Annotated in this window: 60 protein-coding genes, 4 tRNA genes and 1 pseudogene (2 of these 65 cut by a window edge); 35 read left to right on the top strand and 30 right to left on the bottom strand. The window is 65.7% G+C overall.

The window, feature by feature from the left end; all coding sequences use genetic code 11:
- Both MAAFP003_RS26555 and MAAFP003_RS26550 read right to left on the bottom strand, forming a co-directional pair.
- Positions 1-523: the 5' portion of a bacterial proteasome activator family protein gene (locus tag MAAFP003_RS26555; protein ID WP_096290571.1), read on the bottom strand. 23 nt of this gene lie to the left of the window's left edge; only the first 523 of its 546 coding nucleotides appear in the window; the start codon lies at positions 521-523; its stop codon lies beyond the left edge, outside the window.
- A 12-nt stretch (positions 524-535) separates the two neighbouring features.
- Positions 536-2,509, bottom strand: a complete 1,974-nt coding sequence (locus MAAFP003_RS26550; protein WP_096290570.1) for a DUF6541 family protein — start codon at positions 2,507-2,509, stop codon at positions 536-538.
- Between the two features lie 117 nt (positions 2,510-2,626).
- On the opposite strand from MAAFP003_RS26550, the gene MAAFP003_RS26545 reads away from it, so the two are divergent.
- Entirely contained in the window at positions 2,627-3,823 is a 1,197-nt protein-coding gene (locus MAAFP003_RS26545; RefSeq protein WP_096290569.1) for a cysteine desulfurase-like protein, read from the top strand.
- Between the two features lie 97 nt (positions 3,824-3,920).
- Here the strand turns inward: MAAFP003_RS26545 and MAAFP003_RS26540 are convergent, their stop codons facing one another.
- A complete protein-coding gene (locus tag MAAFP003_RS26540) occupies positions 3,921-4,889 on the bottom strand; it encodes an NAD(P)H-quinone oxidoreductase (protein WP_096290568.1) in 969 nt (322 codons plus the stop codon).
- Between the two features lie 36 nt (positions 4,890-4,925).
- On the opposite strand from MAAFP003_RS26540, the gene MAAFP003_RS26535 reads away from it, so the two are divergent.
- Positions 4,926-5,012: transfer RNA gene (locus tag MAAFP003_RS26535), tRNA-Ser, on the top strand.
- A gap of 384 nt (positions 5,013-5,396) precedes the next feature.
- Here MAAFP003_RS26535 and MAAFP003_RS26525 read toward each other — a convergent pair.
- From MAAFP003_RS26525 to MAAFP003_RS26505, 5 genes are all read right to left on the bottom strand, one after another.
- Positions 5,397-6,596 (bottom strand): IS481 family transposase, encoded by a 1,200-nt coding sequence (locus MAAFP003_RS26525; RefSeq protein WP_096290566.1) that lies wholly within the window; start codon positions 6,594-6,596, stop codon positions 5,397-5,399.
- A 91-nt stretch (positions 6,597-6,687) separates the two neighbouring features.
- Positions 6,688-7,737 carry a baeRF2 domain-containing protein gene (locus tag MAAFP003_RS26520; RefSeq protein WP_096290565.1) on the bottom strand — a complete coding sequence of 350 codons (1,050 nt, stop codon included), beginning with the start codon at positions 7,735-7,737 and terminating at the stop codon, positions 6,688-6,690.
- Positions 7,738-7,807: 70 nt separating this feature from the next.
- Positions 7,808-7,996, bottom strand: a complete 189-nt coding sequence (locus MAAFP003_RS26515) for a hypothetical protein (protein ID WP_096290564.1) — start codon at positions 7,994-7,996, stop codon at positions 7,808-7,810.
- A gap of 28 nt (positions 7,997-8,024) precedes the next feature.
- Positions 8,025-9,260, bottom strand: coding sequence for a lipase LipE (gene lipE / locus MAAFP003_RS26510; RefSeq protein ID WP_096291442.1), 1,236 nt, complete (start codon positions 9,258-9,260; stop codon positions 8,025-8,027).
- Between the two features lie 34 nt (positions 9,261-9,294).
- Positions 9,295-10,119: a crotonase/enoyl-CoA hydratase family protein gene (locus MAAFP003_RS26505; protein ID WP_096290563.1), complete on the bottom strand. Its 825-nt coding sequence runs from the start codon at positions 10,117-10,119 to the stop codon at positions 9,295-9,297.
- A 23-nt stretch (positions 10,120-10,142) separates the two neighbouring features.
- Between MAAFP003_RS26505 and MAAFP003_RS26500 the strand changes: the two genes are divergently transcribed.
- On the top strand, positions 10,143-10,727 hold the full coding sequence (locus MAAFP003_RS26500; RefSeq protein WP_207768616.1) for a TIGR03086 family metal-binding protein: 585 nt from the start codon (positions 10,143-10,145) through the stop codon (positions 10,725-10,727).
- On the opposite strand, the gene MAAFP003_RS26495 is transcribed toward MAAFP003_RS26500, so the two are convergent.
- The 3 genes from MAAFP003_RS26495 to MAAFP003_RS26485 all read right to left on the bottom strand — a co-directional run bounded on the left by MAAFP003_RS26495 (position 10,728) and on the right by MAAFP003_RS26485 (position 13,323).
- Entirely contained in the window at positions 10,728-11,630 is a 903-nt protein-coding gene (locus tag MAAFP003_RS26495; protein WP_096290561.1) for a LysR family transcriptional regulator, read from the bottom strand.
- Between the two features lie 164 nt (positions 11,631-11,794).
- A complete protein-coding gene (locus tag MAAFP003_RS26490) occupies positions 11,795-12,253 on the bottom strand; it encodes a DUF4334 domain-containing protein (protein ID WP_096290560.1) in 459 nt (152 codons plus the stop codon).
- Entirely contained in the window at positions 12,250-13,323 is a 1,074-nt protein-coding gene (locus MAAFP003_RS26485; protein ID WP_096290559.1) for a pyridoxal phosphate-dependent aminotransferase, read from the bottom strand. Before MAAFP003_RS26485 ends, MAAFP003_RS26490 begins: the two co-directional genes overlap by 4 nt.
- 89 nt (positions 13,324-13,412) lie before the next feature.
- Here MAAFP003_RS26485 and MAAFP003_RS26480 point away from each other — a divergent pair.
- Together MAAFP003_RS26480 and MAAFP003_RS26475 are read left to right on the top strand one after the other, a co-directional pair.
- A tRNA-Ser gene (locus tag MAAFP003_RS26480) sits at positions 13,413-13,501 on the top strand.
- 34 nt (positions 13,502-13,535) lie between these two features.
- A tRNA-Arg gene (locus MAAFP003_RS26475) sits at positions 13,536-13,608 on the top strand.
- An 86-nt stretch (positions 13,609-13,694) separates the two neighbouring features.
- On the opposite strand, the gene MAAFP003_RS26470 is transcribed toward MAAFP003_RS26475, so the two are convergent.
- The 4 genes from MAAFP003_RS26470 to MAAFP003_RS26455 all read right to left on the bottom strand — a co-directional run bounded on the left by MAAFP003_RS26470 (position 13,695) and on the right by MAAFP003_RS26455 (position 16,026).
- Positions 13,695-14,123 (bottom strand): hypothetical protein, encoded by a 429-nt coding sequence (locus tag MAAFP003_RS26470; RefSeq protein WP_096290558.1) that lies wholly within the window; start codon positions 14,121-14,123, stop codon positions 13,695-13,697.
- 140 nt (positions 14,124-14,263) lie between these two features.
- Positions 14,264-14,482, bottom strand: a complete 219-nt coding sequence (locus MAAFP003_RS26465) for a hypothetical protein (protein WP_096290557.1) — start codon at positions 14,480-14,482, stop codon at positions 14,264-14,266.
- A gap of 21 nt (positions 14,483-14,503) precedes the next feature.
- A complete protein-coding gene (locus MAAFP003_RS26460) occupies positions 14,504-15,019 on the bottom strand; it encodes a hypothetical protein (protein WP_096290556.1) in 516 nt (171 codons plus the stop codon).
- 11 nt (positions 15,020-15,030) lie between these two features.
- Positions 15,031-16,026, bottom strand: coding sequence for a phosphotransferase family protein (locus MAAFP003_RS26455; RefSeq protein WP_243394236.1), 996 nt, complete (start codon positions 16,024-16,026; stop codon positions 15,031-15,033).
- A gap of 185 nt (positions 16,027-16,211) precedes the next feature.
- On the opposite strand from MAAFP003_RS26455, the gene MAAFP003_RS26450 reads away from it, so the two are divergent.
- Positions 16,212-17,153: a class I SAM-dependent methyltransferase gene (locus tag MAAFP003_RS26450; protein WP_096291441.1), complete on the top strand. Its 942-nt coding sequence runs from the start codon at positions 16,212-16,214 to the stop codon at positions 17,151-17,153.
- Here MAAFP003_RS26450 and MAAFP003_RS26445 read toward each other — a convergent pair.
- On the bottom strand, positions 17,143-18,093 hold the full coding sequence (locus MAAFP003_RS26445) for a quinone oxidoreductase family protein (RefSeq protein WP_096290554.1): 951 nt from the start codon (positions 18,091-18,093) through the stop codon (positions 17,143-17,145). The genes MAAFP003_RS26450 and MAAFP003_RS26445 overlap by 11 nt on opposite strands.
- A 91-nt stretch (positions 18,094-18,184) precedes the next feature.
- Here MAAFP003_RS26445 and MAAFP003_RS26440 point away from each other — a divergent pair, with 91 nt between their 5' ends.
- From MAAFP003_RS26440 to MAAFP003_RS26420, 6 genes are all read left to right on the top strand, one after another.
- A complete protein-coding gene (locus MAAFP003_RS26440) occupies positions 18,185-18,595 on the top strand; it encodes a MarR family winged helix-turn-helix transcriptional regulator (RefSeq protein WP_243394207.1) in 411 nt (136 codons plus the stop codon).
- A 9-nt stretch (positions 18,596-18,604) separates the two neighbouring features.
- Positions 18,605-19,015 carry an MmcQ/YjbR family DNA-binding protein gene (locus MAAFP003_RS26435; protein ID WP_096290552.1) on the top strand — a complete coding sequence of 137 codons (411 nt, stop codon included), beginning with the start codon at positions 18,605-18,607 and terminating at the stop codon, positions 19,013-19,015.
- 107 nt (positions 19,016-19,122) lie between these two features.
- Entirely contained in the window at positions 19,123-19,359 is a 237-nt protein-coding gene (locus MAAFP003_RS29770) for a hypothetical protein (protein ID WP_096290551.1), read from the top strand.
- Between the two features lie 10 nt (positions 19,360-19,369).
- Positions 19,370-19,525, top strand: coding sequence for a DUF6131 family protein (locus MAAFP003_RS29315; RefSeq protein WP_096290550.1), 156 nt, complete (start codon positions 19,370-19,372; stop codon positions 19,523-19,525).
- Positions 19,526-19,637: 112 nt separating this feature from the next.
- Positions 19,638-20,342 carry a two-component system response regulator TcrX gene (tcrX, locus tag MAAFP003_RS26425; protein ID WP_096290549.1) on the top strand — a complete coding sequence of 235 codons (705 nt, stop codon included), beginning with the start codon at positions 19,638-19,640 and terminating at the stop codon, positions 20,340-20,342.
- A complete protein-coding gene (locus MAAFP003_RS26420) occupies positions 20,320-21,837 on the top strand; it encodes a sensor histidine kinase (RefSeq protein WP_096290548.1) in 1,518 nt (505 codons plus the stop codon). The genes tcrX and MAAFP003_RS26420 overlap by 23 nt, the downstream gene beginning before the upstream one ends.
- Here the strand turns inward: MAAFP003_RS26420 and MAAFP003_RS26415 are convergent.
- Positions 21,830-22,306, bottom strand: coding sequence for a lipoprotein LpqH (locus tag MAAFP003_RS26415; protein WP_096290547.1), 477 nt, complete (start codon positions 22,304-22,306; stop codon positions 21,830-21,832). The genes MAAFP003_RS26420 and MAAFP003_RS26415 overlap by 8 nt on opposite strands.
- Before the next feature lie 170 nt (positions 22,307-22,476).
- On the opposite strand from MAAFP003_RS26415, the gene MAAFP003_RS26410 reads away from it, so the two are divergent.
- The gene (locus MAAFP003_RS26410) at positions 22,477-24,357 is read left to right on the top strand and encodes an alkyl/aryl-sulfatase (protein ID WP_165796512.1); all 1,881 of its coding nucleotides are present in this window, start codon (positions 22,477-22,479) and stop codon (positions 24,355-24,357) included.
- 170 nt (positions 24,358-24,527) lie between these two features.
- Here MAAFP003_RS26410 and MAAFP003_RS26405 read toward each other — a convergent pair whose 3' ends face one another.
- The 6 genes from MAAFP003_RS26405 to MAAFP003_RS26380 all read right to left on the bottom strand — a co-directional run bounded on the left by MAAFP003_RS26405 (position 24,528) and on the right by MAAFP003_RS26380 (position 30,092).
- Positions 24,528-25,496 carry an NADPH:quinone oxidoreductase family protein gene (locus MAAFP003_RS26405; RefSeq protein ID WP_096290545.1) on the bottom strand — a complete coding sequence of 323 codons (969 nt, stop codon included), beginning with the start codon at positions 25,494-25,496 and terminating at the stop codon, positions 24,528-24,530.
- Positions 25,496-26,107 carry a TetR/AcrR family transcriptional regulator gene (locus tag MAAFP003_RS26400; RefSeq protein WP_096290544.1) on the bottom strand — a complete coding sequence of 204 codons (612 nt, stop codon included), beginning with the start codon at positions 26,105-26,107 and terminating at the stop codon, positions 25,496-25,498. Before MAAFP003_RS26400 ends, MAAFP003_RS26405 begins: the two co-directional genes overlap by 1 nt.
- On the bottom strand, positions 26,104-27,411 hold the full coding sequence (locus MAAFP003_RS26395; protein WP_096290543.1) for an acyl-CoA dehydrogenase family protein: 1,308 nt from the start codon (positions 27,409-27,411) through the stop codon (positions 26,104-26,106). The genes MAAFP003_RS26400 and MAAFP003_RS26395 overlap by 4 nt, the downstream gene beginning before the upstream one ends.
- A 17-nt stretch (positions 27,412-27,428) precedes the next feature.
- Positions 27,429-28,187, bottom strand: coding sequence for an SDR family NAD(P)-dependent oxidoreductase (locus MAAFP003_RS26390; protein ID WP_096290542.1), 759 nt, complete (start codon positions 28,185-28,187; stop codon positions 27,429-27,431).
- A 1-nt stretch (position 28,188) separates the two neighbouring features.
- Positions 28,189-29,235, bottom strand: coding sequence for a phosphotransferase family protein (locus MAAFP003_RS26385; RefSeq protein WP_096290541.1), 1,047 nt, complete (start codon positions 29,233-29,235; stop codon positions 28,189-28,191).
- Between the two features lie 185 nt (positions 29,236-29,420).
- Positions 29,421-30,092: a methyltransferase domain-containing protein gene (locus MAAFP003_RS26380; RefSeq protein WP_096290540.1), complete on the bottom strand. Its 672-nt coding sequence runs from the start codon at positions 30,090-30,092 to the stop codon at positions 29,421-29,423.
- A gap of 108 nt (positions 30,093-30,200) precedes the next feature.
- On the opposite strand from MAAFP003_RS26380, the gene MAAFP003_RS26375 reads away from it, so the two are divergent.
- Together MAAFP003_RS26375 and MAAFP003_RS26370 are read left to right on the top strand one after the other, a co-directional pair.
- Positions 30,201-30,809 (top strand): histidine phosphatase family protein, encoded by a 609-nt coding sequence (locus tag MAAFP003_RS26375; RefSeq protein ID WP_096290539.1) that lies wholly within the window; start codon positions 30,201-30,203, stop codon positions 30,807-30,809.
- Between the two features lie 9 nt (positions 30,810-30,818).
- Entirely contained in the window at positions 30,819-31,865 is a 1,047-nt protein-coding gene (locus tag MAAFP003_RS26370) for a phosphotransferase family protein (RefSeq protein ID WP_096290538.1), read from the top strand.
- Here MAAFP003_RS26370 and MAAFP003_RS26365 read toward each other — a convergent pair.
- A complete protein-coding gene (locus MAAFP003_RS26365; RefSeq protein ID WP_096291440.1) occupies positions 31,862-32,236 on the bottom strand; it encodes a LapA family protein in 375 nt (124 codons plus the stop codon). The genes MAAFP003_RS26370 and MAAFP003_RS26365 overlap by 4 nt on opposite strands.
- 271 nt (positions 32,237-32,507) lie before the next feature.
- Here MAAFP003_RS26365 and MAAFP003_RS26360 point away from each other — a divergent pair, with 271 nt between their 5' ends.
- From MAAFP003_RS26360 to MAAFP003_RS26340, 5 genes are read left to right on the top strand one after another with little or no spacing between them, the layout of a single operon-like run.
- Complete coding sequence (locus MAAFP003_RS26360; protein ID WP_096290537.1) at positions 32,508-33,455, top strand: ABC transporter substrate-binding protein; 948 nt, start codon at positions 32,508-32,510, stop codon at positions 33,453-33,455.
- 22 nt (positions 33,456-33,477) lie between these two features.
- The gene (locus MAAFP003_RS26355) at positions 33,478-34,569 is read left to right on the top strand and encodes an ABC transporter ATP-binding protein (RefSeq protein ID WP_096290536.1); all 1,092 of its coding nucleotides are present in this window, start codon (positions 33,478-33,480) and stop codon (positions 34,567-34,569) included.
- A 2-nt stretch (positions 34,570-34,571) separates the two neighbouring features.
- A complete protein-coding gene (locus tag MAAFP003_RS26350) occupies positions 34,572-35,255 on the top strand; it encodes an ABC transporter permease (RefSeq protein ID WP_096290535.1) in 684 nt (227 codons plus the stop codon).
- Positions 35,252-35,995 (top strand): ABC transporter permease, encoded by a 744-nt coding sequence (locus MAAFP003_RS26345; protein ID WP_096290534.1) that lies wholly within the window; start codon positions 35,252-35,254, stop codon positions 35,993-35,995. The genes MAAFP003_RS26350 and MAAFP003_RS26345 overlap by 4 nt, the downstream gene beginning before the upstream one ends.
- Positions 35,996-36,042: 47 nt before the next feature.
- Positions 36,043-36,597: a putative glycolipid-binding domain-containing protein gene (locus MAAFP003_RS26340; protein ID WP_423790958.1), complete on the top strand. Its 555-nt coding sequence runs from the start codon at positions 36,043-36,045 to the stop codon at positions 36,595-36,597.
- Here the strand turns inward: MAAFP003_RS26340 and MAAFP003_RS26335 are convergent.
- Positions 36,560-37,504: a prephenate dehydrogenase gene (locus MAAFP003_RS26335; RefSeq protein WP_096290532.1), complete on the bottom strand. Its 945-nt coding sequence runs from the start codon at positions 37,502-37,504 to the stop codon at positions 36,560-36,562. The two genes, MAAFP003_RS26340 and MAAFP003_RS26335, sit on opposite strands and share 38 nt — an antisense overlap.
- Before the next feature lie 142 nt (positions 37,505-37,646).
- Here MAAFP003_RS26335 and MAAFP003_RS26330 point away from each other — a divergent pair, with 142 nt between their 5' ends.
- The 4 genes from MAAFP003_RS26330 to MAAFP003_RS26315 all read left to right on the top strand — a co-directional run bounded on the left by MAAFP003_RS26330 (position 37,647) and on the right by MAAFP003_RS26315 (position 40,033).
- A complete protein-coding gene (locus tag MAAFP003_RS26330) occupies positions 37,647-38,168 on the top strand; it encodes a tRNA adenosine deaminase-associated protein (RefSeq protein ID WP_096290531.1) in 522 nt (173 codons plus the stop codon).
- Positions 38,165-38,623: a nucleoside deaminase gene (locus MAAFP003_RS26325; RefSeq protein ID WP_096290530.1), complete on the top strand. Its 459-nt coding sequence runs from the start codon at positions 38,165-38,167 to the stop codon at positions 38,621-38,623. Before MAAFP003_RS26330 ends, MAAFP003_RS26325 begins: the two co-directional genes overlap by 4 nt.
- Positions 38,624-38,652: 29 nt before the next feature.
- A tRNA-Ser gene (locus tag MAAFP003_RS26320) sits at positions 38,653-38,742 on the top strand.
- A gap of 217 nt (positions 38,743-38,959) precedes the next feature.
- Complete coding sequence (locus MAAFP003_RS26315; RefSeq protein WP_096290529.1) at positions 38,960-40,033, top strand: GGDEF domain-containing protein; 1,074 nt, start codon at positions 38,960-38,962, stop codon at positions 40,031-40,033.
- A 1-nt stretch (position 40,034) separates the two neighbouring features.
- On the opposite strand, the gene MAAFP003_RS26310 is transcribed toward MAAFP003_RS26315, so the two are convergent.
- The gene (locus MAAFP003_RS26310; RefSeq protein WP_096290528.1) at positions 40,035-40,688 is read right to left on the bottom strand and encodes a TetR/AcrR family transcriptional regulator; all 654 of its coding nucleotides are present in this window, start codon (positions 40,686-40,688) and stop codon (positions 40,035-40,037) included.
- Between the two features lie 265 nt (positions 40,689-40,953).
- Here MAAFP003_RS26310 and MAAFP003_RS26305 point away from each other — a divergent pair, with 265 nt between their 5' ends.
- Together MAAFP003_RS26305 and MAAFP003_RS26300 are read left to right on the top strand one after the other, a co-directional pair.
- On the top strand, positions 40,954-41,379 hold the full coding sequence (locus tag MAAFP003_RS26305) for an MmpS family transport accessory protein (protein WP_096291439.1): 426 nt from the start codon (positions 40,954-40,956) through the stop codon (positions 41,377-41,379).
- Positions 41,376-44,276, top strand: coding sequence for an MMPL/RND family transporter (locus MAAFP003_RS26300; RefSeq protein ID WP_096290527.1), 2,901 nt, complete (start codon positions 41,376-41,378; stop codon positions 44,274-44,276). Before MAAFP003_RS26305 ends, MAAFP003_RS26300 begins: the two co-directional genes overlap by 4 nt.
- Before the next feature lie 67 nt (positions 44,277-44,343).
- Here MAAFP003_RS26300 and MAAFP003_RS26295 read toward each other — a convergent pair.
- Positions 44,344-44,904: pseudogene (locus MAAFP003_RS26295) on the bottom strand (isomerase); the annotation flags it as partial.
- Positions 44,905-44,982: 78 nt separating this feature from the next.
- On the opposite strand from MAAFP003_RS26295, the gene MAAFP003_RS26290 reads away from it, so the two are divergent.
- Genes MAAFP003_RS26290 through MAAFP003_RS26265 form a run of 6 tightly spaced genes read left to right on the top strand, consistent with a single transcriptional unit; the run spans position 44,983 to position 49,995 of the window.
- Positions 44,983-45,624 (top strand): TetR/AcrR family transcriptional regulator, encoded by a 642-nt coding sequence (locus MAAFP003_RS26290; RefSeq protein ID WP_096290526.1) that lies wholly within the window; start codon positions 44,983-44,985, stop codon positions 45,622-45,624.
- A gap of 41 nt (positions 45,625-45,665) precedes the next feature.
- Positions 45,666-46,433, top strand: a complete 768-nt coding sequence (locus MAAFP003_RS26285) for an SDR family NAD(P)-dependent oxidoreductase (protein ID WP_096290525.1) — start codon at positions 45,666-45,668, stop codon at positions 46,431-46,433.
- Between the two features lie 9 nt (positions 46,434-46,442).
- Entirely contained in the window at positions 46,443-46,886 is a 444-nt protein-coding gene (locus MAAFP003_RS26280; protein WP_096290524.1) for a nuclear transport factor 2 family protein, read from the top strand.
- Positions 46,883-47,725 (top strand): enoyl-CoA hydratase/isomerase family protein, encoded by an 843-nt coding sequence (locus tag MAAFP003_RS26275; RefSeq protein WP_096290523.1) that lies wholly within the window; start codon positions 46,883-46,885, stop codon positions 47,723-47,725. Before MAAFP003_RS26280 ends, MAAFP003_RS26275 begins: the two co-directional genes overlap by 4 nt.
- 20 nt (positions 47,726-47,745) lie before the next feature.
- The gene (locus tag MAAFP003_RS26270) at positions 47,746-48,849 is read left to right on the top strand and encodes a nitronate monooxygenase (protein ID WP_096290522.1); all 1,104 of its coding nucleotides are present in this window, start codon (positions 47,746-47,748) and stop codon (positions 48,847-48,849) included.
- 57 nt (positions 48,850-48,906) lie between these two features.
- The gene (locus MAAFP003_RS26265; protein WP_096291438.1) at positions 48,907-49,995 is read left to right on the top strand and encodes a 3-ketosteroid-9-alpha-monooxygenase, oxygenase component; all 1,089 of its coding nucleotides are present in this window, start codon (positions 48,907-48,909) and stop codon (positions 49,993-49,995) included.
- 12 nt (positions 49,996-50,007) lie between these two features.
- On the opposite strand, the gene MAAFP003_RS26260 is transcribed toward MAAFP003_RS26265, so the two are convergent.
- Both MAAFP003_RS26260 and MAAFP003_RS26255 read right to left on the bottom strand, forming a co-directional pair.
- Entirely contained in the window at positions 50,008-51,138 is a 1,131-nt protein-coding gene (locus MAAFP003_RS26260) for a cellulase family glycosylhydrolase (protein ID WP_096290521.1), read from the bottom strand.
- A 95-nt stretch (positions 51,139-51,233) separates the two neighbouring features.
- Positions 51,234-51,737, bottom strand: a complete 504-nt coding sequence (locus MAAFP003_RS26255) for an NINE protein (protein ID WP_096290520.1) — start codon at positions 51,735-51,737, stop codon at positions 51,234-51,236.
- A 163-nt stretch (positions 51,738-51,900) separates the two neighbouring features.
- Here MAAFP003_RS26255 and MAAFP003_RS26250 point away from each other — a divergent pair, with 163 nt between their 5' ends.
- Both MAAFP003_RS26250 and MAAFP003_RS26245 read left to right on the top strand, forming a co-directional pair.
- The gene (locus MAAFP003_RS26250; protein ID WP_096290519.1) at positions 51,901-52,233 is read left to right on the top strand and encodes a PE domain-containing protein; all 333 of its coding nucleotides are present in this window, start codon (positions 51,901-51,903) and stop codon (positions 52,231-52,233) included.
- An 81-nt stretch (positions 52,234-52,314) separates the two neighbouring features.
- Positions 52,315-52,701: a DUF2237 family protein gene (locus MAAFP003_RS26245; protein ID WP_096290518.1), complete on the top strand. Its 387-nt coding sequence runs from the start codon at positions 52,315-52,317 to the stop codon at positions 52,699-52,701.
- Here the strand turns inward: MAAFP003_RS26245 and MAAFP003_RS26240 are convergent.
- Positions 52,691-53,590, bottom strand: a complete 900-nt coding sequence (locus MAAFP003_RS26240) for a helix-turn-helix domain-containing protein (RefSeq protein ID WP_096290517.1) — start codon at positions 53,588-53,590, stop codon at positions 52,691-52,693. The genes MAAFP003_RS26245 and MAAFP003_RS26240 overlap by 11 nt on opposite strands.
- A 47-nt stretch (positions 53,591-53,637) precedes the next feature.
- Between MAAFP003_RS26240 and MAAFP003_RS26235 the strand changes: the two genes are divergently transcribed.
- Positions 53,638-54,244, top strand: partial view of a sulfotransferase family protein gene (locus MAAFP003_RS26235; protein WP_096290516.1) — the start only. The gene runs 662 nt beyond the window's last position; the window shows 607 of its 1,269 coding nt (coding positions 1-607); its start codon is at positions 53,638-53,640; its stop codon lies beyond the right edge, outside the window.

The raw sequence follows: 54,244 nt of genomic DNA, 5'->3' as shown, positions 1-54,244 counted from the left end.
AGCCCGGACCGTGGCGCCCGATGCCCGGGGGCAGTGCTCCCTGGCGCATCTGCTCGAGCTGCGCGCGGGCGGCCATCTGCTGGGCGAACAGAGCGGTCTGGATCCCGTGGAACAGGCCCTCGAGCCAGCCGACCAGCTGGGCCTGCGCGATGCGCAGCTCGGCGTCCGACGGCTCGGCGTCGTCGGCGAACGGCAGGGTGAGGCGATCGAGTTCCTCGCGAAGCTCCGGCGCGAGCCCGTCCTCCAGCTCCCGGATGCTGGTGGCATGGATGTCGCGCAACCGCTTGCGGCTGGCCTCGTCGAGCGGAGCCGCCCGTACCTCTTCCAGTAGTTGCTTGATCATCGTGCCGATGCGCATCACCTTGGCGGGCTGCTCGACAAGGTCAGTCAGGGAACGCTCGTCGGAGTCGTCGTCATCGCCACCGGCATCGCGAAGCGCCATGATTCGCGGATCGACACCGCCGATGATCTCGACGCCGTCGGCGTCTGGGCCGTCGTTGCCGTTAGTCAATCCGGTCACCATCCTCTGGTAGGTCTAGGGGCGGGGCGGGGTGGCATTTCCGCGCCTTTCGTAAATTCTGGCCCCGCCGTTGTCGTAGATCAGCGCCCACGACTTCGATTTTTCCAGCGACACTAGTCCGTCGGGGACGGCGAACCCGCGAACCGTCGGTTGACTGGTGTAGATGTAGCGGATATTCAGCGCCTTGATCGCCTCGACGACCTTCGGATCGGAGTCGCCACGGTTGGCGTAAGCCCAGATGACGTAGCGCTGCGGTCCCGGCCCGGTCTGCTGCGGGAAGTCGTAATGGGTCCACAGCGGGTGTAAATCGGCCACCGCGTACATCCACGCGGTGCCATCGGTGTTCGCATTGGCGATCAGGGTGTTGTGCGCGCCGGGCAGCTTGGACAAGTACGCCATCGCCATCAGGTCGCGCTGGTCGATCATCACCGAGTCGTATTTGTCGCCGAACAGCACCAGGTGCCGGTAGAAGTAGTGCCGCGCGCTGAACACGGTCGTCAGCACCAGCAGGACCGCGGCGGTCGACACCCAGAACGGTGTGGGCAACTGCTTGAACCGGTCGGTGATTCGTTTGGCGATCGCGACCGTCAGCGCGACCGCGCCGAACAACGCGATGGCAGCCATCGGCGTCACCAGCATCGTCACCACCGAGGTGAGGCGGCGCGGATCGTTGTAGAAGAACTGGCTGAACTCCTCGATCACGGCGCCGGCCGCGTTGTGAAACGGGGCCCCCGAATAGACGGTCGCCACCGTCAGCACCACCCAGACCGCCGCCGGCCACCAGATCCGCTTGTACAGCAGATACGCCATGCCGAGATACATCAGCACGACCAGGCCGTACTGGATCGGAAAATCGTTGAGGTGGCGGGTGTGCAGCAGCAGCGCATCGATGACCCCCTGCTTGGCGCTCTTGAAGCTGGGGAAGGCATGCCCGGCGATGATATCGGCCTGTTTGAGCACCCCGATGAACTGCGGCGCCAGAATCACCCCGGTCGGTACCGCCACCGTGGCCAGGATTGCGGCGTCGGCGAGCCGTCCGCGCACCGGACGCCACAGCACGTCCAGCAGCCACCAGCCCAGCAGGAACAGGATGACGATGAATCCGCCGGTCAGGTGTACCGACAGCACACCGACCAGCGCCAGCACCGCCATCGGGATGCGATCGCGATGCCGCAGTGTCGAGGTGATCAGCAGGAATGTCGGGATTGCGACGCCGTATGCCGCCAGGTTGGGCATTGCGGCCACGCCGAACTCGACGTAGGGCACCGAGGTGAACGACGCCGACAGTGCGGCCGCGGTGGCCGAGATCGCGGCCGTGCGGCCCGGCATCATCGTCGGGCGCAACAGATGCCAGGTCAGCATTGCCGCGCTGGTCGGAAACAGCCAGATCGAGGCCGCGATCGAGTTCAGGGTGTAGCCGGTGGTCGGGGCCGCTCCAGTGAGCTGGCAGAACACCGCGGTCAGGGCATGGAACACCGAGGGGTAGTACAACGCCTGGTGGGTCTCGACGTTGCGCAGCTCGCCCATATGGGTGGACGAGGCCTGGCCGGTGTCGAGTATGTAGCGCACTTCGTTCGCATGCCACACCGCATCCCAGGTGCTGGGGACGGTCTGCCAGTGAGCGGCCAGCCCGCGGTAGACCGCCCACATGATCAGCAGCGTGCCCAGCGCCACCCCGGCTCCGACCACCATGGCCGGCCACCCGGCGATGCCCCTGGCCTCGGCGGCGGTGTCGCGGTAGCGGGCCAGGAGCAACTGCAAACCCGTCGCCGCCACACACACGACCGCCAGCGCTGCGAACGCAGTCCAACCGTTCCAAGGGATTCCGAGCGCGCCGTAAGGGATGATCGCCAGCGCGACGACACCGTAGGTCAGCGTCGGGCCAACCGCGACCGCGATCGGCCACGTTAGCTGGGCGATACGCGCAACGATTGCCCCCGGGGCGATCAGCAAAAACAGTGCGATCAGCGTTCCGATCCAGAGCCCCACTGGACTAGTATGGCTGGCCGGGTGACCTGGCTCGGGCAGCCACCGGCTGGCTCTAACGCCTGTGGCACCCGCTATCGTCACAATTTCGCTCTAGCGCGGAAGCTCTAAGGTGGCTGCATGGCTTACGACGTCGCCCGGGTGCGCGGACTGCATCCGTCACTGGGTGACGGATGGGTGCACTTCGATGCGCCCACCGGGATGCTGATCCCTGATTCCGTTGCGACCACCGTCTCCACCGCCTTCCGCCGCTCCAGTGCCACCAGCGTGGGAGCGCACCCGTCGGCGCAGCGCAGCGCCGCCGTGCTGGAAGCGGCGCGCGCGGCCGTGGCGGATCTGTTCAACGCCGACCCGGCGGGCATCGTGCTGGGCGCCGATCGCGCGATCCTGCTGTCCTCGCTGGCCGAGGCGTCTTCCTCGCGGGCGGGTCTGGGCTACGAGGTGGTCGTCAGCCGACTGGACGACGAGGCGAACATCGCCCCGTGGCTGCGTGCGGCGCACCGCTACGGCGCCAAGGTGAAATGGGCCGAGGTCGACATCGAGACGGGTGAGCTGCCGACGTGGCAGTGGGAGAGCCTGATTGGGAAGTCGACGCGACTGGTCGCGGTCACCTCGGCGTCGGGAACGCTGGGCACGGTCACCGATCTGCGGGCGATGACCAAGCTGGTGCACGACGTCGGCGGGTTGGTGATCGTCGACCACTCCGCGGCCGCGCCGTACCGGCTGCTCGACGTCAAAGAGACCGAGGTCGACGTGGTGGCGGTCAACGCGACGGCCTGGGGCGGCCCGCCGGTCGGCGCGATCGTGTTCCGGGATCCGGCGATGATCAACTCGTTCAGCTCCGTCTCCACCGATCCCAACGCCGCGGGCCCGGCTCGCCTCGAGGTGGGCGCACATCAGTTCGGACTGTTAGCCGGCGTGGTCGCCAGCATCGAATACCTTGCGGCACTGGACGAATCGGCCCGCGGCAGCCGACGCGAGCGGCTGTCGGTGTCGATGCAATCCGCCACCGCCTACCTCAACCGGATCTTCGACTACCTGATGGTCTCGCTGCGGTCGTTGCCGTTGATGATGCTGATCGGTCGCCCGGAGGTGCGGATCCCGCTCGTCAGCTTCGCATTACAGGGCGTGCCCGCCGAACGGGTCGTACAGCGCTTGGCGGACAACGGAATTCTGGCCGTCTCCAACGAGAGCTCGCGTGTGCTGGATGCGCTGGGCGCCAACGAAGTTGGCGGCGCCGTGACGGTCGGGCTGGCGCACTACTCGACGATGGCCGAGGTCGATCAGCTGGTCCGCGCGCTCGCGTCGCTGGGTTAACGCGGGGACGCGCCGCGTGTGCCGCCGGCTGTTGCGTCGAGTGTGCATCCAGGTCGACCTAGCTGCACACTGGCCGCCCTGAGCGCACACTCGACAGCTAAACGGTCAGCACGATCTTCCCGTGCACGTCGCCCGATACCAGCTTCTGGTGGGCGTCGCCGGCCTGCTGAATCGGCATGCGAGCGCCGATGATCGGCCGGACCCGGCCGTCGGCGATCATCGGCCACACCGACTCGGTCACGGCCGCGACGATCTCACCCTTGCTGTTCGGGCCGCTCACCGGCCGGCCCCGCAGCGTGGTGCCGATGACGCGCAACCGCTTGGGCAACAGCTTGCCGATGTTGAGCTCACCCTTGAGCCCGCCCTGCATGCCGATGATGACCAGCTGCCCGTCGGTGGCCAGCGCGTCGAGATTGCGGTCCAGGTAGGAGGCACCCATGATGTCGAAGATCACATCGGCGCCGCCGCATTCCTGCAGCCGCGCGACGAAGTCGTCGTCGCGGTAGTTGACGGTGATCTCGGCGCCCAGCTCGCGACAGGTATCCAGTTTGGCCGCCGAACCGGCGGTGACCGCCACCCGGGCGCCCAGCGCCCGCGCGACCTGAATCGCGTGGGTGCCGATACCGCTGGCGCCACCATGCATCAGCAGCAGCTGGCCCTCGTGCAGGTGCGCGGTGAGCACCAGGTTCGACCACACCGTGCAGGCCACCTCGGGCAGGCCCGCGGCATCCTCGAGCGTGACGCCGTCTGGAATCGGCAGCACCTGCGCCGCGGGAACCGCGACGTACTCGGCATAGCCACCGCCTGCTAACAGCGCGCAAACCTCTTGTCCGACAGACCATTCCGTCACGCCGGAACCCAATTCTGCGATGACGCCGGATACCTCCATGCCGATGATCTCGCTGGCTCCCGGCGGCGGCGGATACTTGCCGGCGGCCTGCAGCACGTCGGCGCGGTTGACTCCGGCCGCGGTGACCTTGATCAGCACCTCACCGGGCCCGGCCGAGACATCGGGGACCTCTTGCCAGACGAGGTGGTCGGGAGATTCGGCGACGATGGCGCGCATGCGGGCCACGGTACTAGCCCCGTTACCCTTGTCAGCGGTGGCGTGGCAGAGCGGCCTAATGCACTCGCCTTGAAAGCGAGAGACGGCTAAAACCGTCCGGGGGTTCAAATCCCTCCGCCACCGCAGTTGTGATGTCGCGAGACATTGAGGACAGATGTCTCGCGACATAGTGAACACCTTCAGTTGTTGGCTGGGGGTGTTTTTGGTTTTTGGGGTTGGTAGTTGCGGGTGGTGTCGAGGGTGAGTTCGCGGATGAGTTGGCCGCCGGTGGTGGCGATGATGCGGATGTCTAGGTCGGCGATGAGCATGAGGACTGCGGTGTTGGCCCAGCGGTGGCCGATCCCGATGTGGTGCAAGCGGCCGGCGTGGCGCAGGGTGATTTTGCCGTAGCGGTCGACGTGGTCGGTGCGGACTCGCCAGTGGATGCCCGCGGGTGTGCCGGCGGGCCCGGCGNTTGTGATGTCGCGAGACATTGAGGACAGATGTCTCGCGACATAGTGAACACCTTCAGTTGTTGGCTGGGGGTGTTTTTGGTTTTTGGGGTTGGTAGTTGCGGGTGGTGTCGAGGGTGAGTTCGCGGATGAGTTGGCCGCCGGTGGTGGCGATGATGCGGATGTCTAGGTCGGCGATGAGCATGAGGACTGCGGTGTTGGCCCAGCGGTGGCCGATCCCGATGTGGTGCAAGCGGCCGGCGTGGCGCAGGGTGATTTTGCCGTAGCGGTCGACGTGGTCGGTGCGGACTCGCCAGTGGATGCCCGCGGGTGTGCCGGCGGGCCCGGCGTGGGGTCGGGCGCGGTAGGTGTGGTCGGGGGTGTGGCGGTGGCAGGAGCGGTGTGGGCGCACGGTGTTGTAGTAGTCGGTGAAGGCGTCGAGCTGGGCTTGTAGGTCGGCCAGGGTGGCTGCGGGGGGTTGGCGGGTGAGCCATTTTTTGAGGGTTTGGTGGAAGCGTTCGACCTTGCCGCAGGTCTGGGGGTGGTAGGGCCGGGAGTTTTTGAACACGACGCCCAGGGTGGCCAGTTCTGTTTGCAACGCGGTACGCCCGCCGGGGCCGGTGGCGTGTCGGGCGGTGAAGACCATGCCGTTGTCGGTGAGCACGGCGGCGGGCAGGCCGTGGGCGGCGAACGCGTCGCGGAAGCAGTCGCGCACGGCCACCGCGGTGAACGCGGGGCGGGCGGTGCAGATCAGGGCTTTGCGGGAGTGGTCGTCGAGGATGTTGAGGATCTCGATCTGGGCCCCGGGGGCCGCGGTGGTGTCGGGGCCGGCCAGCTGCCAGTGGGTGATGTCGGCTTGCCAGCATTCGTTGGGTTGTTCGGCCTGGAAGCGGATGTAGCTGCTGCGGGGGCGTTTGCGTGGTTGGGCGGTGATGAAGCCGCGGCGGCGCAAGATCTTGTGGATCGTCGATAGTGCGGGAGCGTAGCCGCTCTGGCGGTGCAGGTGAACGGCGATCGTCTGCGGCCCGGCGTCGAGGCCTTGTTCGCTAAGTTGCTTGCGCAGCTGGATAATTCGTTCTTCGATGCTGGCTGAGAGTTGGCGCGGATTAGACGCCGGGCGTCGGGAGCGCGGCTCGAGGCCGGCTGAGCCCTCGGCGCGGTAGCGGGCCAACAGGGTGTAGATCCACGAGCGCGCGACCCGGTACTCGCGGGCGACCTCACTGATTGGGCGGTGCTCAACTTCGACGGCGGCGACGACCAGACGGGCCTTGGACATGAGGACACCTCGCGATCACTGAACTGTCCTCAATGTCGGGAGACATCTGTCCTCGATGTCAATGAATCACAGACCTCCGCCACCGCAGTGTTCAGCGCCGCGGCCGATCGGGCGTCGGCGCGCAGCGAAGAATCGCGCCGACGCCGTCGGCCGGGGAGATTCGCTCGTCGGTGCGCACCACCGACGCGCCCGCCGAAATCGCCAACAGCGGCAGTGCCTCGTCGGCCCGTACCGTCTTGGCGGTCGCGGCGCTTTGCCGCGGCAGGCCGGCGGCGGTGGCAGCGACCGTTGTCATGCTTTCGTCGGCGACCACCGTGGCGTCGTCGATGTCGCCGATGATCAGGGTGTCGACCAAGCCCTGGCTCAGGGCAGTGCAGACCGCACCGAGTCCCTCGGTGGCCAGCCCGGATTGGCGGCCCATTTCGTCGGTGAAGCGCGCCGCGGTGGTGTCCATCGTGCCCTGCCGTTGCCACAGCAGGGTGGTGTCGATGGCCCGCTGAATCTCCTCGAAGTCATAGCCACCGCGCCGGTCCGCGATCGGCAGCGTGGTCATCCGCTTGCGGATCGGTTCCGGCAGCGCCGCCAGCAGATTCGAACGCGATTCCTGATCGCCGACCAGGAACAGCTCGCCAAACGACGTGTCGTGAACGAGTTCGCCGATTCGGTTCGCGACCGTGGGCAGTCGCTGACCCGGCAGCGCGCCGGAGTCGACGGCTTCGGAGAACCGCGTTGCATCGACGTGGCTGGTGATGAACGCGCCGGTTCGGTCGGCCACCACCAGCAGGTAATCCGAATGCACGACACCGAACTCGAGAATGGGGACGATGTAGGGCAATTCGGAAACTCGGACGATCGGCCCGGAAGTTGGCCGCAGGAGGTGTTCGTTGAGGACGACCCCGCCCGCGGTGGCCACCACCGCGCGCCCGCCGCGGCCGATTGGCAGCCGCAGTTCCATCACGGCGTGTTCGATTGCCGCGGTGATCGATTCGTCCGCGCCTTGCTGCTCGAGCTCCCTGCGCAGCGCGAGCCACGTCAGTTCGAGCTGCGGACTGGGGTCGTCGTCGTCATCCGAATCTTCGAAGTAGACCGACGCGAATGGCCCGGGCGCGCCCAGCAGCTCGCGAAACCGGTCCGAATCCATGCATCATTGTCGCTCGAATGGCTTGGACGTAAAGGCCATTCTCCCGGCGGGCGGACCCGCAAGACACGGTTTAGCTGCCGCCACCCTCGGTGTCGTCGAAAAACGACCACTCGCCGTCGTGCTCGACTTCCATGCGCCAGCCCAGTTCGGTGTTGTCGGCCTTGCTGTCGACGAACCAGGCGTGCGCGTCCTCGGCGCCGGCGATGTCCTTGGTCGCGACGACCTCTCCTTGCGGGTTGAGCACTCGATAGTTGGCCATTAGTGCAGTGTTCCCACTGCCGGCGTGCTCAATCGGCCGGAATCTGCGCGGCGATGGTGTTCATCAGTGTCGAGTAGCGGCGCAGTTCCGGATCGCGACCGGGTTTGCCGCTGCTGATCAGACCGGCTGCCAGGTGGCGCTGAGGGTCGGCCCAGATTGCGATGTTGCTCAAGCCCAGGCTGCCGAACGCTTCCGGCGCATTGCGCCCGAACGGACCCCACCGGTTGGTGCCGAGAATGAAGCCGGTACCCCAGCGCGCCGGCATCAGGCCGACCGCGAAATCCGGTCGTAGCCGCCGTGATTCGGTGACCGCGCCCCGCAACGTTTCCGCCTGCAATACCCGCACACCATCGAGTTCTCCATAGCGGCGCCAGATTTCGGCGAACCGCGACATCTCATTGGCGGTCGAGACGGTATTGGACGACGGGATCACGGTGGTCAAGAAGAAGGGCTGGTTCGTCACCGGGATCATTTCGTGCACCGTGCCGCCGATGGCCTTCCGGAATATCTGCGCGATCACCGGCGGTAGCGGCCGTCCGGTGGCATGGCTCGGGGCGACCAGATCGAGGTCTTGTTTGGCGACGCCGAAGTTGGTCCACCGAAACCCAAGTGGGTCAAGAATTTCGGCGGCCAGGATTTCGCGGATGTCCTTGCCGGCGGCCGTGTAGACGATCTCGCGGATCAATGGGCCCCAGGTCAGCGCGTGATACAGGTGGATCAACCCCGGCCGATACAGCGGCCGCAGATTGCTCAGCATCTCCTGCACGTACTCGTGATCGTCGGTCCGTCTGAGGTCCGGCAGTGGCCCGGTCGGAAACGGTAGGCCGGCGCTGTGCGTCAGCACGTGCCGGATCGTGATGCGGTCCTTGCCGTGGCTGGTGAAAGTGGGCATGTACTCGCACACCCGGTCGTCAAGGGAAAAGACGCCTCGCTCGACCAGTTGGTGCACCACGGTCGCGGCGACGGCCTTGGCCGCCGAGTACACGCAGAACGGCGTGTCCGTCGTGACGGGGACCTTCTCGGCGTCCGGGGTGTCGGTCGGCGCATTGCCCCAGCCGTGCCCGATGGCGCGGTTGAGCACGACGCGACCACGGTGCCGGATGCACAGCTGGATCGCCGGGTGCATGCCCGCCTGATACCAGTGGCGGGCGGCCTGCCAGATTCGTTCGACGGCGGCGCTATCGATCTCCGAGTGGTCCTCGTCGCCGAGCGCGGTGACCGAGTCCAGGTCGGCCGGGACACGGATCTTGCCGTCTGCAGTCATCGTTGCCACTCCCGCGAGGGTACGTGGCGCCCGGCTACTCCCCGGTGAACTGTGGCGGACGCTTGGCGAACGTCGCCTGGATGCCCTCGGTGAGGTCTTTGGACGGCAGGAAGGCTGAATTCCAGGCGGCGACATAGCGCAGGCTTTCCGACACCGCCGCGGTGCGTTGCTGGTCGAGCACATCCTTGACGCCGTAGACGGCCAGCGGCGGGTTGGCGGCGATTTCGGCAGCAGTGGCGTGGGCGGCGGCCAGCGCGGCCTCGGCATCGGCGTAGACATCGTTGACGAGGCCGATCTTTTCGGCGCGGGCCGCGTCGATGTCCTTGCCGGTGAGCGCCAGCTCGCGCAGATGGCCGTCGTTGAGGATCAGCGGCAGCCGGGCCAGGCTGCCGACGTCGGCGACGATCGCGAGTTTGACTTCACGCACCGAGAACCTGGCGTCGGCGCTGGCATAGCGGATGTCCACCGCCGAGATCAGGTCGACGCCCCCGCCGATGCACCAGCCGTGCACCGAGGCGATGGTCGGGGTGCGGCAGTCGGCGATCGCGGTGATCGCACCCTGCATGCGCCGTAGCTCGGTGTGAAAATCCGTGCGGGGGCGGGCCAGCGCCCCTTCGGCCAGCAACGGCGCGAACGTGCCGCCCATGGCGGGCAGGTCCAGGCCGTAGCTGAAGTTCTTGCCCGATCCGCTGATGACGATGGCGCGCACGTCTCGGTCGGCGTCCAGCGTCCCGAACACGTCCGGCATCTCCGCCCAGAAGGCGGGCCCCATCGCGTTGCCCTTACCGGGTCCGATCAGCGTCACCTGCGCGACGTGATCTTTGATCTCGATGGTGACGGATTCGTAGGTATCGCCCATATCGAGACCGTAGCGTGGGAATTATGTCTCGTGATTTGCGACCCGGCCCCCGTTCCCGGCCCACGGACGAACTGCACAGCGCCGAGGACACGTTAGGGATCTTGCAGCGCGTGCTGCATCCCATCGCCACCGACGATTTGTCCAAGCAGACACCGTGCACCGAATACGACGTGAACCAGCTGACCGAACATCTGCTGAAATCGATCGCCGGCATCGGGGGGATGGTCGGCGCGCAAATTCCGGAGCGCGAACCCAGCGATTCGGTGGAACGACAGATCATCGTCGCGGCCCGCCCGGCGTTGGACGCGTGGCACCGACATGGCCTGGTCGGCACGGTGCCGTTCGGTAAGAGCGAGATGCCGGCTAAGTCCGCGTGCGGCATCTTCTCGATCGAATTCCTAGTCCACGCTTGGGATTACGCTGTCGCGCTGGGCCACGAACTCGATGCCCCTCAACCATTGACCGAATATGTGCTGGACCTGGCGCACCAGACGATCAGGCCGGAATTTCGTGGCGCGGCCGGGTTCGACGACCCGGTCGACGTGCCCGCCGATGCCGGGGCTTTGGAGAAGCTGGTCGCGTTCACCGGGCGCGACCCGGCCAGTTAGTCATGCGGTCGGTTCGGACGCGGTGCGGACCCTCTCTCGCAGCCAGCTGTGGGACGGGTCTTGATCGAAGCGCGGGTGCCACACCGCGTAGAACTCGAGCTCGATCAACTCGCGAGGCGCCGCGAGGATTCGGGTGTGCGCGGGGTCGGCGTTCTTACGGGCGACCCGCTCCGGAAGGGTCAACACGAGGTCAGTGCCCGGCAAGATGCTCGGCGCCAGCGCGAAGTAGGGCACGCTGACCGCCACGCGACGCGTGACCCCGAGCGGCTCGAGCGCCCGATCGATCCAGGGCTGACCGATGTCGATGGTCAAGTGCGGCCACCGCAGATACGTTGACAGCGAAACCGATGCCTGGTCGGCCAGCGGGTGCTCGGCGGCGACGATGCAGACGAAGCGATCACTGAAAAGGTATTGGCTGCAATATCTTTCGGGTGCCACCCGGCCATAGACCGCCAGATCTATCGTCCCCGCGTCGAGCTTGTCGAATGCGCGCTCGTCCAGAACTTCGCAACTCACCGCCGAATTGGGCGATTCGGCCAGCACCGTCCGCACCAGCGCGGGTCCGAACGTGGCGACGGTGTAGTCGCTGACGGCGAGGCGAAACGATTGTGCGGCCGTGGCCGGGTCGAACGTCTCCGTGGCAAAAAGTTGCTCCAAATGTGTTACAGCCGTGCTGAGTTGATCGCGAAGACGTTCGGCGCGCGGGGTCAGCGAGTAGCCGTCCGGCCCACGCACCAGCAGCTCGTCGCCGAAGTGGCGGCGCAGCCGCTGCAGGGCGCGGCTCATTGCCGGCTGGCTCAGCCGGACCCGCTCGGCCGCCCGCGAGACGTGTTGCTCCTCCAGCAGGGCCACCAATGGCGGCAGCAGATTCAGATCAACCTGATCGATATGCGTAGTGCGCATGAGTGTCATGCTAACTATTTATTTCACAAATAGCAGCACTTCTCAGCTTCGTTCTTGCTGTCCTGACCCGGCCCGGCGAGTGTGCCCAGGGCGGAGAATCGCCGCGAAGTCCTGCCCAGGGCGCGCCGTCGAAATCCTAGGCGCACACTCAAAAGCCAAGGGGGCTATATGCGTTCGAGGTAGAAGTAATAGTGACGGCCGTTGTCCAGCACGCCCTTGCCGTTCATGATGCCCATCACGGCCTGGTCGTCGATCTTCTTGAAGTGGTCGTGCACGGGAGCCCCGTCGTAGACCATCGTGGCGGTGACCTCGCCGCGGAAGCCTTCCAGCCACAGGCTGGCCTCGCCGTTCATCCGCTCCACGTTGGAGTACTTGTTGCCATCGTCGTCCAAACACACCAGCGGCTGGCAGTCCGAGATCGACTTGAAGTTCTTGCCGAACCAGCGGAGCTTTTCGAGCATGCCGTTCGCACGGTGTCCGGTCGGAAAGTCCCCGCCCTTCCATTCGCCGATCATCTCGTCGATCGTCGCGGGCTCCAGCGTCGCCCAGAAATCGTCGAGCTCGGCGTCGGTGACGTCGGCCCGGTCTTTCAATTCGTTGAAGTTCTTGCGGGCCAAACTCATTCGTCAACCTCCGGGTGTCTGATCCAATTGCGGGCAAACGCTAGCAGTGCATCGTTCTCCTTGGGCGCACCGATCGAAACGCGGACTCCGTCGTCGGCGTACTGGCGAACCACGATGCCCGCGTCGGCCGCGCGCGTGACGAAGTCCCGGGTGCGCGGGCCCAAGGGCAACCAGACGAAATTCGCCTGGGACGGCGGCAGGGTGAATCCGGCGTCCCGCAGCCCGGCGCTCACCCGAATCCGGTCGGCGACCAAAGCGTCCGTGCGGGCCAACAATTCGTCGGCGGCATCCAGCGACGCGATCGCGGCCGCCTGCGAGACGTTCGTGACCGAGAACGGCACGAACACCTGGTCCAACGCCGTGATCAGGTCGGGGTGGCCGACCGCATAGCCGACCCGCAGGCCGGCCAGTCCGTAGGCCTTCGAAAAGGTACGCAGCACAACGACATTACGGCGTGCGCGGACCAGGCCCAGACTGTCGGGCAGCATGCCGTCGCGGATGTATTCGACGTAGGCCTCGTCGATCGCGATCACGATGTGCGACGGAACCGCCTCGGCGAAGCGGATCAGCGCGTCGGGATCGACGACGGTCGAGGTCGGGTTGTTGGGATTGCAGACGAAGATCAGCCGGGTGTGTTCGGTGATCGCGGCCAGCATCGCGTCGAGGTCGAACGTGTGGTCGGTCAGCGCCACCTTGACAGTGGCCGCGCCGGCGACCTGAACCAGCGGCGGGTAGAGCTCGAAGCTGCGCCAGCCGAAGATCACCTCGTCGCCGGCCGAGGCGGTGATCTGCACCAGCTGCTGGCACAGGCTGACCGAACCGGCGCCGACAGCGATGTGCTCGGGATCGAAACCAGGACCGACATGCTTGGCCAGCGCCGCTTTGAGTTGGACGCAGCCGTTGTCCGGATAGCGGTTGACGACGTCGGTCGCTTGCTCGATGGCGGCGCGGACACTGGGCAGCGGGCCGAACACCGTCTCGTTGCTGGCCAGTTTCATCGAACCCGGCACGGTCTTACCAGGAACGTAAACTGGCAGCCCGGCCAGCTCAGGCCGTAGGCGGGCAGTCACTTCGACAGCATATGTCGCCGCTGTGTACGCTATGCCTCCGGCGGTTCAGGGACGCCCGCGTCGAGTCGGGTACCCTCATGAAGTCCAAGGGAGGCGTGCCAGAGCGGCCGAATGGGGCTCACTGCTAATGAGTTGTCCCCCTTAAAGGGGACCGGAGGTTCAAATCCTCTCGCCTCCGCTGACGTCCTTTCGGGGACACAACTGAAGTACCGGCGCCCGTAGCTCAACGGATAGAGCATCTGACTACGGATCAGAAGGTTAGGGGTTCGAATCCCTTCGGGCGCGCGCATCGTTCGAGCCTGTAGTTTTGCAGGCCTTTACTCGTACTTTCCCTGCAGATCTACCGGCTCGCGGACACGCACCGCGCTTGATTACCTCGGCGAGTCCGAAAGTTTCTCCGCCGATTTCTTGGTGAGGTTGACGACCTCGGACTCGGCCAACCGATCGCCGGTGTCGGGGTCGCGCGCTTCCAGCTTCCACTCGCCGGCGGTGATGCCGGCGCCGTCCAGCCACCCCCGGCACGCTTGCGTCAACTCCATCGGGCTGTCCAGTTCGCGGTTGGTATACGGGTCGTGGTCGTACTCCACCCAGCCGCCGGCCTCGCGGCGCATCAGCGCATGCGTCACCAGCAGGTGTGTACGGCACCGCGCGGCGCGGTCATGGACACTGCCCGGTGTGGTGGGGAAGTACGCACTACAGACCTGGCAGGTTCTCATCACGTGGCCGGGCTCGTCGTCCGCCGCGATCGGCGCGAACGCCAGCGCGTCCGCCGGGTATCCGGGGTCGTCTTCCGTGCTCATCAGCCGCTCCTCGAGCCGTGGCTTCGGGATTTCGACGATAACCCTTGTCGCGCACGGCCGAGACCGCCGGCTACCGCGGTAAGCCGTTGTTCGGCAAGACGTCACAGAGTGGCTAGAAAGCCCCGGGAAACCGCGTGTTCCTACGCGTCGCCGTCGTCGGACTCGCTTGCCCCAGACTGTTCGGGCATCGGCCCCACCGTCGCGATCATCGGGATTCTCAGCGTCTTACCGCCGGCGATCGGCAGGTGCACCGCGAAGAACACGATCTTGAGCTCCACGCTGACCTGCCGCATGGGCTGGGCGTAGAGGTCAAAGCGCATGTCCCGCAGCCGCGCCAGGCCGCGTTCGAGCCGACTCATGGCCTCGACCCTACCGGCCCGCTACGGACGCGGATCGAACGGACGACGCGTCGGCACCGTGACGGTCTGGGTGACCGTGCTGGTCTCCGTGCTTGGTGACAGCGTGACCGTGCTCGTCGGCGGAACGGTCGTCGTCGGGACGGTCGTCGTCGGGGTGTCGGTGCTCGGCGGTGGCGCCGTCTCGGTCACGGTCTGGGTCGGCGGGGGCGCGCCGCCGCCTCCGGGTGGGTGGTGCCGCGTGGGCTCCGCGGCGGTGGTCGTCACGGTCGTCGCGGGCGACGGCGTGGGCGTCGTCGTGGTGGTCGGACTCGGCGCCGGCGAACCGCTCACCAGCGTCACGATCGCGTAGGCCACCAGGCCCAGCACGATCACGCCCAGTGCGCCCGCAGCGACCAACGCCGGCGGGCGCCGGTACCAGGGTGTCGGGGGCTGCGGCTCGGGGTCATACCCGCCCTGGTCATAACCGCCGCCGTACCGCGCGGCCTGCGTCGGCTCGTATTCGGAGTAGTAGTCGGGTTCCTCGGGATAGGGAGGCACGTCCAAAGATGCTAGCCGCTGCCGATCTGGGTCAGCGCGCGTTCGAACAGGTGCACCGTGGCCGCATGCAGTTGATCACCGACTTCCTTCTCGGCCTTACCGGCACACGCCCGGGCCAGCGTGCCCTCGATGACGATGCCCAGCTTGAAACAGGCCAGCACGGTGTACCAGGTGATGTGCGACAGGTCGCGGGTGGTGTTGGCGGCGTAACGCTGGAACAGCTCGTCAGTGCTGGCCAACCCGTCCTGACCGCCCAGCGCGTGGCTGAACACGCTGGTTCCGTCGTCTTGCCGCCAAGTGGCCAGCAGCCAGCCCAGATCCAGCAGCGGGTCACCGATCGTGCACATCTCCCAGTCGACGATCGCGACCACGTCCGGCCCGGTAGGGGAGAACATCACGTTGGCCGCGTGATAGTCACCGTGCATGATCCCGGGCTTCCAGGTCGCAGGTCGGTGCCGTTCCAGCCACGACGACACTTCCTCGATCCCGGGGATATCCGGACCGGGGTAGCCGTCGTACTCGCGATAGGAGTCCAGCTCCGAAAGCCAGCGCGGCACCTGACGTTCCAGGAAGCCCTCCGGCTTGCCGAAATCGGCCAAGCCCGCCGCGACGTGGTCGATGGCGCCCAGCTTCGCGAGCGAGTCGGCCATCGACAGCCCCATGCCGTGCCGCACACCGGCATCGCCGGCATGCAGCGGCGGCAGTCCCTCGCCGGCGTTGAACCCGTCGACCGGGTCCATCAAGTAGAAAACGGCATTGCCCAGCACGCCGGTGTCCTCGCACGCCGCGATCAGATGCGGATGCGGCACGTCGGAACCGGCAAGCGCGGCAAGGACTTTGGTTTCCCGCAGGATCACGCTGTTGCTGCGCGGACGCAGGTGTCGTGGCCCACGCCGCAACACATAGGGTCGCCCGGACCTGGTGAACCGCAGCATTACGTTCTGTGTTCCGCCGGTGACGGGCGAAACCTCCTGCAGCGGTCCGTCGCCCAGCCCCTGCTGGGACATCCATTCCGCGACCGCGTTCAAGTCCACGTGCTCCACGTCGCAGAACCTACTCCGCGGCCGCGGCACCCCTAAGCTGTGGACCCTCTGTGAAGACAGCGCATGTCACCGTCTGCGAGTGCCAAGGTGCATCGGCGACTGGAAGAATAGTGAACGCAACCGACTATCAGGGTGAAAGAGGGCTGGCGATGCCACGTACCGACAACGATTCTTGGGACATCACTCAGAGTGTGGGTGCCACGGCACTCGGCGTGGCGGCGGCCCGCGCGGCCGAGACCGAGAGTGAGAACCCGCTGATCAACGATCCGTTCGCCCGTGTCTTCGTGAACGCCGCGGGAGAGGGGATGTGGAGCGTCTACGCGAATTCGGACGTGCGGGCCAAGCTGCTCGAGATCGAACCGGACGTGCAGAACCGGCTGAAGCTGATGGTCGACTTCATGGCAACCCGGACCGCGTTTTTCGACGAGTTCTTCCTGGGCGCCGCCGACTCCGGCGTCCGGCAGGTGGTGATCCTGGCGTCCGGCCTGGATGCCCGCAGCTGGCGGCTGCCTTGGCCGGAGGGCACCGTGGTCTACGAGTTGGACCAGCCCAAGGTCCTGGAGTTCAAGGGCGCGACGCTGCGTGAGCACGGTGCGCACCCGACCGCTGAGCTGGTCAACATCGCCATCGACCTGCGCCAGGATTGGCCGAAGGCCCTGCAGGAGGCGGGCTTTGACGCATCGAAGCCGAGCGCCTGGTCCGCCGAAGGGTTGGTGCGGTACCTACCCGCGCAGGCCCAGGACCTGTTGTTCGAGCGCATCGTCTCGCTGAGCGCGCCCGGCAGCTGGCTGGCTTCCAACGTTCCGGGGGAGGGCTTCTCCGATCCCGAGAAGGTGCGGCGGCAGCGGGAGGACATGCACCGCATCCGCGCCACGGCTGCCAAGCTGATCGACGCGGAGATAACGGATTTCGACGAACTGTGGTATCCGGAGAAGCGCACGGCCGTCGACAGCTGGCTGCGCGATCGGGGCTGGGACGTAGTGTCGTTGAACTTCCCGGAGCTGATGGGTCGCTACCACCGCAGCATTCCGCCGGGGTCCGAGGACTCGATGCCGCCCACCCAGTTCATCTCCGCACGACTCACGGCGTGATCACGATCCGCTGATCGGCGTCGGTGTCGTTCCATGCGGCTTCGACATCGGCAAGCGGCACCGCACGAGTGTCGAGTTCGAAAGCACCCCTGCCGATTTCGGCGGTGATCTCGGGCAACTCGGTCAGGATGTCGCGGGTCGGTACCGAGCCCTGTCCGCTGCCGACGATCTGCAGCCGCACGGCGCGCAGTGCCGCAGCGAAGATTTCGGCCGACGGTCCGGTCACCGAGCCGATCTCGATCCAGCTGAGCGGCCTGCCGCGATCGGATCGGTGGGTGGCGATGCCGGCCATCACCCGCGCCGTGATCGGGCCCCACAGGTAATCGATCACGACGTCGACGTCACGTGCGGCGTACGCGAGATCGTCCATCTCCGAAGCATTGTCGATCTGTACGACGGCGTCGGCGCCCAGCTTTGCCAGTGTTGCGAGCCGCCGCGCGTCGCGGCCGGCCCCGGTCACGTGCCCGGCGCCGAGCTGCTTGGCGACCTGCACGGCCATCCGGCCCGAGCTTCCGGTGGCACCGAGGATCAGCACGGATTGACCGGGCTCGAAGACGATGCGCCGGTGCAGGGCCAGCCACGACGACATGACGGGGTTCACCGCGGCGGCCACCAGGATGGGGTCGGTGCCGTCCGGAAGAACAATGCTGCGGCGCTGGTCGATGACGGTCTGCTCGGCCATCGCGCCCATCGTGGTGTCCGGTAGCACGAAGTAACGCAGCGTGCCGTCGGGCGCGCGGCCGACTCCGTCGGTGCCGGGGACCAGGGGCAACTCCCCAGTGCTGGTGTAGTGCGAGCCGTCGGCCTGAGACCGCACCCGCGGATGCAGGCCGGCGGCGATCACGTCGACGACGATGTCCTCGGGGTGTTGTGTTGTGGGACGGGGGAATTCGCGATAGGTGGGAGGCTTGTCGAAGGCGGTGACGACGGCCGCGTGCATGGCGATTCCCTTCCTGGGCTTCGAGATTTAGTTGGTAACACGAACCATATTAGATGGCAGTACGAACTTATTTCAAGGTATGCTCGACGCTGTGGAGACCGATGACGACCTCAGGGACAACCTCGTGCAGGTGTCATTCGCAGTGATCGCGGTACTCAACCGCGTTGCCGCCGAACACGACCTGTCGCTGACTCAGCTACGGGTACTGGGGATACTGCGTGATCGCGAACCCGTGATGGCCGAACTTGCGACGTATCTCGGCTTGGAGCGCTCGACCGTCAGCGGGCTCATCGACCGCGCGGCCCAGCGCGGGCTGGTGCGCAAGACCACCGATGCCGTCGACGGTCGCTCGGTACGGGTCAGCCTCACCGCCGAGGCGCGGCGGCTCGAGGTGCGCATCATCGCGCAGATCGGTGAGCTGCTGGCACCCATGACCGGCGGGCTCAACGTCGCCGACCGGAAGCGGCTCACTGCGCTATTGGCGAAAGTGCTTGAGCGTTAAGGTCGCGCTATGCCCGATCGAGCCGCTCGAGTAAGCGACGTGCATCGGATCGCCGCGTCGATGCCGCACGTGAAACGGCTGGAGGGGCCCAAGGGCAACGCGATCTATCAGGTCGGCGGCAAGTCGTTCGTGTTCTTCCGGACTCCGCAGCCCGACGCGACCGACCCGGACACGGGGCAGCGCTACGACGATGTGATCATGCTCTGGGTGGACTCGGAGAGCGACAAGCTGGCGTTGATCCAGGACCCCGGGTCGCCGTTCTTCACCACTGACCACTTCGACGGGCATCCGTCGGTGCTGGTGCGGGGCGGTCGGCTGCCGGAAATCACCACAGCGGAACTGACCGAACTGATTCAGGACGCGTGGCTGTCCAGGGCTTCCCACAAGCGCGCCGCGGACTGGCTGGCCGCCCACTCGTAGCGCTGCTCGAGCGGGCCGATATGTTAGCCACGGCGAGGTTTAGACATGAGTCCAATGGGTATCGCTAGGCGACGGGAAATTCTTTCTCGAACACAACGGAGGTCACGATGCGTGGTCGCGGAATAATCGGCGCGATCGTCCTGGTGTGGCTGCTCATAGGGGTATTCGCCGCATGGCAACGCGGGTACTTCGAAACAAGCCAAACGAATTGTGTCACCGCGGGAAACATCGCGCTGACAGTGGTCGCAGGGCCGTTGAACTATGGGGGTGTGAACCCCAAGGTCAAGGATTGCCATGTGCCGCAACCCAGTTCAATGCCCAGCAGTCTAGTGTCGCTCACGTAAAGGAAATGCCATGGTCGTCTTAGGTGTCGTGCTACTCATTCTCGGATATCTGTTCGCTATTCCTTTGCTGTGGACGATCGGCATTGTCCTGATCGTCATCGGCGCGGTGCTGTGGATCCTCGGGTCGGTCGGCCGCCCGGTCGGCGGCAGGCGGTATTGGTACTAGGTCCTGCCTGCAGTTTCACAGGACACACAAAGGAACGTCATAGCGTCGGCCCAGTCCGACGCGGATACTGGAACCTGTGACGCAGTCTCGAGCCTCCGTGGAGCGCGTTGTCATGTGCCGCGCGGACGGCAATCCGATCAACGTGCTGGTCGTGGACGACGAATCCGTTCTGGCCGAAATGGTGTCGATGGCGCTGCGGTATGAGGGCTGGAACATCGCGACCGCCGGGGACGGATCCTCGGCGATCGCGTCCGCTCGTGCCCAGCGGCCGGATGTCGTCGTACTCGACGTGATGCTGCCCGACATGAGCGGGCTCGACGTCTTGCACAAATTGCGCGAAGAGAATCCACAGCTGCCGGTGCTGCTGCTGACGGCAAAGGACGCGGTGGAAGATCGCATCGCCGGACTGACCGCGGGCGGCGACGACTACGTCACCAAGCCGTTCAGCATCGAAGAGGTGGTGCTGCGGCTGCGAGCGTTGTTGCGGCGCACCGGCGTCACGACGATCGACAGCGGTGCGCAGCTCGTGGTCGGCGACCTGGTGTTGGACGAGGACAGCCACGAGGTGACTCGTGCCGGCGAGCCGGTTTCGTTGACCTCCACCGAGTTTGAGCTGTTGCGCTTCATGATGCGCAACTCCAAGCGAGTGCTGAGCAAGGCCCAGATCCTGGATCGAGTGTGGAGTTACGACTTCGGCGGTCGTTCCAACATCGTCGAGCTCTATATCTCGTACTTACGCAAGAAGATCGACAACGGTCGCGAGCCGATGATCCACACGCTGCGCGGCGCGGGTTATGTCCTCAAGCCCGCCGGCTAGGGCGCGGCGAGTCTGGTCGCTTCGGCTACGGCTGCTGGTTGGCCAAGTCATCGTGCTGGCTCTGGTCTGTGTCGGGATCACCGCGGCGACCGAACTGTCGCTGAACCACCACTTGATGCGACAGCTCGACGGCCAGCTGGGCGGCACCTCGCATCGCTCGGCGCTGATGTACCCAGAGCCGAATCGTCCGGGTTGGCGTCACGACCACGGCTTCAACCCGCGGCCCGGTCCCGGGCCGCGGTTCCTCGACGCACCCGGACAGCCGGCAGGGATGGTCGCCGCGGTGGTCAGCGACGGCAAGACGGTCGACGCCGGCTACCTGACCAGCATCGGTTCGCGGGCCGCGCTGACCGATAGGGCCCAGGAGCAACTGGCGGCGATCGCCGGCAGCCGCAAGCCGGTGACGCTGGATCTCGACGGCCTCGGGCGGTACCGCGTCGTGGCCGCCCCGAGCCGGCGCGGTGGCGACTTGATCGTCACCGGGCTGTCGATGGAAGACGTCGACGCCACGCTGATCCAGATGCTGGCCATCTTCGGGATCGTCACCGTAATCGCATTGGCCGCAGCGACGATTGCCGGGATGGTGATCATCAGGCGAGCCCTGGCACCGCTGCGGCGCGTCGCGCAAACCGCGCGCAGGGTTTCAAATCTGCCGCTGGACCGGGGTGAGGTCGAACTGCCGGTGCGCGTTCCCGAATCCGACACCAACCCCTCCACCGAGGTGGGCCAACTGGGGTCGGCGCTGAACCGGATGCTGGACCACATCGCGGCCGCGCTGTCGGCCCGGCAGGCCAGCGAGACGAGGGTGCGGCAGTTCGTCGCCGACGCGAGCCACGAACTACGCACCCCGCTGGCCGCGATCCGCGGCTACACCGAACTCACCCAACGGATGGGCGACGATCGCGAGGCGGTGGCCCACGCGATGAGCCGCGTCGCGTCGGAGACCGAGCGGATAACGCGGCTCGTCGAGGACTTGCTGCTATTGGCCCGACTGGACTCGGGCCGGCCGCTGGAACGCGAGCCGGTTGACTTGTCGCGGGTGGCGGTCGACGCGGTCAGTGACGCACACGTGGCGGGACCGGATCACCAGTGGGAACTCGACCTGCCCGAGGAGCCGGTGGTTGTCATCGGCGATGCGGCACGGCTGCACCAGGTGTTGACGAATCTGCTTGCGAACGCGCGTATTCACACCGGCGGGGGGACCGTCGTCACGACGCGATTGAGCACCGAGCCGACGCACAGCGTGCTGCAGGTGATCGACAATGGCCCCGGCATACCCGCGGCATTGCAGTCGGAGGTGTTCGAGCGGTTTGCTCGCGGTGATACCTCACGCTCCCGCAAGGGCGGCAGCACCGGGCTGGGGCTGGCGATCGTCTCCGCCGTCGTCAAGGCGCACAACGGCACGATCACCGTCGACAGTGCGCCGGGTCGTACGGAGTTCACGGTGCGGTTGCCACTCAACGGGTGGCAACCGCCCGCGGCCTCAGTTAGCTAGTGCAGGTTACGTCGATCTCGAAGGGCTTGTTCACCGGCTGCGTCGGGTTTGCCATGTCGACGCCAGTGGCTGTTCCGGTGATCTTGTAGCTGTTGCCGCTCTTGGTGGCCGAGGCATTGCCCCCGCCGCCGGCCGCGGCGTACGCGAGCGTCACGCCGTTGACATTGCCCAACCCAACGGAGGTCACCTGGGGCGGGTCGGCGTCGGTCAGCACCGCGGCGATGCCGGTCGCGGCGCCACCGATCGCGATGTTGACGTTGCCGCCAACTTTGGAGCACACGACCGAGCCGCTGACGTTCTGGTCCTTGCCGTCGATGATCACCTTGGTGCCACCACCGCCGCCGGAACTGGCGGACGTGCTTGCACTCGACGAAGAACCACTCGAACTCTTCTTGTCGCTCGAACAGCCGGAAATGCCGGCGACCAGAATCGCTGCTCCGGCTACCGCGACCGTCAGTTCACGCTTCACCTGTTCTCCTTTGCCCGATCGTTGCGGACCTCGACATTGAGGGCCGTCAACGCAGTATGCGGGTTAACTGGATCGAAGGTCCAGAGCCTCCAGAAAGTGATTCTGTATCCCTTAGTCACTTGACAAGACGCGTATTAGCGCTGCGGCTGAGGGCGCCGTAATGGCAAGGTATTGCCGTGGACCACAAACCCCCCACCGCGGTCATCGAGTCGGCGCATGGTGAACATGTTTTGCCCTGGGATGACACAACGGATTTCGACAACGCCGATCGTGGATTTATCGCCTCCCTGTCTCCCTGCGTCATCAAAGCGGCCGACGGACGGGTGGTGTGGGACAACGATGTCTACGCCTTCCTCGACGGTCCCGCGCCAACCTCGGTGCACCCCAGCCTGTGGCGCCAATCGGGGCTGAACGCGAAACAAGGCCTGTACGAGGTGGTCCCGGGCATCTATCAGGTGCGCGGTTTCGACATCTCCAACATCACTTTCATCGAGGGCGACACCGGGATCATCGTCATCGATCCGCTGGTCTCCACCGAGGTGGCCGCCGCCGCGCTGGAGCTCTACCGCGCCCACCGCGGCGCCGAGCGCCCCGTCGTCGCGGTGATCTACACCCACAGTCACGTCGACCATTTCGGCGGCGTGCTGGGCGTGACCTCGCAGGCGGAGGTGGATACCGGGGCGGTGGCCGTGCTGGCCCCCGAGGGGTTCACCGCGCATGCCGTGCAGGAGAACGTCTACGCGGGTCCGGCCATGCTGCGGCGCGCGACCTATATGTATGGAAGTCTGCTGCAGCGCGGACCCCAGGAGCAGGTGGGCTGTGGGCTCGGCCAGATTCCGTCGGCGGGTGAGGTCGCGATCATCGTGCCCACCATCGACATCCGGGAGACCGGCGAGACGCACACCATCGACGGCGTGGAGATCGAGTTCCAGATGGCGCCGGGCACCGAGGCTCCGGCCGAGATGCATTTCTATTTCCCACGTTTCCGCGCGTTGTGCATGGCCGAGAACGCCACCCACAATTTGCATAATCTGCTGACCTTGCGCGGAGCACTGGTCCGCGACCCGCACGCCTGGGCGGGATATCTGACCGAGGCCATCGATGCCTTCGGCGGTCGCGCCGACGTGGTGTTCGCCTCGCACCATTGGCCGACCTGGGGACAGGAAAACATCGTCACGTTCTTGTCGCTGCAGCGCGACCTCTACGCCTACCTGCACGACCAGACGTTGCGCCTGCTCAACCAGGGCTACACCGGAGTCGAGATCGCCGAAATGTTCCAGATGCCACCGGCTTTGGATCAGGTGTGGCACACCCGCGGCTACTACGGATCGGTAAGCCACAACGTCAAGGCGGTCTACCAGCGCTACATGGGCTGGTTCGACGGCAACCCGGGACGGCTCTGGCCGCATCCTCCCGAGGCCCTCGCGCCCCGCTACGTCGACGCGATGGGTGGGATCAATCGTGTCGTCGAGTTGGCCCAAACGGCGTTCGACGCCGGCGATTTCCGTTGGGCCGCGACGTTGCTCGACCATGCGGTGTTCACCGACAGTGAGCACACCGCGGCTCGCACGCTCTACGCCGACACCCTGGAACAACTGGGGTACGGCGCCGAGAACGCGACGTGGCGCAACTTCTTCATGAGCGGGGCAACCGAACTGCGCCAGGGCAACCTCGGGACCGCGGGCCAGGTCACGTCGTCGACGATGCTCTCCCAACTGACGCCGGAGCAGATCTTCGACGGCCTCGCGATTCGCGTCAACGGGCCCCGCAGCTGGGATCTCGATATCACCATCGACATCTCTTTCGCCGACCTGGCCACCAATTATCGGCTCGCCCTGCACAACGGCGTACTCGTCTATCGCAACATCGCGGCCGACCCCGCAACGGCCACCGTTACAGTCAAGCTGCACAACAAGTTTCGCTTGCTGAAGACGGCCATGGGCGATTTCACGTCGCCGGGCCTGGACATCTCCGGCGACCAGAACGCGCTGCAGGCGTTTCTCGACATCCTCGACGAGCCGAACCCGAAGTTCAACATCGTCACACCGTAACCGTCACATCCGCCTCTTGCGCCCCGCCGGGAGGTGGACCACATTATTTGCCCGCCTCTGAGCGACAGTCGTGTGCGCGACCAAAGCTGCCGGACGTGTTGTCGCTCAGAGGCGGGCAAAAGAGCAATTGCCCTGTGCCGCGACCCCTGTGGCAGGAGGGAGTGATCGCGTCACGCGACGTCGATGACCACCTTGCCCAGCGCCTTGCGGTCGGCGACGTATCGCAATGCCGCCGGTGCCTCGGACAACGGGAATCGCGCGCCGATGTAGGGGCGGACCGTACCGTCGGCGAACAGCTGCGTCAGCTCTTCGATGTCGCGGACGAATTCCCTGGGGTAGTCAGCCATGAACGTGCGGATCTCCATGCCGCGCACGCAGATGTCTTTGAGCATAACGAGATTGAGCGGGATCGCAGGAATGCTGCCCGCCGCGTAACCGAGGGTGACAAAGGTGCCGCCGCGGGCCAGGCCGCGCAGCGCCGGTTCTGAATACGATCCTCCGACCGGGTCAAGGACCACCCGCGCGGCATCTCCGGTGAGTTCACGGATCCGCAATTTGAGGTCCTCGCGGTCGTAGTCCACGACGGCCTCGGCGCCGCGCTGCCGGCACAGTTCCAGCTTCTCCGGGCTCGACGCCGCAGCGAGCACCCGCGCCCCCATCGCCACCGCCAGATCAACGGCGGCCAGACCCACTCCACCCGCGGCACCCAGCACGACGACCCAATCACTTTGCCGCACAGCCGCGGTCGTGCGCAGAGCGTGATAAGCGGTGCGGTAGGTCACACCGAAGGCGGCAGCCGACGCGAAGTCGGCGTCGTCGGGCACCAGCGAGGCCTGCGTCGAGTCGAGCAGTGCCTGCTCGGCGAATGCCCCGAACGTGGTGCCGGCCACCCGCTGACCGGGGCGAAACGGCGCGCCCTCTCCGACGGAGAGCACCTCCCCGGCAATCTCATTGCCCGGGATGAACGGCGGTGGGATCTTGACCTGATACTTGCCGGCGATGAACAACACGTCGGGGAAATTGACCGCCGCGGCGTGCACCCGCACCAGCATCTGGCCGGGCGCGGGGACGGGCTCCGGAACCTCGTCGAGCACCAGGCTCTCCGGTGGCCCGTAGCTGCGACAGACGACAGCACGCATCAATTGGCTCCTAACCCGTTGAGACAGAACCGCACCACGTGTGCGATGTCGTCGGGCTCGGGCCGAACGGCCGAGCCCATGTATCGGCGCATCGTCGCCGCGGTGCAGCAGAACACCGCTTCGACGTCGCGCCCGACATCGGTACTTCCCAATGCCGCAACGGGTTCGGTCAACAGATCGCGCAAGGGGTACATCATTGCGTGATCGACCGTATGCCAGTTCGTGGCGGCGGCCATCTGACCGGCAGCGGCGCGGCTTTTCCTGATCAGGTCAGGTTCGGCGACTTGTGCCAGCGTGCCCTCGATCCAGCGGGCGATCTTGTCCCGCGGTTGCCGTTCCTTGGCCATCTGGTGGCGAAGGTAGGACTCGACGATGCCGACGCCACGCTCCATCACCGCCAGGATGAGGTCCTCCTTTCCGGCAAAGTACCGGTAGAAAGCCTTGTTCGACGACCCGGCCTCGGCGACGATGTCGCTGACCCGAGGCTCATCGGGCGCGACGCGCTCCATCACCCGCACCGCGGCGGCCAGGATTCGCTCGACCTCCGCGGTGGCCCCCCGCTGGCGCTCGTCGAGGGCGCGTTCGACGGCCGCGGCGACCCTGTCGGTCATGGCGAATGTGGTTGTGCCGGAACGCTACCGACCAGAGCGCCGTATTTCTGCCGGGCAGCGTCGCGGCGCACATCCAGCATTTCGCTCGGCCATTCGCCCTCCTCGGCCTCATAGCCTTTGAGTAGCATGCGAGCCAGGTTGACCTTGTGCGCCTCGGTCGGCCCGTCGGCAAGCCCGAGCGCGATGCCGCCCAGCAGCACGTTCACCAGCGGCAGCTGGTCGGTGAGCCCGAGCGCACCGTGTACCTGAATCGCGCGTAGCGCAATCGATTTCAGCACCTGTGAGGCCAGGATCTTGCACGCGCCGATCTCGGCGCGTGCGCTATGTTCGTCGCCGTTGTCGATCAGCCAGGCGGCGTGCAGCACGGTCAGCCGGAACGGGATAAGCTCGGTGTAGGAATCGGCGACGAACTCCTGCACGAGCTGCTTGTCAGCCAGCGGGCTGCCTTGGGTGAAGCGGCTTTTCGCGCGCCGCGCCATCATGTCGACGGCGCGCTGCGCCATGCCGATCGATCGCATCGCGTGATGCAGCCGCCCGCCGGCCAGCCGGGTCTGCAGAATCAGGAAGCCCTGACCGGCTTCACCTAGCAACGCATCCGCCCCCACCCGCACCCCGTCGTAGTGCACCAGCGAATGCCCTGGTTCGTGCGGGTCCGCGCCCACCAGATGATGGTTGGCTTCCAGATTCAACCCCTCGGTCCCGGCGGGGATCAGGAAGGTCGAGGCGCCACGGTGGACCGGCACGTCGGGATCGGTGATCGCGACGACGATGAAGAACGATGCGACAGATGCGTTGGAGGAGAAGTACTTTCGCCCGGTGATCACCCAGTCGTCACCGTCGCGCACGGCGCGGGTGGTGAACACGCGCGGGTCCGCACCGCCTTGCGGCTCGGTCATCGAGAAGCAGGAGAAGATCTCCCCGGACAACAACCCGGACAGATAGCGGTCCTTTTGCTCCGGCGTTCCGAAGCGCGCGATGATCTCCGCGTTGCCGGTATCGGGTGCTTGGGTTCCGAAGACGATCGGCGCCCACGGGCTGCGGCCAAGGATCTCGTTGATCAACGTCAGCTTGACCGCACCGAAGCCCTGCCCGCCCAGCTCCGGCCCCAGATGCGGTGCCCACAAGCCATTGTCGCGGACCTGCTGCTTGAGCGGATCGACGATGCGCCGGCGCTCGTCGTTGAGCGGCAGGAACTCGCAGCCCGGGAACAGCACCTCGAGCGGCTCCACCTCTTCGTGCACGAACTCGCGAACCCAGGCCAGCTTCTTCTCGAACTCCGGTTCGGTAGAGAAGTCCCATGACACGTGAATACTCCCGCCTTTTAAGGGATTCCGCCGTCGGTCCGCAGAATCGAACCGGTGGTGAAACTGGACGCGTCGGACGCCAAGAACAATGCCGCACCGACAATCTCGTGAGGGTCGCCGGCCCGCTTGAGGTGCAGGTGGCTGAAGTTGTCGTTCCCGGACAGATCCCACGCCTTGCTGACGTCGGTCAGGTAGGGCCCGGCCATCAGCGTGTTGACCCGTACCGTGGGACCGAAGGCCTGTGCCAGTCCTTCGGTCATCGCGTTGAGCCCGGCCTTGGCGGCGGCGTAGGGGATAATGCCGCCGTTGGGCCGCAGCGATCCGGTGGAGCTGACGTTGATGATCGACCCGCCGCCGGCGGCCACCATTCGTTCACCCACCAACGCCGACAACCGAAACGGCCCTTTGAGATTCAGGTTCACCACCGCGTCGAACAGTTTCTCGGTGACGTTGCTCAGCTTGTCGTACAGTGGCGACATGCCGGCGTTGTTGATCAGGGTATCGACCTTGCCGAACCGCTCGTAGGTGGCCTCGACCAGGCCGTCGAGCTGGTCCCAGCGTCCGACGTGCACGCCGTAGGGCAGCGCGGATCGTCCGGTTTCGGCCGCGATCTCCTTGGCCACCGCCTCGCAGTTCTCGAAGTTCCGGCTGGCGATCACCACGTCGGCGCCGCAGTGGGCGACGGCGAATGCCATCTCCCGCCCAAGTCCACGGCTGCCGCCGGTGATCAGCACCACGCGATCAGTGAGGTCGAAAAGTTGGTCGGCGTAACCCATTTCAGCGGCACCTGGTCGGCAGGCCGCGCGCCATCTCGGCCGCCGTCGCGATCAGCGCGAGGATCATCGGGCCGAACGCGTCGGTGATCTTGGGGTCGACCTTTCCGGTCCGCACGCCGGCGGCGTACGTCTTTTCCAACACGATGCCCAACTTCCAGTTGGCCAGCACCAGGTAATAGTCGATGTTCTCGGTGGAAAGCCCGCTGATTTTCTCGTAGTGGCCCAGCAACTCGCCCCGCTTGGGCATCCCGCTCATGTCCAGATAAAAGCCGTCGCCCTTAGGGTTTTCGCCGTCGTAGCCCAATAGGCACCAGGCCAGATCGAGCAGCGGATCGCCGACCGTCGTCATCTCCCAGTCCACGATCGCGGCGAGCTGAGGTTGACTGCCGTGCGCGAACATCACGTTGGCGAACTGGTAGTCGCCGTGCATGATGCCCGGCTGGTACTCCGCGGGCCGGTTGCGGCGCAACCAATCCGCGGCCTCGTTCAGGCCGGGCAGCTCGCGCACCTTGTAGGCGTCGAGGAATGCCAGCCACCGATCGACCTGCCGATCGTGGAATCCGTCCGGACGCCCGAAGCCCTCGAGTCCTTGTTCGCGCCAGTCGACCCGGCCCAGCTTCGCGGCGCCCTCGACGAGTTCGAATGCGAGCCCGCGGCGCGCGTCGAGGTCGATGTCGAACGGTGGCTGCCAGCCGCCGTCCATCGGGCTCCATCCGTCGATCGCCTGCATCACGTAGAACGGCATGCCCAGCACGGTGCCGCTGTCGTCGGCGGCGATCAGCTCGGCGTGCGGCACATCGGTGCCGGACAGCGCCCGCACCAGCCGGATCTCGCGCAGCAGGCCGTCGATGCGTGCGGCGTCTGCGCGGGCCCCGGGCATGCGCAGCACCATGCGCTCGCCGCCCCGCCGAATCAGATACAGCGTGTTCTGCGAACCGCCTTTGAGCTGCTGTAGGAGCGGCTCCTCGCCGCTTCCGGGAGCGTCGTTGGCGTCGAGCCATCGACCCAGCACACCCGGGTCCAGTTGGGTTTCTCCAGCAGTCGTCATTGTCCGCACACCCCACTCTCTGCGTGGAGAATAGCATTCTCCACCGCTGCTGCCAGCTCCTCAACCGCGGACGCGGCACAACAACACTCCTCAATCAGTTGTGTTGCATCCATCCCTTGAAACCGCCCGCTGAAAGCCCGCCCTGAGAGCACGTTCGGCGAAGGTGAGGGCGTTCACGGATGGTGCTAACCCGGCTTGTGTGCGGCGAGCAGGAATCCGTGCGCCGCGAAGTGCCCGTCGTCATCGCGTTCGATGTTCGGCAGGTCAACATCGAGGGCGGCCGCGTTGCCGTAGAGCTTCGCGGGGCGGACCTCGTCGACCTGCCACACCGTCGAGACGACGTCGCGCAATTCGCTTTCGGTGAAGCCCTGCGGACCGGGCCGGTCGCCGGGTTCACCGAGCGCCCCGGCCGCGAAGGCCAGAATGTACAGCGCCGCACTGGGCGCGGCTGCCCGAAAGATCGACCGCAGATAGCCCGAACGCCCCTCGGCCGGCAGAGCATGGAACAGCCCGCTGTCGAGGATGGTGGAGAAGCGGCCTTCGGAATCGGGTGGGTAGTCACCAAATTCGGTGACGTCGGCTTTCGCGAAAGTCGCTGTTGTCAACCCTTGTTCGGCGGCAGCCGCGGTCGCGGCATCGATCGCCGTCGCGCTGGCGTCCAGCCCGACGACCGTGTAGCCGCGCGCGGCGAGGGCCAACGACAGGGCGGCGTGGCCGCACCCGGAGTCCAGCACGTCGCTGCGGATCTTGCCTTGACCGATGAGGACCGCCAGTTCGGGCTGCGGCCGACCGATGCTCCACGGCGGTGGTGATTCTTGTCGATAGGCGGCGTCCCAATCGATGCTCGGCCGGGTCATCTGTCCTCCTCGGGATGGGGCCTCCCTTGCAGATTAGGCGGCGGCCGCGCGCCGTGGCGGCGGGCGATGAGAAACTGCGAACAAGCCACTCCGACGACAGGGAGAGACATGCAAGTGCTTCTGGTCCGGCATGCGCTGCCGTTGCGCAGCGAACACGGCCAGGGTTCGGACCCGGACCTTTCGGAAGAAGGGGTGGCCCAGATCGCGCGCCTGCCCGAGGCGCTCGCCAGGTTCCCGATCTCCCGGGTGATCAGCAGCCCGCAGCGGCGTGCCATCCAGACCGCCGAACCGGTCGCGGCGGCCCGGCAGCTGTCCGTCGAGATCGACGATCGCTTCGCCGAATACGATCGCGACCTTCCGGTGTACATCCCGGTCGAGCAGATCCGTGCGGAAAACCCGAAGGAGTGGGAGCGGCTGGCGCAGGGTCACTTACCCAGTGCGGTCGACGAAGACGCGTTCCGCGCACGGATCCGGGCGGCGATCGACGACCTCGTCGCGTCCGGGGACCCCGAGGACACCGTTGCCGTGTTCAGCCACGGCGGGGTGATCAACCTCTTGCTGCACGAAATCCTAGGCACGAAGCGGCTGTTGTCGTTTCCCGTCGACTACGCATCGGTGACCCGATTGTTGTATTCGCGGACCGGTCAGGCGACCGTGGCGGGGGTCAACGGTGTCGAACACGTGTGGGACCTGTTGCCGCGCAATCAGCGATGGTAGACAAGTTCGGTGACTTCGGCTGATCGACTCGACGGGCTGGACCTGCCCGCGCTGGACCGGTATCTGCGTTCGCTCGGTATCGAGCGCGACGGCGAGTTGCGCGGAGAATTCATCTCCGGCGGCCGCTCCAATCTCACCTTCCGGGTCTACGACGACAAAACGAACTGGCTGGTGCGGCGTCCACCGCTGCACGGGCTGACCCCGTCGGCGCACGACATGGCGCGCGAGTACAAAGTGGTGGCGGCACTGCAGGACACGCCCGTTCCGGTGGCCCGCGCGATCGCGCTGTGCGAGGACGACTCCGTGCTGGGCGCGCCGTTCCAGATCGTCGAGTTCGTCGCCGGGCAGGTCGTCCGTCGCCGCGCTCAGCTCGAAGCCTTCAATCACACCGTGATCGACAAATGCGTCGACTCGTTGGTCCGGGTACTCGTCGACTTGCACAACGTCGACCCGAACGCGGTGGGACTGGCCGATTTCGGCAGGCCCAGCGGTTATCTGGAGCGCCAAGTTCGGCGCTGGGGCTCGCAATGGGAACTGGTGCGGCTGCCCGACGACCACCGCGACTCCGACGTCGAAAGATTGCATTCCGGTCTGCGGCAAGCTATTCCGCCGCAGAGCCGTACGTCGATCGTGCACGGTGACTACCGGATCGACAACACCATCCTGGACGCCGACGACCCGACGCGGGTGCGTGCCGTGGTGGATTGGGAACTCTCGACGTTGGGGGATCCGCTATCTGATGCGGCCCTGATGTGTGTGTACCGCGACCCGGCACTGGATCTGATCGTCAATGCGCAAGCGGCCTGGACGTCGCCGCTGCTGCCGACGGCCGACGAACTGGCCGACCGGTATTCGCTTGTGTCCGGTTTGCCGTTGGCGCATTGGGAGTTCTACATGGCGCTGGCGTACTTCAAGCTCGCCATCATCGCCGCCGGCATCGACTTCCGCCGGCGCATGTCAGATCAGGCGAGCGGCAAAGACTCCGAGCACATGCCCGAAGTGGTCGCGCCGTTGATCTCTCGTGGACTCGCGGAACTGGGCAAGCTGCCCGGTTAGTCGCGCACCGCCGCCGCGTGATGTTTCTTGGCCGCGCGACGCAGCTGCAGAATCCGTGCGGTGCCGACGGCCACCGTGAGCAGGCCGCCAACCACCGCCGCCAGCAGGATGGCCACGCCTAGCGGCAGGCTCCAATGCCAGACCAAGAACTGAAACGGCGTCGATGTCGTGTTCTGCGTGATGAAGATCAGCAACAGGATCAGGATCAGGAAGCCCGCGATCAGTGCGGACCACAGCGCGCCGGCGCGGGTGAACCCGATGGCCGGTTCCTTGGGGTGGGTGGCCGCATGGGGCGGTTTCACGCCGCCGGGAGGCGCTGGGGGAGGCACAGGGGAAGCATGAACATAGGATACGAGTGGAAGAAATGGCAGAGGAGTGAAAGGAGAAAAAAGAGACGGTGGCGAAACGACGCCGCCCTCGGCTCGTGGGATGCGGAAGACGGCATACGAGATAGCGTAGCGTCTCGTGGGCTCGGCGGGATGCGCCGCAGTGGGCTTATGCGGCGGGTTGCCCGGCAAGCCAGGGTCGGGGCTGCTCATAGATTCATCTTTGTCCCATCCTGGCGAGAATGAAACCAAACCGCGCAAACCGCCTGCTTCATGGCCACAGCGCCCGGCGTGTGATGCCGTTACTGTCAGCGTTATGAGGATGCTGCGGCGCCTGCTCCGCGTGATTATCCCCGCGGCAGCGTGCCTCGTGGTCAGCGGCCTCGCCGCGTCGTGCAGCAATTCCGATCCGCTGGCGCCGGAGACGCGCAGCATGAAATCCATCGTGATCGGATCGGCCGACTTCCCGGAATCGCAGATCATTGCCGAGATCTATGCACAAACGTTGCAGGCCAATGGTTTCGACGTGGGAAGGCGGATGGGCATCGGCAGCCGCGAGACGTATATCCCGGCGCTCAAAGACCATTCCATCGATTTGGTACCGGAGTATGTCGGCAATCTGCTGCGCTACTTCGCACCCGACTCGACCGCGACCATGCTCGACGCGGTGGAATTGGAGCTCTATCAGAAGTTGCCCGGTGACCTGTCGGTTCTGACACCGTCGCCGGCGTCGGATACCGACACGGTGACCGTCACGGGCCGCACGGCCGCCGCGTGGAACCTCAAAACCATCGGCGATCTGGCCGCACACTCGGCGGAGGTGAAATTCGGGGCGCCGTCGGCCTTCGAGAACCGGTCGTCCGGCCTGCCCGGGCTACGGCAGAAATACTTGCTCAACATCAGTCCCGGCAACTTCATCGCGATCAACGACGGCGGCGGAGCGGTGACAGTACGCGCACTGGTGGAGGGAAAGGTGAACGCGGCCAACATCTTCACCACATCGCCGGCGATCGCACAGAACCATCTGGCGGTGCTGGCGGACCCCGAACACAACTTCGTGGCCGGCAACATCGTGCCGCTGGTGAATTCGCAGAAGAAGTCCGATCGCCTCAAGAATGTCCTGGATGCGGTCTCGGCCAAGCTGACCACTGAGGGTCTGGCCGGTCTCAACGCCGCCGTGGCGGGCAACTCCGGCATCGACCCCGACCAGGCCGCACGAAACTGGGTGCGGGACAACGGCTTCAACCATCCGATTACGCAATGACGACCGGTGTGGGGGTTAGACGGTGATCGTCTTCGACGATGTCTGCAAGACATTCGCCGACGGGACCAACGCCGTCCATCGACTGAGCCTGGCGGTCCCCAACGGCAAGCTGACGGTGTTCGTGGGTTCCTCCGGGAGCGGCAAGACCACCGCGCTGCGGATGATCAATCGAATGGTCGAGCCGACGTCGGGCACCATTACCGTCGACGGCCAGGACGTCAGAGGTGTCAACCCAGTGCAGCTGCGGCTCGGAATCGGTTACGTGATCCAGCATGCCGGGCTGATGCCGCATCAGCGGGTGATCGACAACGTCGCGACCGTGCCCGTCCTGCGGGGGCAACCCCGCCGGCAGGCCCGCAGGGCGGCCTACGAGGTGCTGGAACGCGTCGGGCTGGACGCCAAACTTGCCAACCGCTACCCGGCGCAGCTCTCCGGCGGAGAACAACAACGCGTCGGCGTGGCACGCGCACTGGCCGCCGATCCGCCAATCCTGTTGATGGACGAGCCATTCTCGGCCGTCGACCCCGTGGTTCGTCTTGAGCTGCAGAACGAAATACTGCGCCTGCAAAACGAACTGCACAAGACGATCGTGTTTGTCACACACGACATCGACGAGGCGCTCAAACTCGCCGACCGGGTCGCGATCTTTGGCCGTGGCGGCGCGCTGCAGCAGTACGACGAACCCACCCGACTACTTTCACGGCCGGCCAACGATTTCGTATCGAGATTCATCGGCCTCGGCCGCGGCTACCGGTGGCTGCAGCTGATCAAGGCGAATGGTCTGCCGCTGCATGCCGTCGACACGCTCCCGGTCAGCGACCTTATCGATCGTCCGCTGACCGGCTGGGCGGTGGTGGTCGACGACGACGGCCGTCCGTTGGGCTGGATCGACGGCGAGGGCCTGCGGCGCCACGGCGGTGGCGCGTCGTTGCCCGACAGCATGAGCGGCATCAGTGCGTTGTTCCGGCCCGGCGGCAACCTCAGCCAAGCGCTGGACGCGGCGCTGTCGTCGCCCTCGACGGTGGGGATCGCCGTCGACGGGGAAGGCAGGTTCATCGGCGGGGTGCTGGCTGCCGACGTGCTGGCCGAGGTCGAACACCAGCGGCGGATCTGACCATGCACTATCTGTTCACCCATCTCGGCGACGCCTGGACGCTGACGGTGATCCATCTGCGGTTGTCTCTGGTACCGGTGCTGATTGGGTTGCTGATAGCGGTGCCGCTTGGGGTGCTGGTACAGCGTGCTCCGATTCCGCGGCGGCTGACGACGGCGACCGCCAGTGTGGTGTTCACCGTGCCGTCGCTGGCGTTGTTCGTGGCCCTGCCGGTGCTTATCGGAACCCGAATCCTGGACGAGGCCAACGTCCTCGTCGCGCTCACCGCGTACACCGCCGCGCTGATGGTGCGCGTGGTGCTCGAGGCGCTGGACGCGGTGCCGGCCCAGGTCCGCGACGCCGCCACCGCTGTCGGCTACTCGTCCGTCAAACGGGTCCTGAAAGTTGAGCTGCCGCTGTCGATCCCGGTCATGATCGCGGGGTTGCGGGTGGTCGTGGTGACCAATATCGCGATGGTGTCGGTGGGTTCGGTGATCGGCATCGGCGGCCTGGGTACCTGGTTCACCGAGGGGTATCAGACCGACAAGAGCGATCAGATCCTGGCCGGCATCATCGCGCTGTTCATGTTGGCGGTCGTGATCGACATGTTGATCGTGCTGGCCGGCCGGTTCGCCACCCCCTGGTCCCACGCGGGTGCGGCCACGCGCCGGTCCGTGCTGGCTCCGGTCGTCGGTGGTGCACGATGAATTTCGTCCAGCAGGCGGTGTCCTATCTGCTGACCGTCGACAACTGGACCGGTCCGGTCGGCCTCGCCGCGCGCATCTTGGAGCACCTGGAGTACACCGCCCTGGCGGTGGGCGCATCGGCGTTGATCGCGATCCCGATCGGGATGGTGATCGGCCACACGGGCCGCGGCACGCTGCTGGTGGTGGGTGCGGTCAACGGACTGCGCGCATTGCCGACACTCGGGGTGCTGCTGCTGGGTGTGCTGATGTTCGGCCTGGGGCTCGGGCCGCCGCTGGTTGCCCTGATGCTGCTCGGTGTGCCGTCGCTGCTGGCCGGAACCTACGCGGGCATCGCCAACGTCGATCCGGTGGTGGTCGACGCCGCCCGCGCGATGGGTATGACGGAGGCCCAGGTGCTGCTGCGCGTCGAGACGCCCAACGCGATGCCGTTGATTCTCGGCGGGTTGCGCAACGCGACGCTGCAGGTCGTTGCCACCGCGACGGTGGCCGCTTATGCCAGTCTCGGTGGGCTCGGCCGCTACCTGATCGACGGGATCAAAGAACGCGAATTCCAACTCGCCTTGGTCGGCGCGTTGATGGTGGCCGGGCTCGCGCTGATCCTCGACGGCCTGCTGGCAATGGCGGTCTGGGTTTCGGTGCCCGGCACCGGGCGATTGCGCAGGCCTCGTCGACGAATCGATGTGACGGCGGACCCAGTTGCCGACCAGCCTGCCGTAGTGGGTGGGCACGTCTTACGGTAGGGAGTGTGAACAGCCCCTCTGACCCGACCGGCAGCGTCTGGCCCGCGATGCTGACCTGGCGTGCACCGGACATCTCGCGCATGGAATCGGTGCGAGTACAGGTGTCCGGCAAGCGGATTAGAGCGGCCGGACGCATCGTGGCCGCGGCTACCGCGACGAACCCGGCATTCGGCGCTTTCTACGAAGTGCAGACCGATGAAACCGGGGCTACCAAGAGGTTCGGGCTGACGATCACCCTGGCCGAGCGGGAGCGCCAGCTTGCCATCTCCCGCGACGAAGAGAACATGTGGATGGTCACCGACCACCAGGGCGAGCGTCGCGAAGGGTACAACGGTGCACTCGACGTCGACGTCGTATTCAGCCCGTTCTTCAACGCGCTGCCCATCCGGCGGCTGGGGCTACACGAGCGGGCCGAAACCATCACGTTGCCGGTGGTCTACGTCAACGTGCCGGACATGACCGTCACCGCGGCCACGGTGAGTTACGCCAGCTCCGGCGGCGGTGCGGGGATCAAGCTGCACTCACCGGTCGCCGACACCACGGTGAGCGTCGATGCGGACGGGTTCATCGTGGACTATCCCGGATTGGCAGAGCGGATCTGATCACCCCGCCCGCCCGGCCGGCGGCGGCGAGCTCTTGGCGCCAGCCGTCCGCGCCGATTGTGACGGTGAAGATGTCGGAGCGCGGGAAGCGGTCGTAGCGCGTTCGCGCGGCATGGCCCGCCTCGACGAGTTCGGCCACCGAGTTGTCCCAATCCAGCGAGTCGCGGGCACGGCTGAGCAGGTCCATCACCCGGTCGACGGCGGTGAGCAGATGGGCGGTGTTGCCTTCGCACATCGCGCGCACCAGGTCCGGGGCGCTGCCCGCCACCCTGGTGCCGTCCCGGAAGGACCCGGCGGCCAGCGCGAAGGCCAGCGGCACCTCTGCGGCCGTCACCGCCAGCGCCTCGGCGAGCAGGTGCGGCAGATGCGAGATGGCGGCCGCCGCGGCGTCATGTTCGTCGGATCTGGCCGGCACCACGGCCGCGCCGCAATCCAGCGCCAGCGTCATCACCATCCACCAGACGACCGGGTCCACGTGGTCGTCGACGCTGACAACCCACGGTGCCGCCGTGAACAATCCGGCATGGCCGGCCGCCCAACCCGAGCTCTCGGTGCCCGTCATCGGGTGACCGCCGACGAAGCGGTCCTGCAGACCGGCCGCGACCACCTCGTCGAGGACCGCCGTCTTGACGCTGGTGACGTCCGTGAGAGGGCAATTTGGGGCCAGGTCGCTGACGTGGGCGAGCATCGCCGGCAAGGCGGGCATCGGCACCGCCAGCACGATCAGGGCACCGGTATCGGCGGCGCGCGCCAACGTGTCGGCGAGCTCTGTCGATGCGACAAAGCCGTCTGCAACTGCGCCGCGCGCGCCCTCTACCGAGCGGTTGTAGCCGAACACGTCCCGGCCGGCTGCCGCGGCCGCGCGCATGAGCGAACCACCGATAAGTCCCAACCCGAGGACACACACCGGGGGCTTGTTCCCGGTCCCAGTCGCCGTCCACGACACAGACCTAGGTTGGCACAGCGGGTCGACAACGGCGGCTGGAGGTCCCCCTGCTGGTTTGCGCTGTCTGGTCAAGCCGCCTGGTCAGCGACTAGCGTAGGCGCCCATGGGACGAGAGCGGGCCGCAACGCAAGGCCCGTCCGTGGATACACCGGACGGCTTTGGCATCGCCGTGGTGCGCGAAGAGGGCCAATGGCGATGCTCGGTGATGGCCCCCAATTCGCTGACGAGTCTGGCTGCCGCCGAGACAGAGCTGCGTGAACTGCGCAGTGCGGGAGCGGTCTTTGGGCTTCTCGACATCGACGACGAGTTCTTCGTCATCGTGCGCCCGGCGCCGTCTGGAACCCGGTTGCTGTTGTCGGATGCGACGGCGGCATTGGACTACGACATCGCCGCCGAAGTTCTGGACAACCTGGACGCCGACATCGATCCCGAAGACCTCGAGGACTCGGAACCGTTCGAAGAAGGCGATCTCGGGCTGCTGTCCGACATCGGTCTGCCCGAGGCCGTTCTGGGCGTCATCCTCGACGAGTCCGACCTGTACGCCGACGAGCAGTTGGGCCGCATCGCGCGCGAGATGGGCTTCGCCGACGAGCTGTCGGCGGTGATCGACCGCCTCGGTCGGTGATCACTGACGAGGATCTGATCCGTGCCGCGCTGGCGGCCGCCGCGACGGCGGGCCCCCGCGATGTGCCGATCGGTGCGGTGATTTTCGCCGCCGACGGCACCGAACTCGCCCGTGCGGTGAATGCCCGTGAGGCCCTTGGTGATCCGACTGCGCACGCGGAAGTCCTGGCGATCCGCGCCGCGGCCACCGTGCTGGGCGATGGGTGGCGGCTGGAGGGAGCCACGCTGGCGGTCACCGTCGAACCCTGCACGATGTGCGCGGGTGGGCTGGTGCTGGCGCGTGTCGCGCGGCTGGTGTTCGGCGCGTGGGAGCCCAAGACCGGTGCGGTCGGATCGTTGTGGGACGTGGTCCGCGACCGTCGGCTCAATCACCGTCCCGAGGTGCGTGGCGGGGTGCTCGCTGCGGAGTGCGCCGCGCCACTGGAGGAGTTCTTCGCCCGCCAGCGATTGGGGTGAGTGGCTACTGGTTCTGTAAGCTGCTCGGCGGTGGCGTGTCCGAGCGGCCTAAGGAGCACGCCTCGAAAGCGTGTGACGGCTAAAACCGTCCGAGGGTTCAAATCCCTCCGCCACCGCCAATAGCTTCCCGCGAAGAATCGCGGGTGAGTGCCAGCACCAGGAAGCCTCGACCGCCGCCGCGCCCGGTTGGCGCGTTGCCGGTGCGGCCATCCGCCCTGGCTTTCTCGGCGATTCGGGGCATTTGTAACCCGCGATCCTATTTACTGTGACCCAACTCACTCGGTGGCAACCGGCCGCGTAGTTCGTGGGGCTAGTGAGTCCGGGAGGGGCAGAACGATGACGCGGCTGGCGACGTGGTGGGAGCAGGACCACCATTTCGATTGGCTGACAGGCTATTTGCAATCGCACGGGTTGGGTTCCAACACACGCAGGCTGTTGGCCGGGGTGGCGGGCTCGTTGGTGCTCGTGCCGGCCAACGTGTGGTTGGATCAGACCTTGCCGCTGCGGCCTTTGGCGCTGGCCTATTCGGTCTTGGCCGCGGCGATCGGTCTGACCATGGCCGCGCTGTGGTTGCGCGGGTGGCCCACCCGCCGGCAATCTCTTTTCTTCGTTTTGACCGGCAGCGTGATCATCGGCCTCGGCTGCGTATGGCAACCCCAGCCGCTAGTAGGACTGATGGCCTGCTCAGCCATGGCGGTCACGGGCGGCTACCTCGCGTTCTTCCACACCGCCAAGTACATGGCCCTGAATTTTGGCCTGGCCTTCACCATTGCCGCCGTGGAAGCGGCGCGTCTGGCCGCCGCGGGGCAAGTGATGCTGGCGTTCACCGGCTGCTTTCTGGTCCTCGAACTCAACGCGGTCGTCCCGTTGGCCATCCAGATCGTCGTGCGCGCACTCTGGGTTGATCTATTGCGCGCCAACCGCGACCCGTTGACGGGCCTGCTGAATCGGCGCGCCTGCGATCGGGCCGTTGTGGGGCGGATGCTCGTCGGCGCCAACCACATGTTTTTGATGGTGGCGATGATCGACCTGGACCGGTTCAAAACCCTCAACGACACCCGCGGACACGCCGCCGGTGACGAGGCGCTGGTCGCGGTTGCCGGCGCATTGAACACCGCCTGCAGCGACACCGCCATCGTCGGTCGCGTCGGTGGGGAGGAATTCTTGATCGCCGAAATCGTGACGGCGGAACAGCGGCCCGAGTGGGGTCTGTACCTCTGTGACGCCGTGGCCGCAATCGACGACCCCGTGACCGCCAGCGTCGGAATCGCCGCCCTGGCGTTGCGCGACATGGTCACCGATTATGCCGACGAAGCGTTTCGCCAGGTGGTCGCCCATGCCGACAACGCCATGTATGAAGCCAAACGCCGCGGGGGCAATCAAACTCGCCACCACGAGGTTGCAGTCTGAGTCAGCGGCGCGTACCAGCAGGCTCGGAGGTATGCATGGCCGCCTCGAGCTCTTCTTCTTCGAGCGCATTGATCGTCAGCGGCGGTTGGTCGCTGCGGTAACGCATGCCCTCGAGGAGGATGGCCACATATCGTCGCCACAGCTCGGCGTCCACGTGTCCGGCGTACTCGCTGACCGTTCCGGCCAGCAGGCCAAAGATGGGCATGTCCCCGGGTGCGGTTTCCGGCCGTAGGTGACCGTCGTGCTGTGCCCGCTCGACAAGTTCGGAAAGCCTTGGTACGAGGCGAACTCGGGCGGCTTCCACGCGGTCGCCGCCGAAGCACTTACCGAAGGCGACCTCGCGTATTCCTCGGTCGGTCGCCGTAATTTCACACATTTGCTCGACAAACCACACGAAGCCCTGCCATGAATCGGGGTGACGCAACGCGGTTTCCGCCAGCGTGGTCAGCTCGTCGATGCCGTCCTCGAAGATCGCCTCGAGCAGCTCCTGCTTCGTGGGAAACCGTCGGTACACGGTTCCCACGCCGACGCCCGCGTGGTGAGCCACCTCGTTGAGAGTGGCCTCCAGACCGCGGATGGCAAAAAGTTCGCGGGCGGCCTCGATCACCCGCTGCCGGTTGCGCTCGGCATCCTTCCTCAGCGGGCGGCACGTCATCTCGCGAGCGCTCACGTCGATGAGTGTAACGAGGGCAACATTTCCAGTAAGTGGATTGACCCTATCCACTTAATTGGTTAGGTTATCTACCCAGACCACCGTCGGTCCCGAACTCCGGCTCACCTCGGATCACTGAAAGGCCCGCACCTTGACTGACGTTCGCGATATCGCGGCTGCAAAACAGGAGCCGCTGCCTGCTCCGAGTGCCGAACCAAGGCAGGTCTTGGCGCGGGACCTGCCGACGGCGAGACCGGCTCGGCCGCCGCTGACCAAACTTCTCGGCCGCACCTGGCTGCCCATCCTGATCGCCGTCGCGGTCGCGGTCGGCGTCGCCACCGTAGGGCAGTTACGTGAAATCTTCGGAGCCAATGCCGTGCTGGTGACCCCGAGGGGTTCGGACACCGCAGAATCCTTTAACCCCAAGGTCGTAACGTACGAGGTGTTCGGTGCCGGGTCCACGGCCGTGATCAACTATCTGGACCTGGACTCCAAGCCTCAGCGAGCCGTAAACGCTCCGCTGCCATGGTCCTTGACGCTGCGAACCACCGCACCCGCCGCCACGCCCAACATTCTGGCTCAGGTCGACGGTCAGACCGTGACATGCCGGATCACCGTCAACAACGAGGTCAAGGACGAAAGAACCGTCACGGGTGCGAATGCCGAGACCTTCTGCTTGGTGAAGTCGGCATGACCATACCCGCGACCGACGCCCCGACCGACGCGATTCCGGTCGCCCGCCATGCGGCCCGCCCGAGGCTACCGCGGCTCATCCGGTCGTTCGCCGTGCCGATCGTAGTTGCCTGGATCGCAATCGTCGCCGTCCTCAATACCGTTGTCCCGCAACTCGAAACGGTCAGCAAGATGCGCGCAGTGTCGATGAGTCCCAACGACGCGCCGTCGATGATCGCAACGAAACGCGTCGGCAAGGTGTTCCAGGAGTTCGACACCAGCAGCTCGGTGATGATCGTGCTCGAAGGTGACAAGCCGTTGGGTGCCGACGCACACCATTTCTATGACGACATCGTGCGAAAGCTGCGGGCCGACACCAAGCATGTCCAGCATGTGCAAGATTTCTGGGGCGATTCGCTGACGGCAGCAGCCGCGCAAAGCACCGACGGCAAGGCCGCCAACGTTCAGGTCTACATCGCCGGGGACCAAGGAGAGGCACTCGCCAACGAATCGGTGGAGGCCGTGCGCGATATCCTGGCCAGCTCGCCGGCACCACCGGGGGTCAGGGCGTACCTAACCGGCCCCGCGGCGACGAGTACGGATCAAAATGCGGTGGGCGACCAGAGCATGCAGACCATCGAATTGCTGACCTTCGCCGTCATCATTGCGATGCTGTTGCTCGTCTACCGATCGGTTGTGACGGTATCGACCGTGCTCGCGATGGTGGTGCTGGAATTAGCCGGCGCCCGGGGGCTGGTGGCATTTCTCGGCTACTACAAGGTCTTTGGGCTTACGACGTTCGCGACCAATCTCGTCGTGACTCTTGCGATCGCCGCGGCCACCGACTACGCGATTTTCCTGATTGGCCGGTACCAGGAGGCGCGCAGATCCGGAGAGGATCGAGAATCGGCGTACTACACCATGTTTCACGGTACGGCCCATGTCGTGCTGGCTTCGGGGCTGACGATCGCCGGCGCGGCCTTCTGCTTGCACTTCACCCGCCTGCCGTACTTCCAGACCATGGGCATCCCGCTGGCAGTCGGGATGGTCATCGTGGTGGCGGCCGCCTTGACGCTTGGCCCCGCACTGATTTCGGTTGTCACGCGGTTCGGCCGGCTGCTGGATCCCAAACGCATGGCGAAGCCGCGAGGGTGGCGTCGGATTGGCGCCGCGACCGTCCGGTGGCCCGGCGCGATTCTGGTCAGCGCAATCCTGTTGGCTTTGGTCGGGTTGCTCGCCCTGCCCGGCTACCACACCACGTACAACGACCGCCTCTATCTGCCCGCCGGGGTGCCGGCGAACATCGGATACGCGGCGGCCGACCGGCATTTCTCCAAAGCCAAAATGAATCCGGATCTGATGATGATCGAAAGCGATCACGATCTGCGGAACCCGGCCGACTTCCTGGTGATCGACAAGATCGCCAAGGCCCTTGTCCGCGTGCATGGCATCGCCCAAGTGCAGACCATTACGCGGCCAGAGGGAAAGCCGATTCAGCACACCACGATTCCGTACAACATCAGCATGAACAGCACCGGCCAAATCATGAACAACGACTATCAGCAAACCATCTTGAAAAACACGCTGAAACAGGCCGACGACATGCAAGTCACGATCGACTCGATGGAAAAGATGCAGACCATCACCCAGCAGCTCTCCCAAGTCACTCACGACATGGCCACCAAGATGAGTAAAACCAGCGCCGATGTACAGGACTTGCGCGATCACATGGCCGATTTCGAAGACGTCTGGCGTCCCATTCGCAGCTACTTCTACTGGGAGAAGCACTGCTTCGACATCCCGATGTGCTGGTCGTTGCGTTCCGTGTTCGACGCACTCGACGGCATCTCGACCATGAGCGATGACCTCAGCGACCTGGTACCCGACCTCGATCGAATGGATGCGCTGATGCCGCAGATGGTTGCGCTGATGCCGCCGATGATCGAATCGATGAAGAGCCAAAAACAGATGATGCTCAACCAGTATCAGGCGCAGAAGGCGCAGCAAGACCAGACCATGGCCATGCAGGACAACGCCACGGCGATGGGCGAAGCGTTCGATGCCGCTAAGAACGACGACTCGTTCTATCTGCCGCCAGAGGCCTTCAACAACGCGGATTTCAAGCGTGGGATCAAGCTGTTTCTCTCCCCGGATGGACATGCGGTCCGGTTCACCATCCTGCACCAAGGCGACCCGCTAACCACGGAAGGCACCTCGCACGTCGAGCCGCTCAAAACCGCAGCGGCAGATGCGATTAAGGGAACGCCACTGGAGGGATCGACGATATACCTCGGTGGCAGCGCGGCCATGTATAAAGATTTGCAGCAAGGCGCTGACTACGACTTGCTCATTGCCGCTACCGCAGCGCTCATCCTGATTTTCATCATCATGGTGGTGCTCACCCGTGCCGTGGTCGCCGCGGCGACCATCGTTGGGACCGTGGTGCTCAGTCTGGCCACCTCGTTCGGGCTGTCGGTGTTGCTGTGGCAACACGTCGTCGGAATCCCGTTGCACTGGATGGTGTTGCCGATGTCAGTCATCGTCTTGTTGGCCGTCGGCTCGGACTACAACCTGCTGCTGGTATCGCGCATGAGAGAGGAGATCCAGCCCGGGCTCAACACCGGCATCATTCGCTCCATGGCGGGCACCGGTTCCGTGGTCACCTCGGCGGGCTTGGTCTTCGCCTTCACGATGATGTCGATGGCGGTGAGTAAGTTGATTGTGATCGGGGAGGGGGGCACGACAATCGGCCTGGGGTTGCTGTTCGACACCTTGGTCGTCCGTTCCCTGATGACACCGTCGTTCGCAGCGGTGCTGGGTCGCTGGTTCTGGTGGCCGCGGCACGTACGTCAGCGCCCGGTTCCACAGCCATGGCCGCAGCCGCGGCGCCACCGGTCCCTCGAAATGCAAGGGGCATAATGCTTGCGCCGAGGTGCCGGTGGGAGCCTGCTTGTCGCGGGTCCGCGTCAGCGGCAAAAGCGCCGGCGACCAGCTTGGTGAATTCGACCGCCGAGCGGCGGACGTATTCGAGTTCGAGTGACACCAACAGGGTGTCCATCATTGCGAACGGCAGCGTGGTGGCCACGGCGCCACGGCCGTAGTCGACGTGTCACGAGCCGGGATGAATGGTCAGCCCCCTCGCGCGGCCCCGCTCCAGGCAGGTGCGTTCACCGGGCGACAGCGTCATGAGTTGCGTGTCGTCGGAATCGAGATCGTGGGAATCGCTTCGCCCGGCCATCAGGAACTCGTAGATGTTCACATGCTTGTAGCGCCCCGAAAAGCCTTGCGTTCCAGTGGGAGAGCCGAAGATCACGGGGGCTGAAGTGGAGAAACGGACCTTGCCGAGGATCCCGCCGGCCTTGCTGCCCACCCATCGGCCTGGGGCCGGATCGACCAGATCAGGATAATCGTCTGCGAGCAATTCGATTGCCCGCGTGATTAATTCGCCGTCTTGCAGCGGCCGGCCGACGACTTGCTTGGCGATCGTGTGCAGCGAAGCCGGGTCGATTTTGTAGGCCATCACGCTCCTTTGATTGACTCGAGTCACAACGGTAGCCGTCGCCGCGCCGGCTCAGGCGTTGGACAACGGTTCAAATCTTTCGGCGACCGTGGGTATGGTTCGACGATGACGCCGAACGGCGCAGCGCGAGAGCGGCGGGACACGTCGGCCATCCGAGCCGACGAGTCCGACGCTGCGCGGGGGCGCCCGCGCGACATGCAGCGTCGCGCCGCGGTCATCTCGGCCACCCGGGAACTGTTGATCGCCAACGGCTACGAAGAAATCACATTGGCCGGCGTCGCGCGTCATGCCGGGGTGTCGCGGCCCTTCGTCTACGAACACTGGGGCAGCAAGTTCGCGCTGGTCGAGGACGCCATCTTGTCCGCCCCCGGCGAATACCCCGCGGTCGACGAACTCGCGTTTGCCGATGCATTGACCAGCCTGATCACCGGCATGGTCCGCGTTCAGTCGGATCCTGCCTATCTGGCGGGCATGCCTGGCGTCGCGACCGTGCTCTACAGCCGGCCCGACTTGGTCGAACAGGTCGAAGCGCGCTACATGGCCCCGGTCCGGGCACTGTGGGTCCGACTCATCGAACGCGGCAAGGCCGAGGGTCTGGTGCGGTCGGAGGTCGACGGGAGTGCGCTGATGGACACCATGCGCGGTGCTGTCACGCTGCACACCTCGGTGAACAAGGCACTCGGCGAGGCCGAACTGATCGCGCACCTGAAGTCGTTGATCCTGTACGGGATCGGCCTGCGCGAGTGACTCTCGTCTAGTTTTCTTACACGATGTAAGGTAATGGCGCCATGAAATCGCTGCAGGCACTCTTCGACCTCACCGACCGCACCGCCATCGTCACCGGCGGCACCCGCGGCATCGGGCTGGCCATCGCCGAGGGATTGGTCGAGTGCGGCGCCAATGTGGTGGTCGCCAGCCGCAAGGCCGATGCGTGTGCCGCGGCGGCCGACAAGCTGCAGGCGCTCGGCGGTGGTCGGGCCATCGGCGTGCCCACGCATATGGGCGACCTGGACGCCATCGGACGTCTCGTCGAGGCCACTGTCGCGGAGTTCGGCGGAATCGACATGGTGGTCAACAACGCCGCCAATGCCCTGTCGCTGCCACTGGGTGAGTTCACCCCGGAAGCGTGGTCGAAATCGTTCTCGGTCAACCTGCAAGGTCCGGTCTTTTTGGTCCAGGTTGCGTTGCCGCACCTGCGCGAAAGTGAGCACGCGTCGATCCTCAACGTCGTCTCCGCCGGTGCCTTCATCTATTCGCCTGCGACGTCGATGTATTCGGCGGCCAAAGCCGCGATGGTGTCGTTCACCCGGTCTATGGCCGCGGAGTTCGCGTCGCAGGGCATCCGGGTCAACGCCTTGGCGCCCGGATCGGTCGACACCGACATGGCGCGGGCCAACCCGCCGGAGTTCATCGAGGCGATGAAGGCGTCCGCCCTGCTGAAACGGATCGCCGACCCCGCCGAAATGGTCGCGCCCGCACTGCTATTGCTCTCCGACGCAGGGAGCTTCATCACCGGGCAGACCATCATCGCCGACGGCGGCATGGTGGCCAGGTAGGAGGCGGTCATGACCGAGACGGACAGCGCAAAACGCGAAGCCAACAGGCAGACGCTGCGGCGGGCCATGGACGGCATCAGCGCCCTGGACCTCGACGCGGTCCTCGCCGAACTCCACGACGACGTCCGATTCGAATTGCCTTACGAGGACGCAGTTCCCGACTCCGGCCGAGACGGCGTTCGGGAGCTGCTCGGGTCTATGTTCGTCATGTTCGGCAAGTTCACAGTCACGTTGACCGACATCTATGACCTGCTTGACCCGAACATGTTGGTGGCGCGCTATCGGGGCGACGCGCTCGGTCGGGACAAGCCCGTCGTCTATCAGAACGACTACCTCGGCGTGTTCGAGTTTCGCGACGGCAAGATTACGCTGTGGCGCGAATTCGACAACCCCATGGTGTCGGCCGCAATGGTCGCCGGCTTCGCCGCCGACTCCTCCGGGTCCGGCTCATGAGCGCCGCGATCGGCGTCGAGCGCCTCGACGACGGTGCGATCGCCATCGTCACGATCAACCGACCGCAGCGCCGAAATGCTTTGGACTCACAAACTCTCGTCGACATGCATCGGACGCTGGACGAACTGAACGGTGATCCCACGCTGCGCGCGATCGTGGTGACGGGTGCGGGTGTCTCTTTCTGCTCCGGTGCGGACCTGAAGTCGCAGCCGGATGACCTCTCCGATACGGCCGGCGTCCCATACGCCGAGCTACGCTCGGCGGCCGCGTCGACCGTCGCCGTCACGATGGCCGCTCAAGAACTCATGGCCTCGGCCTTCGAGAAGATCCACCGGCTGCGGGTACCGGTCATCGCCGCGATCAATGGATTCGCGTTGGGCGGCGGCTTCGCGCTCGCGTTGGCATGCGATATCCGGTATGCCGCCGAATCGGCCACCTTCGGTGCGGTTTTCATCCGGCACGGGGTTTCGGCGTGCGACATGGGCACCAGCTACTTCCTGCCGCGGCTGGTCGGAGCGTCGCGGGCCGCCGAATTGATGCTCACCGGAAGGGTTTTCGGCGCGGCCGAAGCGGCGGTCATCGGGCTGGTCCTCGAGGTGGTCGACGCGGCGAGCCTGCTCGACACCGCGGTCGCCAAAGCCCGTGAGATAGCGCAGAATTCGCCGTTGGCCGTCTGGATGACCAAGGAAACCATGTGGCAGACCATCGACTCCCCGAGCCTGCGTCATGCGCTCGACCTCGAGAACCGGACACAGGTGATGTGCACGGGCACGGGAGATCTGGCCAACTCATTCGCCGCCTTCCGCGACGACGGCACCGCTCGTTGGAACCCACTGTGACTCAGAAAGGCGACTAAAGTATGGCCAATTCCCTATGTGAGCGTCTCGGCATCGAGTTCCCGCTGTTCGCGTTCTCGCACTGCCGCGACGTGGTCGCCGAGGTCAGCAAGGCCGGCGGATATGGGGTGCTGGGCGCGCTGGCCTACAACGCCGAGCGCCTCGAGGTCGAGCTGTCCTGGATCGACGAGCACGTCGGCGGACGGCCGTACGGGGTGGATTTCGCGATGCCGGAAAAGTTCGTCGGCAAGGGCGAGCCCTTCAGCCTCGATGCGCTGCGTGAGCTCATTCCGGCCAGCCACACCGAACACATGGAGAAAGTGCTCGCCAACCATGGTGTGCCGCCGCTGCCGGAGGACGCCGAGCGGCGGGTGATCGCCGCCGGCCTCGGGGTCGAGGCCGAAGGGCCGGGCCAGGTGGAGGTCGCGCTGCGTCACCCGGTGTCGATGATCGTCAACGCGCTAGGGCCGCCACCGGCCTACGCCATCGCCGCCGCACACGAAAAAGGCGTACTGGTAGGCGCTTTGAGTGGTTCGCCGCGGCACGCGCGGCGTAACGTCGATGCGGGAGTTGACGTGATCATCGCCCAGGGCGGGGAGGCCGGAGGACACACCGGCGAGATCGCCACGATGGTGCTGGTGCCCGCGGTCGTCGATGAGGTCGGGCCGGACATTCCCGTGCTGGCCGCCGGCGGCATCGGTAACGGCCGGCAGATGGCGGCCGCGATGGCCCTTGGCGCACAAGGGGCTTGGACCGGCTCGCTGTGGCTGACGGTCGCCGAGGCGTCGACGGAGCCGTGGGTGGTCGAGAACCTGTTAAAGGCCGGGTATTCCGACACGGTGCGTTCGCGCGCGATGACCGGCAAGCCGGCCCGGCAGATCCGTACCGAATGGACCGAGGCATGGGAAGGCCCCGACAATCCCGAACCGTTGCCGATGCCGTTGCAGGGCATCGTGTATGCGGATGCATCCGCGCGGTTCATGCGGGCGCGATCGAGTGCGCTGTCGGGCTCGCCGGCAGGGCAGATCGTCGGGTCGATCAATAAGGTACGGCGCTCGCGCGACGTGGTTCTCGACATCGTCGAGGAGTACCTCGCCACGGTGCGGCGACTGGCAGAAGACGGCTGAGGAGGAATCGCTGTGGTTAGCAACGACGACGTCCGGGACATCGACACCGGCGTACCCATGGAGCGCTTCGCCCGCGGCTGGCACTGCATCGGTCTGGCCGAAAACTTCCGCGACGGAAAACCCCATGCGATCAACGCATTCGGGACCCGTCTGGTGGTGTTCGCCGACACGGCCGGCGAGGTGCATGTTCTCGACGCGTACTGCCGCCACATGGGCGGCGACCTGTCCCAGGGGACCGTCAAGGGTGATTCGGTGGCCTGCCCGTTTCACGACTGGCGCTGGCAGGGCTCGACCGGACGTTGCTCTTTGGTGCCCTACGCCAAGCGCACACCCCGATTGGCACGGACACGGCGCTGGCCGACCGGAGAGGTCAACGGCCAATTGCTCGTCTGGCACGATCCCGAGGGGTCGACGCCGGCGCCGGAGCTCTTCCCGCCGACGATTGACGGATACGCCGACGGGCAGTGGTCCCCGTGGTCGTGGAATTCGATTCTCATCGAGGGATCGCACTGCCGCGAGATCGTCGACAACAACGTCGACATGGCCCACTTCTTCTACATCCACCATGCGTACCCGACGTTCTTCAAGAACATCATCGAAGGCCACACGGCGACCCAGATCATGGAATCCAAGGCCCGGCCCGACACCACCAAGAACTACGAGAAGCTCTGGGAAGGAACGAAGCTTCGCTCGGAGGCAACGTATTTCGGCCCCGCCTACATGATCAACTGGTTGCACAACGACGTGGCGCCGGACTTCACGATTGAAGTCGCGCTGATCAACTGCCACTATCCGGTCACGCACAACTCATTCGTGCTGCAGTGGGGCGTGGCCGTTCAGGAACTTCCCGGCCTGCCGGCCGACAAGGCGGCCAAGCTCGCCGCCGCGATGAGCCGATCGTTCGGCGAGGGCTTCCTCGAAGACGTCGAGATCTGGAAGCACAAGACGCGCATCGAGAATCCGTTGCTCACCGAGGAGGATGGCGCGGTGTATCAGCACCGGCGCTGGTACGAGCAGTTCTATGTCGATGCCGCCGACATCACCGCGGAGATGACCGACCGCTTCGAAATCGAGGTGGATACCAACCACGCCAACACTTCTTGGCAGCGCGAGGTTGCGGACAACCTCGCGGCTACCGTGCGGTGAGTGACGCCGAGGCTAGCCCAGCCCGCCGGTCAACCCCCGCGCCGCCTGGATTTCGGTCGGCCGGTATGGGCGACCATCGGGTAGCAGCAGGTCGTGGAACCACAGTTTGGGCGGTGCCGGGTACGGGTGATTCCACGAGTCCCACGGAAAATAGGTCTGGGTCTTGCCCGCCACCAAACCCCAGTTGAACGCACCGACGTTGTGTCGCTTGGCAATTGGCAGGATCGTTTCCAGGGTGCTGCCTTGGGACCGGGCCATGTACTCGGTGCACAGGATCGGTCGCCCCAGCGGAGCCAATTCGTTGATCTTTGACTCGAACTCGGCCGGTTTGCCGTAGTTGTGGAAGGTGATCACGTCGGCGTTGTCGAGTTGGATGGCACTGATCGCGCTGCGGCTTCCCCGGTCTCCCCAGGATCCCTGCCACACACCGCTGGTCAACGGCTGCGCGGGATCAACCGCTCGCGCCCACCGGAACACCTGAGGAAGCAGGTCGGCCACCCGCTGAAGCTTGTCCGCGCGCTCGACCTTGCGGTACTCCTTCGCGGGATTGTCGGGCTCGTTCCACAGGTCCCACCCTAAAACCCGGTCGTCATTACGGAACTGGCTCAACACTCCCGTGACGTAGTCCTGCATGACCGGGACGTAGCGGGGATCGCCGAGGCGCTCGGCGCCCGGGCTCTGCACCCAGCCGGAGTTGTGCACCCCCGGTACCGGTGCGTGCTGCGGGCCGGCCTTCGGCAGCGGGTCCCAACAGGAGTCGAACAAGACGAAGAGCGGCTTGATGCCATGGCGCGACGCGATTCCGACAAACTGGCTCAGACGGCTTTGGAAACCCGGGCGGTCCGTCGCCCACAACTGATCGTGAAGGAAGACCCGCATGGTGTTGAAACCGAGTGTGCGGGCCACGCCCAGCTCGCCGTCAATGCGTTGTGGGTCAAACGTTCCCGGCTGAAACATCTCCAGCTGATTGATCGCGGTCGACGGGATGTAGTTCGCGCCGACAAGCCAACCTTGTGCGCGATACCAGGCGTTGGCACGATCCGGCGACCACCGTGCTGCCTCAGCAAAAGCGCGCGGCGCTTGGGCCAGCGCCGCACCCGCTGCCAGCATCAGGGGCACCTTCAGGGCCGTTCGGCGGTTCACGAAGTGACACTAGATTTCCCTTGTCGCACAGGCGGTTCGACGCGCCGATCGCAATGTATTGAGATGGGAATTGTGACCTGATCGTGATCTGTGGACTAGCGAAGCTTGCGGCCGTAGCTGTCTTTCACGCTGCCGGTGAACATCATGATCGCATCGACGACGGCCCACACGGCGCTGCCGAGCAGGACCGGCAACGCGATAAAGCAGAACAGGCTGAAGACGAGTCCGACGAGGCCGAGTATCAGCTGCGCAACCGCGATCTGGGTCGAGTCGATATAGAAGCGGCCAATGCCGAACACCCCGAAGAAAAGCTGCAACAGCCCCGCCGTGGTACCGGACTTGTCGGACAGCGCGACGCCCGTGGCGGGATCGCGCCCGAACGGCGCATGGGGGTCAACCCCCGGATAGCCGCCGTAGCCGGGATATGGCTGCGAAGGGGGGGAGCCGGGCTGCGGCGGTACGTAGCCGGGCTGCGGTGGGTAACCGGGGTACCCCGCCTGCGGTGGCATCGGCGGGCCCGGGGGCGGCAAGTAGCCGGGCCGCTGCCACCCCTCGGGCGGTGGGCCCCCGGGAAATCCGGGCGGGTTGGGCGTCGACATCGCCTGAGTTAACCCCGCCGCGGCGGGTGAGTCCATTCGCGCTGGATACTGCCGGACGGGCGCCCGACCAACCACCTAGCAGAGGGCAACTTTTGTAGACGCAAACAATTGCATACTGCTACTATCGCACTCGACATTGTTTTGCTGACCCAGGAGTGCGCCGATGCGGTCCATGTCCTTCGACCCGGCGGTGGCCGTCGTTGGCACTCAGATCGTCGGCAGTGCGACGCAGGCGCTTGCGAACAGTGCTGCGGCGGAGCCGTCGGTGACCGCGCCGGCTCCAGCCGGCGCCGAAGAGGTCTCGGCTCAGGCGGCAGCGGCGTTCGGGGCGGAGGCCACCCACATGCTGGCTCTGCTCAACGCGGCGCACTCGGAACTGGCGCGTACGGGCAACGCGCTGGTCGACATCGCCCGAATCTACGCGGAGACTGACGCCGTCGCGGCTCGCCGGCTGAGCCAGATCCGCACCGACGTCGCCTTCCGGCTGGCTGGGTAGGGCCAGTGGCGGGGCAGATTCGCAGGGCACGGTCGGTGCTGTCTCTTCTAACTTTGGCTCCGACGGCGCGATACTAACCAGATGTCCGATCGCAACGTGCTCGGCGGCCCGCTGCAGCCATGTGGCACCGAACCCCTGACCGGCTTCTACCGCGACGGCTGCTGCTCGAGCGGAGCCGAGGATGTCGGTCGCCACACGATCTGCGCGGTGATGACCGCCGATTTCCTTGAGCACCAACGTTCCATCGGCAACGATCTGCTGACGCCGGTTCCCGAGTACCGCTTTCCCGGCCTGCTGCCCGGTGACCGCTGGTGTGTGACCGCCCTGAATTGGTTGCGGGCTCACCGCGATGGTTGCGCCGCGCCGGTCGTGTTGGCCAGCACCCACGAACGCACCCTCGAGGTGGTGCCCCTCGAGGCGCTGCTGGAGCATCAAGTCGACGTTCCCGACGATCTGGCTAACTTGTAGGGCTCGCGATCTGCGCTTCGATCCGTCGGGCCGCGGCGCAAACCTGCTCACTGAGCCGCGTGACGTCCGACGCGGTCAGGTCGGTGAAGGGCGCGACGCTGACCGACATCGCGACCACTCCGTCGTCATCGAAGATCGGGGCGGAAATGGTGGCGATACTGTGCGCCGAGTTCTCGGTGAGTTCGGCATCCAGCACGTCGATCACGGTGAGGTCGGCGAAGGCCCGGGCCAGGTGTGCGGTGATCGCGTCGGGTTCGCCGTCACCGCGCAATGCCCGCAGTGCCGCATGCACCTGACGGTATTCGCGGCTGAGGCGTTCGACGGTATATCCGCGATGACGAATCTCGCTGAGCACCGAAGTGATTCGTCGGGAGAGCGCGGTGGACGGCCTGCCCATGCCCTGCAGCCAGGCGCGCTGCGCGGGCGCCGGGCTCCAGGCGAGGTAGTCGCGGCCGAACGGCGCTACCAACGGCATGCGCAGTCCGCGGTCGATGCGCATCCCGGACGAGGATTCGCCGGCGGTATCGGTCACGACGATGGCCTTGTCCTCGCGGCGCGCCAGAAATGCTTGTGCCGCTGACGATTCGGCGAGCTGCTGTAAGACGCCACGAAAGACCCGGTCGCCGGCCGGCTTCGCCAGCGCCGCGATGCCCGGTCCCCAGGAGTAGGCGGCCGTGTCGACGTCGCGCACCACCCAGTGATGGGCGCTCAGCGTGGTCAGAATCGCGTGCCCGGTAGCGCGGCTGATGCCGAGCTCGCGGGTGATATCCGCGAGTGAGAACGCTCGCGTGGGTTGGGACCCGAGCAGCCGCATGACCGCGACGACGCGCTCGGTCGGTGGCGACGCGGGTTGACGAGGTGTCGGTCCCGCGTCTAACGTCCGTATCATATTTCGAACGATACGTCGAATATTCGACACCGCAAGGAGGCGGTCGCATGGGCGCTGCGGGCCCCGACATCGCTGACATCGATTTCGACGATCTGACCTCGCCGCGGCTGACCGATGTCCAGCGTCAGATTCTGGAATTCACCGAGGCCAAACGGGTCGATTTCGACCTCGACCGGATGTTCGGGGAGGCCGTCCAACAAGCCGGCGCCGACGATCTCGACGACACGGACGGTTTCGGGGAGCGCTTGACCGCTCACGTCGCGGCGATTGAAGCCGACGAGGGACTGCGACAGCTCACCCGGTCGACGTTGCGGCAGCGCGTGATTCGGCTGCTGCGCAACCGCCTGTCACTCACCGAACTCATCAAGCGCTATCCCGAGATTGTGTCCATACCGATCGACGGCCCCTTCGTCGTTGTCGGGATGCCGCGGTCCGGCACCACGCATCTGGTGAATCTCATTGCCGCTGACCCGCGCCGGCGTGCCTTGCCGTATTGGGAAAGTCAGGAGCCGATCCCCGCGCGCGGCGACGGGCCCGACATTGACGGGGTCGACCCACGCTATGCGCGCGCCAAAGCCGAACACGACGCCCTGATGGTCAGCGCTCCCGTGGTGGCCGCGATGCACGACCGGTTCCCCGAGGCGATCGAGGAGG

The organism is Mycobacterium ahvazicum, assembly GCF_900176255.2.
In the GTDB taxonomy this organism is placed as follows: domain Bacteria; phylum Actinomycetota; class Actinomycetes; order Mycobacteriales; family Mycobacteriaceae; genus Mycobacterium; species Mycobacterium ahvazicum.
The sequence above is the reverse complement of the archived record's forward strand: the minus strand, read 5'-3'. Positions and strand labels throughout refer to the sequence as shown.

Bases quoted from the DNA above. Each gene is read 5' to 3' on its own strand.
- MAAFP003_RS26360 (WP_096290537.1), top strand. From the start codon at position 32,508: ATGAGGATGCTGCGGCGCCTGCTCCGCGTGATTATCCCCGCGGCAGCG.
- MAAFP003_RS26340 (WP_423790958.1), top strand. From the start codon at position 36,043: ATGCTGACCTGGCGTGCACCGGACATCTCGCGCATGGAATCGGTGCGA.
- MAAFP003_RS26540 (WP_096290568.1), bottom strand. From the start codon at position 4,889: ATGCGCGCCATCGTCGCCGAATCTCCCGACCACCTCGTCTGGCAAGAG.
- MAAFP003_RS26545 (WP_096290569.1), top strand. From the start codon at position 2,627: ATGGCTTACGACGTCGCCCGGGTGCGCGGACTGCATCCGTCACTGGGT.
- MAAFP003_RS26275 (WP_096290523.1), top strand. From the start codon at position 46,883: ATGAGCGCCGCGATCGGCGTCGAGCGCCTCGACGACGGTGCGATCGCC.
- MAAFP003_RS26390 (WP_096290542.1), bottom strand. From the start codon at position 28,187: ATGGGTTACGCCGACCAACTTTTCGACCTCACTGATCGCGTGGTGCTG.
- MAAFP003_RS26270 (WP_096290522.1), top strand. From the start codon at position 47,746: ATGGCCAATTCCCTATGTGAGCGTCTCGGCATCGAGTTCCCGCTGTTC.
- MAAFP003_RS26385 (WP_096290541.1), bottom strand. From the start codon at position 29,235: ATGACGACTGCTGGAGAAACCCAACTGGACCCGGGTGTGCTGGGTCGA.
- MAAFP003_RS26350 (WP_096290535.1), top strand. From the start codon at position 34,572: ATGCACTATCTGTTCACCCATCTCGGCGACGCCTGGACGCTGACGGTG.
- MAAFP003_RS26450 (WP_096291441.1), top strand. From the start codon at position 16,212: ATGCCACGTACCGACAACGATTCTTGGGACATCACTCAGAGTGTGGGT.
- MAAFP003_RS26420 (WP_096290548.1), top strand. From the start codon at position 20,320: ATGTCCTCAAGCCCGCCGGCTAGGGCGCGGCGAGTCTGGTCGCTTCGG.
- MAAFP003_RS26240 (WP_096290517.1), bottom strand. From the start codon at position 53,590: ATGATACGGACGTTAGACGCGGGACCGACACCTCGTCAACCCGCGTCG.
- MAAFP003_RS26330 (WP_096290531.1), top strand. From the start codon at position 37,647: ATGGGACGAGAGCGGGCCGCAACGCAAGGCCCGTCCGTGGATACACCG.
- MAAFP003_RS26380 (WP_096290540.1), bottom strand. From the start codon at position 30,092: ATGACCCGGCCGAGCATCGATTGGGACGCCGCCTATCGACAAGAATCA.
- MAAFP003_RS26490 (WP_096290560.1), bottom strand. From the start codon at position 12,253: ATGAGTTTGGCCCGCAAGAACTTCAACGAATTGAAAGACCGGGCCGAC.
- MAAFP003_RS26520 (WP_096290565.1), bottom strand. From the start codon at position 7,737: ATGGATTCGGACCGGTTTCGCGAGCTGCTGGGCGCGCCCGGGCCATTC.
- MAAFP003_RS26245 (WP_096290518.1), top strand. From the start codon at position 52,315: ATGTCCGATCGCAACGTGCTCGGCGGCCCGCTGCAGCCATGTGGCACC.
- MAAFP003_RS26400 (WP_096290544.1), bottom strand. From the start codon at position 26,107: ATGACCGACAGGGTCGCCGCGGCCGTCGAACGCGCCCTCGACGAGCGC.
- MAAFP003_RS26445 (WP_096290554.1), bottom strand. From the start codon at position 18,093: ATGCACGCGGCCGTCGTCACCGCCTTCGACAAGCCTCCCACCTATCGC.
- MAAFP003_RS26280 (WP_096290524.1), top strand. From the start codon at position 46,443: ATGACCGAGACGGACAGCGCAAAACGCGAAGCCAACAGGCAGACGCTG.
- MAAFP003_RS29315 (WP_096290550.1), top strand. From the start codon at position 19,370: ATGGTCGTCTTAGGTGTCGTGCTACTCATTCTCGGATATCTGTTCGCT.
- MAAFP003_RS26435 (WP_096290552.1), top strand. From the start codon at position 18,605: ATGCCCGATCGAGCCGCTCGAGTAAGCGACGTGCATCGGATCGCCGCG.
- MAAFP003_RS26525 (WP_096290566.1), bottom strand. From the start codon at position 6,596: ATGTCCAAGGCCCGTCTGGTCGTCGCCGCCGTCGAAGTTGAGCACCGC.
- tcrX (WP_096290549.1), top strand. From the start codon at position 19,638: ATGTGCCGCGCGGACGGCAATCCGATCAACGTGCTGGTCGTGGACGAC.
- MAAFP003_RS26250 (WP_096290519.1), top strand. From the start codon at position 51,901: ATGCGGTCCATGTCCTTCGACCCGGCGGTGGCCGTCGTTGGCACTCAG.
- MAAFP003_RS26255 (WP_096290520.1), bottom strand. From the start codon at position 51,737: ATGTCGACGCCCAACCCGCCCGGATTTCCCGGGGGCCCACCGCCCGAG.
- MAAFP003_RS26515 (WP_096290564.1), bottom strand. From the start codon at position 7,996: ATGGCCAACTATCGAGTGCTCAACCCGCAAGGAGAGGTCGTCGCGACC.
- lipE (WP_096291442.1), bottom strand. From the start codon at position 9,260: ATGACTGCAGACGGCAAGATCCGTGTCCCGGCCGACCTGGACTCGGTC.
- MAAFP003_RS26375 (WP_096290539.1), top strand. From the start codon at position 30,201: ATGCAAGTGCTTCTGGTCCGGCATGCGCTGCCGTTGCGCAGCGAACAC.
- MAAFP003_RS26505 (WP_096290563.1), bottom strand. From the start codon at position 10,119: ATGGGCGATACCTACGAATCCGTCACCATCGAGATCAAAGATCACGTC.
- MAAFP003_RS26405 (WP_096290545.1), bottom strand. From the start codon at position 25,496: ATGCGTGCTGTCGTCTGTCGCAGCTACGGGCCACCGGAGAGCCTGGTG.
- MAAFP003_RS26500 (WP_207768616.1), top strand. From the start codon at position 10,143: ATGTCTCGTGATTTGCGACCCGGCCCCCGTTCCCGGCCCACGGACGAA.
- MAAFP003_RS26470 (WP_096290558.1), bottom strand. From the start codon at position 14,123: ATGAGCACGGAAGACGACCCCGGATACCCGGCGGACGCGCTGGCGTTC.
- MAAFP003_RS29770 (WP_096290551.1), top strand. From the start codon at position 19,123: ATGCGTGGTCGCGGAATAATCGGCGCGATCGTCCTGGTGTGGCTGCTC.
- MAAFP003_RS26310 (WP_096290528.1), bottom strand. From the start codon at position 40,688: ATGACGTGCCGCCCGCTGAGGAAGGATGCCGAGCGCAACCGGCAGCGG.
- MAAFP003_RS26345 (WP_096290534.1), top strand. From the start codon at position 35,252: ATGAATTTCGTCCAGCAGGCGGTGTCCTATCTGCTGACCGTCGACAAC.
- MAAFP003_RS26315 (WP_096290529.1), top strand. From the start codon at position 38,960: ATGACGCGGCTGGCGACGTGGTGGGAGCAGGACCACCATTTCGATTGG.
- MAAFP003_RS26455 (WP_243394236.1), bottom strand. From the start codon at position 16,026: ATGTCCCAGCAGGGGCTGGGCGACGGACCGCTGCAGGAGGTTTCGCCC.
- MAAFP003_RS26495 (WP_096290561.1), bottom strand. From the start codon at position 11,630: ATGCGCACTACGCATATCGATCAGGTTGATCTGAATCTGCTGCCGCCA.
- MAAFP003_RS26465 (WP_096290557.1), bottom strand. From the start codon at position 14,482: ATGAGTCGGCTCGAACGCGGCCTGGCGCGGCTGCGGGACATGCGCTTT.
- MAAFP003_RS26265 (WP_096291438.1), top strand. From the start codon at position 48,907: ATGGAGCGCTTCGCCCGCGGCTGGCACTGCATCGGTCTGGCCGAAAAC.
- MAAFP003_RS26300 (WP_096290527.1), top strand. From the start codon at position 41,376: ATGACCATACCCGCGACCGACGCCCCGACCGACGCGATTCCGGTCGCC.
- MAAFP003_RS26285 (WP_096290525.1), top strand. From the start codon at position 45,666: ATGAAATCGCTGCAGGCACTCTTCGACCTCACCGACCGCACCGCCATC.
- MAAFP003_RS26290 (WP_096290526.1), top strand. From the start codon at position 44,983: ATGACGCCGAACGGCGCAGCGCGAGAGCGGCGGGACACGTCGGCCATC.